Below are 57,671 nucleotides of genomic sequence, written 5' to 3' on the forward strand. Positions count from 1 at the left end.
CGCAGGAAGCTGATGCTGGCCTCGGATGTATTCCGCGGCGTCATGGCTGTACTGATTGCGATTAGCTTATTTGGTTGGCATGCGCCGTTCCCGGTGGTACTGCTGTTGCTCTCACTCTCCATGTTTTCAAGTCTGTTTCAGGCACCTGCATTCCACGCCTCAGTGGCAAGTATGGTAGGCAGGGAGCATATTCAACAAGCAACCGGAACCATTCATATGGTGGATAATCTTGCCCGAATCAGCGGTCTGGCCGCGGCGGGCGTTGCTGTGGCTGCATTTGGAGGATTCGTCGCTATATTAATTACAGGGGCAACCTTTCTGTTGTCCGCAGTCTGTGTGCTGATGGCGGGCCACTTTCCTGAAGTACAGCGATCCGTTAGTCAGCAGACCACGTTTGTTCAGGAATGGCACAGTTCGTTTGGCTACATCTATCGGAATCGTCTGATTCGATCCATTGTATTGCTCAATCCAGTGCTAATCTTGTTTTTCATGTCAGCCATGATGCTGGTTCAAGTGATGGCAGTTAAGGTATGGGAGGCGAATCCGGTACAGTTTGGATTAATTGAGACCTGTATTCCACTTGGATATATGATGGGCTCTGCACTGCTGATTGCTTCGGCGAAACGATTGAAGCGAAGAGGGAGATGGGTATTTATCGGTCTGATTGTTTTAGGCCCACTCTATATTTTTTTGGCGAATGTATCCTCACCAATCATGGCGTTGCCGTTAATCGTGGGCGGAGGAGCGATGTTCGCCTGCTGTACGATGCTCACCCAAATTATGCTGAGGACAGCCGTACCGGACGAGCTGCAAGGAAGGGTCTATGGCGTCGTTGGAACAATCACCAGTACAGCGCCTATTCTGGGATTGACGGTTGTCTCCGTATTGGCAGATCAGTGGGGGGCAGCTTCTGTGCTGCAAGGCGTGGGCATATTGCTGTTGGCCACAGGTATTCTGGCAGCCACAACATTGAAGTCGATTCGAACCTATCAATAAAACGTAGTAGGGAGTATGCATGATATGGATTGAACCACATGTACACATCGGTAGAGAGTGGGATAGAGGTAATCTTCGCAGCTTATGAAGAACCTAAGCATTCTGGCTAAGTTAAACAAAACAAAATAAAACAAAACCCGGAGCATACGCTGCGTTAGCGTAACTACTCCGGGTTAACTTGTGGACAGAATATTCTATTGCCAGTTTACATTTACAGTCGCTGTACCGCTGGCTGGTGTGGTAAATGTGTGGTTGGAACCACCTTCCCACGTAATGGTTGCCCCATTTTTCTTGAAGAATTTGAACTCCAGTTGTTTACCGGCAGGAACGCTCACATCATAGTACCAAGTTGGGTAGGCGTGGATAACCTGATTGAATGCAGGCCCAATAGCTGTTGTGCCCGTACTCCAGTTGCCCAGTTCTGCCACATTACCTGTCAGATAGATGTTCTGACCCAGTGTGGTGGAAGCGTTGTTAATGACGAATCGTACAGTGACCTGATCACCTGTAAGGATGGTGAAGTTGTTATAGGCATTGCTGTTGACGCCATCCGCAGCTACTTTCACAGCATAATTGCCTGCGGCAACAGCCGGGATCGTCACTTTGATCTGTGTATCTTCCCAGGATGCAATGGCTGCACCAGTAACGGCTGTTGTACCGAAGTATACGGTACCTTTGGTGGAGCCAAATCCACGTCCGCTAATCGTAACAACATTACCTGGTTTGCCCATCACCGGACCTACATGTCCAATCGTTGGTGTTGTTTCGCTTGTTGTATACTGCCAGACCGCGGTTGCCCCGGCAGCAAGCGTGAATGAAGAGACGGTACCATTGGTGGAAGTGATGTTATTACCGTTCAGTGCGCCGCCCAGTACATCGGTGTAGTTGCCTGTTGGCAGTGAAGTGCTTAGATTCGCAATGCTCGCTGGTGTGGAGAGATTACGGTTCACGGCAACAACAGCTACACTTTTGCCGAATTTGCGTTCATAGATATACACATCATTATTGATCCAGCGTTGCTGCGTGGAGCCGTAGGCAATAGCCGGATTGGATTTGCGAAGAGGGGCCAGCTTGCTGATGACGTTGAAAGCCGTTGTTGTTTTGGAGAAAGAAGGCATTTTGGCCCGATTGTCAGGGTCCCCGTTACCTGTCAGATACTGTTCGGTACCATAATAGATGGCAGGTACGCCGCGTGAAGTCAGCGTGAACGCCAGCGCCTGTTCCAGACGACGGTTATTGACGGCACTTGTTTTGAAGCGATCCATATCATGGTTGTCGATAAACGTAACTTGATCATTTACCTGATTATAATCTGCTGCTGTGCCTGTAATCATCGAATCGAGAGCATACATGTTGGATGTGTTATCCCGGAAGACGTTACGTACGGCAGAGTTAAAGCGGAAATCAAGCAGGCTCATCCCGGATTCATTGGCAAATTCCGTGTTATCCGCATCGGATGCAGCAGATCCCAGGAACCATTCACCGAAGGTGAATACAGGTTTATGTGCATAGATGGAGGACATCCAGCTCTTTTGCCAGCCGAGAGGCATATGTTTCACCGCATCAACACGAATCCCGTCCACGCCCATATCAAGCCATAGCTTGATTGCATCTTTGAAATATTGGTCAATGGTACTGTTATTATGATTCAGGTCAGCCAGGTCATAGAGGTTTTTGTAGATACCATTCTCCAGGGAGGAAAAATCGGAGCCGCCGTTGTGATGGAAATAGCCATTCGTATCATTTGTGTATCCGCCAACCAGATTACCGTTATCGTACAACTTGCCATTCTCAGCAAAGGACGTATCGGTTTCCATGGCAGGAGACGTATGGTTCGGTGCAAAGTCAATGACGATCTTGATGCCTTTGGCGTGAGCGGTCGTAATCAGATTCTGAAAGTCAGCCATCGTTCCGAAATACGGATTGGTCTTCTTGAAATCACGTGCCCAGTAGCCATGATAAGCTGTGTTGATTACGCCGCCATAGTTGATCGTGGCGAAGATATTCTCAACCGGCTGGGAGATCCACAATGCGGTAACGCCCAGATCGCTGAAATAGTTATCGTTGATTTTGTTGATCAGGCCCTGCCAGTCGCCTCCGCAATACAACTTCAGGTTGCTGCAAGTGGCATCGTAGGCAGCTCCAGTGGGATTGTTGGAAGGATTGCCGTCCAGGAAGCGGTCCGTAAAGATCTGATAGATGACGTCTGTACTGAAGTTCTGCTTGTTGGTAACTGCGGTATCCGCATCGGCATAGATCGCGGAAGCAGGCAGATAGGGAAGTGCGCCTCCTGCAAGTAAACTGAGTGTCAGTGTTGTGCTGAGGAGTACGCGTTTGGCCATTTGAAACATAGTAATCCACCCTTCTCGTGAATGTAATAGTTTAGATAAACAACCAACCTGGCTTTTGAATAATAGCGCTTTCAATACAATGGAATGATACGCAGTGGATTGAAGACTTCCCTCCTTTTGACACGCCAACAACCCCGGCATCTCCTTCGGGAGTTACCGGGGTTGTCCTAAACCGCTCTGGTTTAAAAGCATGGCCCTCGAGTTATGATCACAACGTTATCGTAAGAAATATTGGATCTTATGTCAATAACTTTTTTGAGAGCATTTATTTTCTATTTTTATGTTTACAAAAGCACGTTCGCGCATTAAACTATTCGCAGATTCACAATATAAGGGCTATGTATCCCGGGACACGCACGTGTGTTATGGGACAACCCCGTCTCTTCTGAGGCGGGGTTATTTGTATTATGCAGTCGAATCGGGAGAAGAGAGGCGGTTGATGATCGTTGAGTACCCATTCTGTCATCGAATGTTTGGAAGGCATTCAGGCGTCACGGCTGGGCAATATCCGCAACATTTATGTGTATCTCCCGCCCGGTTACCATGAGCATACAGCTCGGCGTTATCCGGTTCTGTACGTTCATGCAGGGCAGCGGGCTTTTGGTCCGTCCGGGCCAGGCAATGAAACATGGAATATCGATCAGGCAGCAGACGGTCTTATTTCTTCTGGGCAGATTGAATCACTGATTATTGTCGGCATTACGCATGTCCGTCCAGTCACGCACAACGAATTCTATCACTTCATCGCTCCGGAGAGAGAGGCCGTGAGTGTGGGGTGCTCAGGCATCGCCTATGAGCATTTTATCATTCATGAACTCAAGCCGCTCATTGATCATCGGTACCGGACGTTGCCGGACAAGGAGAATACCGGGCTGTTGGGTTCATCTGCTGCGGCACTTTGTACATTGCACATGGGGATGCGAAATTCGGATGTTTTCGGAAAACTGATCATGATGTCGCCATTCTATGTGGATGTGCAGCTGGACGAAACATCGGAAAGCGGGCTGTTGGAAGAAAACATGTATCGCTTGCCAGAAGAGGTACCCGACGTTCGGATGTGGATAGATATTGGAGACACGGAAGGCCTGTTTCTGCCTTCCCAGGTCAGAAGGGTAGCTCATCAATTACTTGAACGCGGAGTCAGATCGGATGAGGAGTTGGCATTTCTGGAACAGCCGGATGCCTGTCATCAGGAAGGTGACTGGGGAGCACGCGTTCATCTCCCGTTACTATACATGTTCGGCCACGTAGGTAAACCCACCTCGCTTCAACTGCTTGGCAGGGATGTCATCGGACTACAGGGTGGAATGACCGTGTGTATCAATGCACTAATGCACTACGAGAGCGGATGGGTTCGGAGTCTGCTGCATGGAAATTATACTTCAAGTGACCCGGATGTAATCCAGGTTCGTTCGAATGGAGAACTGGTGCCTGTCGGTATTGGAAGTGCATCCATCACGCTGACTATGGGGGGACTGTCTGCTACACGCATCTATACTGTAGTTCCTGAATTGTCCACTCATGTGGAGGTCTGCATTCATGCAGAGGTAGCCTCAGAGGAAGGGACGCAGGAAACGATCTATGGTGGGATGGGCATGAAGCTTGTCCGTTCCGGTATAGGTCGATATGAAGGTTGTTACCGAGTTCCGCGTGATAGTGGATTCTCCTTCCGGTTTACTCGGGGTTTCCGCCGCTTCGAGACCGATGTGGATGGCAAACCTGTTGTCAATCGTGTATTTCGAGCGACAGATGATATGTCTGTACATTATTTAATCCAATCCTGGGGCAGTACTTCAGCCAAAACGGGAACAGGAGGCCCAAAATGATCATTCCTTCATTCGCTCCAGTGCTGGACATTCCCTATTATTATCCCTGCAATTTCCCTCTGATTCATGAAGTGCTCCATCAGCAAGGATCCATCACAAGTCTTGCACTGCTGGCGGCAAGCCGGTTGTACAGCCTTCCATCGTGCGGGGATAACGGACTGGTGAAGCCTTATTTTCACAAACTGGATTATGTTGAGCCGATCTGGGAGATGTATGGTCAGCGAGAACTGGACAGCTTCGAGGAAGGCAAGGCGCAGATTAGGCAGCATATCGGCGATGGGGGGCTTTTTTTGGCTACAGGAACCAGTTATCATCTGCCTTATTGTGAGGATTATCAGAATCCCGAATACATTCGCAAACACGTGAAGCAAGGCTCCCGACTGCATCTGGTAGACCATTGGATTGCCGTGTATGGTCTGGAAGATGAGCATGTTCACGTCTATGATCCAGTGCCCTCCAAGTACAAGGGGAAGGTTGCTCAAAGAGCCTTTCATGATTTCTGGAAAGGGAACCAATGCATACCCGAGCTTGCTCAGGCGAAGCGCAAAGAGAAACTCCGAACGTTTGGCACCATGGACATTCGGGCAACTGTGCAGCTTGACTCTGCCGGGTACCGAGACATGTTGAACCAAGCGATAACAACGCAGATTGAAGAATTTCTGACAGGCCGGACGATTACACAAGGAGAGAGGAATTATTATTTTGGACATGCGGTGTCTCTGCAGCTCATGGATACGTTACATGGGACGAAAGAAGGAGATCAAGCCAATGAAATGTTAATTTCGGGTCTGCTCTTCGATATGCGATGGAGCCGGTATTTTCTTCGAGATCTTCTTCAGGAGTCTGCCTTATGGCTAGGTTCACCACTTGATCAATATGCAAGAAAATTCAGCGACATCATTGTACGGTGGGAGAAGGCATACAATATGCTGCAGGTCAGCCGGATGAAGAACCGCGAGCACTGGAAAGTACAGCTTACAGGTGTCATTAAAATGTTGATCACGGATGAATGGCACTGGTATGAGTCGCTTCGACAGTCCATGCCTCAGGCAGATTGCTTTCAACGTCAGACCGTGCCAATGATTGAACAAGAACACAGGGAGGCTTTGCTTCGTATCGTGCTGGATAGTTGCCGGGAGTTAAATGCATACCATAATACATCGATTCCGCTTGGTGAGGGCGGTAACGCTCCGCTATACGGACGAAATGGACAACTGGATTCGCTGGAACTCGTGTCATTGCTTGCTGTGGTGGAGCAGGGAATCGAAGATCGTTGGGGTACGGGAATGGGAGCTGCTCTGGCGGAGATAGCTGCTGCTTCCATGCCGGAAAGTCCCTATCAGACGGTAGGCTCACTTGTTGATTATCTCGCACAACAATATTCGCCTGCCGGTGAGGAGGAAGCAAAATGTTAAACCAATTCTTGCTTGAACGATTCGAGGAACAGGGACAGCATCCTGCACTGATCTGGAAGGATCAGGAGTACAGCTATCAGTGGCTGTTGGAACAGGTTGGCGTCATGAGTGAGTGGATTATAGCAGAAGGGCTAACGGGGCAACTTGTAACGCTGGAGGAAGACTATTCCCCATATGCAGCGGCAGCATTGGTTGCTTTGCTCGGGCAAGGGTGTATCCTGCTCCCCATGGATCGGTACCTGGTTGAAGCCAAACGACAGGAATATATTGAACTGGCACAGGTGAAATGGCGATTGGGCGTTGAAGATGGCAAGCTGTGCATTCGGCAAACGTGTGAAACTTCTGGAGAGATACCTGTGTTGTTATCTACGCTGGCACAGGAGGGTGTAGGAGGCCTGGTACTCTTTTCATCCGGATCGACCGGAGTGAGTAAAGCGACTGTGCATCGTGCAGATCGGCTGTTATATCGTTTTCGCCGGCGGGTTCGGCCCTTGCGAACGATTCCATTCATGATGTTTGATCATATCGGCGGTGTGAATACCATGCTGCAGTCCCTGTCCAGTGGGGGATGTCTGTGTATCATTGCGGATCGATCTCCCGAAGAAGTGTGCCGGACGATTGAGAAGTTTCGTGTGCAGGCGCTGCCCGTCTCCCCAACATTCATGAATCTGTTGCTGTTGGGCAGAAACGATGAAGGGTATGACCTGTCCAGTCTCGAGGTTGTATCATACGGATCGGAAGTGATGCCTGAGTCCGTACTGGCAGCCTGGAATCGGAGATTTCCACAGATCAGGACGATACAGGCCTATGGTATGTCTGAACTTGGTATTCTGCCAACCCGTTCCAAAGAACCAGGTTCTCTACTGTTCTGCATTCAAGATGAAGAGGTCAAGTACCGGGTGGTGGAAGGAGAATTACAGATTCGTACAGCAACAGCGATGATCGGATATCTGAATGCACCATCACCTTTTACGGAGGATGGATGGCTGCGTACCGGAGATGAAGCCGTATTGGAGCAGGGGTACATTCGCATTTTGGGTCGCCGTTCGGAGATTATTAACATAGGGGGACGGAAGGTATATCCTGCCGAGGTTGAGGGTGTGCTGGAAGAGATGGAATGTATTGAAGCGGCGGTAGTTTCGGGAGAACCGAGTGGTATCACGGGTCAGAGAGTGAAGGTGACTATCCGGCTGGCTACAGAATGTACTCTAACCGATCTGCGGCGGTCCATCTGGGAATATTGCCGGGACAAGCTGCCTTCTTATAAGATTCCGCAGAAAATCGTAATTACACAGGGAGAACTCGTAAGTTCGAGAATGAAGAAAATTCGTAAACCGTCGATGTCGATATCCTTCGCCTCGGCTGGGAAATAGGTTGCTGCCACCAATGAGTTTTATCTCAATTGAATCGCTACCGCTAACGAACCTCAAACGTCGTATTAAGGGGATGATCAAGAAAAGTAAAACTTAACGAATCTCAGCAACGTTATTCCGTCGAAAACACCGCTTCTGCTTGCGAAAATCGACTAATTAAACAAAATAACATTTCTCTGATTCGTTAGACATTTAGCCCGGATATAATGAAGCAAATAACGTGTGCTTGGTTCGTTAGAATATGACATATAAAACGCATAAGATGCAGGAGAGGCTGTCCCTGGTCGTCAATATGACCTGGAGGACAGCCTCTTTTGGAGTTATATCGCCTTGTTAGCTGTATTTATATCAAGCTTCCGCAGGTTGTTTGACCTCCATTTGCAGTAGCGAGAAGCCGTAAGCTTCCAGATCGAGGGTCAGTTTATTTTGCCGGGATTCCACTTCGTTTGATGTGTACAGATTTCGCCAAACGTTACGATCTGCCAAAGGCAGTTCAAGAGTACATGGCTCATCTCCTGCATTCAGCACAAGAAGCATGCGCTCACCCGTATGCGAATCCGATCGTTCGATGGCAAGACAAGGGTCTCCGGTTTTTGCATATACAATCTTCAGTTCCGTGCTGCGCAGCGCAGGGTGCTGTTTGCGAAGGGCAATCGTATGGGTGAAGAATTCCAGAAGTTCACGGTTCTGCTTGGTCTCATCCCATTCCATACACTTGCGGCAACCCGGATCATATCCCCCGTCAAGCCCGACTTCGTCTCCATAATAAATACATGGCACACCTGGATACGTAAGCAGCAATGTAACGGCAAGTTTCATCTTGCGCTCGTCTCCATCACACAAGGTCAGCAGTCTGGGTGTATCATGACTTCCAAGCAGATTGAAGGCAGCTTCAGTAACCGTTTGTGAATAGGCTGCAAGCAGTTTGCCGATCTCATTGGCAAATCCGAGACCGTCGAGCTTTCCGTTCACGGTATAGTCCAATACCGAATTGGTAAACGGATAATTCATCACGGCATCGAATTGGTCTCCCTGAAGCCACATGAGCGAATCATGCCAGATCTCACCGAGCAGATACGCATCAGGTTTGATGGCTTTTACCGTCTGACGGAATTCGCGCCAGAACTGATGATCCACCTCGTTGGCCACATCGAGCCTCCATCCGTCAATGTCCATCTCCTCGATCCAGAACCGTCCGACCTCCAGCAGGTATGCCTTCACGTCAGGGTGTTCCGTGTTCAGCTTTGGCATAAGCGGTTCAAAGGCAAAGGTATCATATGTGGGTATGCCATCTTCCACACGAGGCGGCCAGTCTTTGATATAGAACCAGTCTGCGTAGGGGGAATCGGCTCCATTTTTCATGACATCGACAAAAGGAGGGAACTCTCTGCCGGAATGATTGAACACCGCATCCAGAACGACACGTATGCCGCGCTGATGACATGCATCCACAAAGGTCTTGAACTGTTCATTGGTTCCAAAGTGAGGATCGACCTTCATATAATCGCCTGTATTATATTTATGATTCGTGGTGGCCTCGAACAGCGGACAGAAATAGATGGCATTGATGCCCAACTGGCTGATGTGATCCAGATGATCAAGCACACCTTGCAGGTCCCCGCCGAAGAAGTTCACAGGTGTGGGTTCCCCTCCCCAGGGTTCAGCATTGTTGGGACTGATAGATGGATCGCCATTGGCATAACGTTCGGGGAAAATCTGATAAAACACGGCGTCCTTCACCCACGCAGGCGGTTCAAAAATGTCGACCGGATTCATAAATGGAAAATCAAAAAACTCCAGTGGATGGTCAGGCAGCGCCTGCTCGAATCCGCGCTCCGTCATCCAGACCGATTCCTCTCCCTGAATCAATTGGAAGCCATACCGTAATCTGCGATAGGGAGGTGAGGTCTCGGCTTCCCAATAGTCGAACATCTCATCCCGGGCAAAGATGCGCATGGGGATGTGTGTGATTGTTCGATCCCAGGCATATTTGTCCCCGGTAATGGCAATCACCGCATCCAGATCACCGCGTTTGGAACGAAGACGCAAATGCATGGTCGAGCGATCATAAGCATAGGACCAATTGAGTTTGGGACGATGATAAATGGCTTCAAGAATCATGTGAATCACTCCTCGTTAGATGATGAGATTTCAGATCAATGCGGCCATAAAACGCAAAAAAGGCACAACCTCTATTGTTCACGAGGTTGTACCTTTCGGCAGCATAGCCTTTTGATTATAGTGCTATTATACGAACTAACTCAGCAAAAGAAAACACTTTTTTTCCTTAAATTTCAAAATTGTTTTTTAGAAATCATATCCAAGACTATTGGCGTAGGCAGACAGTTCTTTTTGATATTTCTCGATATTTTTCTTGCCGGCAGCAATTTTGGCATTGGCTTGTTTCAGGACAGCGCTGTTTACCGTAGTTTTGGAGACCGCTTTTTTGGCGAGTTGGAATCCTTCCAGTTGCGTATAGCTCCCTTTGATCAGGCTGGCATGGATTTTTTGCAACTCTGCAGTTTGCGGTTTAATCAGTTTCAGCTTGGATACATATTTGGTGTAGTTAGGAATTGCAGTGTTGGTCAGTTTCAGGAACACGGACTTGCGATTGGAAGATGTAATGTAAAATCCGCCTCCCAGTGCATTGAAAGCTCTCTCCTCATATACTGCTGCGAGATCCAACTGATTCAGGTAGTCCAGGAAATCTTCTTCTTCAACCGTAGGAATCGGTTCTTGTTCGGACGTGTCAACTTCTTCATAGTATTCTTCTTCCGAATATGTGGTGGTTGAGTCATCCGCAGCAGCGGCATAAGACCCTGCAGGTGCGAACACCCCGCCGAGCAAAACAAAACTCATAATGATTGATAGTAACCATGATTTCTTCACGTGCCAATATCCCCTATCTATAGATGTGATTTTATTTCAATGGATAATCTAACATAGTGCGACAAGAAATTACAGGAAGAGTTTTACAGTAAAATCCTTTTCAAATGCATAAAAATGAATAATTAATTTACTAGCAAAATTACATTGTATTAGATGAAGAAGAATTACGATGAGAAATGGGGCTAATTCGCATAAGGGTAAAAATTACATATATGGTGAGTAGGGATGCGTATTGTATCGATATATATTATATGGTCTTAATTAATATGTATCTATCTATAGTTGTTTTCAGAAGTAATAGGAGCTACGAGCGAGTGAGAAGTTTTCCCAAATAAAATGCTTGTATAATGATTTCATCTCCATTACAATACAATTGATAATGAGATTCAATATCATTTAGATAAAAAGGGGAGACAAGTTACATGTATAAAGTAAAGAAAAAGCTATACATTTATGCAGCATTTATTCTGATGATTTCACTGCTTGCTGGTTGTGCTTCGGGGGGAAGTGCCGAGACGACAAATACGTCCAGTCAAGCTGCAAGTAATAATGAAAGTGATACAACTGCCAGTGGGTCTGAAGACCAGACCCGAGTGATCAAGCATGCCATGGGTGAAACGACAATAAAGGGAACACCGCAAAAGATCGTGACGCTGTTCCAAGGTGCTAATGATGTAGTCGTTGCACTGGGCGTGAAACCGACAGGCGTGGTTGAATCATGGGTTCAGCAGCCCGTCTATGAATATCTGAAAGCCGATCTGGATGGAGTTCCACAAGTAGGACAGGAATCCCAGCCCAATCTGGAGGAGATCAACAAATTGAAACCTGACTTGATTATTGCTACGAAGATCAGACATGAAGAGATCTATGATCAATTGTCCCAGATCGCACCAACGGTAGTAACGGAGACCCTGTTTGATTGGAAAGAAACCGTGAAGATGGCTGGGGAAGCGATGAATATGGTTGAGCAATCGGATAAACTGTTGTCAGATTGGGATGCCCGTGTAGCAGATTTCAAAGAGAAAATGGGTGATCGTCTGCCAATTGAAGCAACCATCACGAATTTTAGAGCCGATCAGGTTCGTATTTTCTACATGGGTTATGCAGGTAAAATTCTGAAAGAGCTTGGATTCACCAGACCCGAAGGACATGATGCAGACACATGGGGAGTTGAATTGACTTCCAAAGAGAATATTCCGGACATGAATGCGGACATGATCTTTAACTTCAATTCAGGCACCGAAACTGATGCGATTCAGAAAAATTATGATGATTGGACCAGCAGTCCGCTGTGGAAGAATCTTGATGCAGTCAAGAACAACCAACTGGTTCAGGTTGATGAAGTGGCCTGGAACATGGCAGGTGGATACACATCTGCGAATATGATGCTGGACGATCTATATAAGCAGTTCAACCTGAACTAACTAACTAACTAACTAACAGGAGCAGGACCTGCCGTGCACCAGGACATTCGTTAACGAAGTGTATGGGCAGGCAGGTCCTTTTCATTTTACAGATGAAAGAGTGAGAATATGTTTCCCCTTTTTACAAAGGCAAGCGCCAAGATCTATGGGCTGGCTGGTTTATTCATATTACTTCTGTTTGCCTGCCTTGCCAGTATGATTCTGGGACGCACGCATATCACATTTCAGATGGCATGGGATGCACTGCAATTCTACGACGAGAGTTCTGTGGAACATGTTGTTCTGCTGACGGAGCGCTTGCCACGTACCATTATTGCCGCTGTCGTTGGTGCAAGTTTGGCTGTGGCAGGTGCACTGATGCAGGCATTGACACGTAATCCGCTTGCATCACCAAGTGTGTTCGGGATCAATGCAGGGGCAATCTTTTTTATTGTCATTGCCATCGTAGTATTGTCCGTATCCTCGCTGACCACCATGATGTGGTTTGGTTTTGCCGGAGCTGCGGTTGCCGCGGCGATTGTGTATGCCTTGGGTTCCCTTGGTCGGGATGGCCTGACACCGATCAAAATTGTACTGGCGGGGACGGCAATCTCGGCATTGTTTGCCTCGTTCACACAGGCGATTCTCGTGTTGGATGGAACCGGATTACAGGATGTGCTCTTCTGGCTTGCCGGTTCAGTTAGCGGGCGGACATTGGATATGTTATATCCCGTTCTGCCGTACATGACAGCCGCAGCCATTGTCTCTCTGTTCATGGGCAGAGCGATCAATCTGCTATTGACGGGAGACGATATCGCCAAAGGCATGGGACAGAATGTACTTCTGGTCAAGGTGCTCATGGGCGTTGTTACCGTATTGCTAGCGGGTGGTTCGGTTGCCGTAGCCGGTTCGATCGGTCTGGTCGGTCTGGTTGTTCCGCATATCATGCGTGCACTGGTGGGCAATGATTACCGCTGGCTCGTTCCTTACTCTATTGTAGGGGGAGCCATTCTGCTGCTGTCCGCAGATGTGGTTGCCAGACTGGTAATCATGCCGCAGGAAGTTCCACTCGGTGTCATGACTGCATTGATTGGCGGACCTTTCTTCGTATACATTGCCCGCAAGGGGGTGACGAAGATATGAGGAAGATGTTGACTTTCCGCAATAAAAAAGACACCTTATCGATGCAAATGGAACGAAAATCACTGGTTGTCATCAGTGTGTGTATGCTCTTGTTTGTAGTTGCAGGAGTAGTCGGTACCAGTGTGGGCAGTGACTTTATTTCTCCGCTGGATGTACTTCGAACGATATTTGGTCTGAACGAAGGGGAACACGACTTCGTCGTGCTGACCCTGAGATTGCCACGAGTGTTATTGTCCCTGCTTGTGGGTGCAGCGCTCGGTATGTCAGGTGCACTCCTGCAAGGTATTATCCGTAATCCATTGGCCTCACCGGATGTCATCGGTATCACTGGCGGTGCGGCTGTTGCGGCTGTGGGGTTTGTTACGTTGCTGGGCGGAGCGGTGAGCATCAAGTTATTGCCGCTATTTGCCATTGTCGGTGCACTTCTGACGGCATTGATCATCTACATGCTTGCCTGGAAAAAGGGAGTCAGTCCGATCCGCTTGGTGTTAATCGGGATTGGAGTGTCAGCCATTACCGGTGCCGGGACGACCTTTATGCTGATCCTGAGTCCGTTCTACACGGCAGGTCAAGCCTATATCTGGCTGACAGGAAGCGTGTATGGAGCATCGTGGACCGATGTTCGAACCATATTGCCGGTTATTGTGATTGTTGTACCGCTGGCGATCTGGTTCGCCCGCAGCCTGAATGCACAGGAGTTCGGGGATGACTTGGCCACAGGGCTGGGTGTAACGGTACAGTGGCATCGTTCTGCATTGCTGTTATGCAGTGTACTGCTTGCGGGAATCGCCGTGGCTGTGGCCGGAACCATTGGTTTTGTAGGTCTGATCGCACCACATATTGCCCGGAAACTGGTCGGTCGGATGTTTGGCAGTATGCTGATCGTGTCTGGACTGGTTGGTGCTCTGCTCGTATTTGCCGCAGATCTCATAGCACGTACGGCCTTTCTACCGCTTGACGTTCCCGCAGGGGTATTCACCGCAGGCGTAGGCGCACCGTTTTTCCTGTATTTGTTGTTCAAGAATCGAAATCAGTTTTGAGGAGGAGAGGACTGTGAGTATTCTGGAAGCCAAGGAGCTTACGATCTCCTATGGAGCAGATCCCATTATTGATAATTTGAACCTGACCATTCCCAAGGGACAGATCACCGTTCTGATTGGCAGCAACGGATGTGGTAAATCTACGCTGCTGCGTACGATGGCCCGGTTGCTGAAATCCAGTTCAGGTTCCGTGCTGCTGGATGGTGAAGAGATTGCGAAGCTGCCGACCAAGGAGATTTCAAGACGCATGTCCATCCTGCCACAGGGTCCGACTGCCCCGGAAGGCCTGACGGTGAACCAACTGGTGAAGCAAGGACGTTATCCGCATCAGACATGGTTGAAGCAGTGGTCACGAGAGGATGAGCGCATGGTCAAGCTGGCACTGGAGTCCACGCATCTGACTGAACTTGCGGATCGGCCTGTAGATGCCCTGTCCGGTGGACAACGTCAGCGTGCCTGGATTGCAATGACCCTCGCACAGGGTACGGAAACGCTGCTGCTGGATGAACCTACAACCTATCTGGATATGACTCATCAGATTGATATCCTGGATCTATTGTTTGAGTTGAATGAACGGGAAGGACGCACGATTGTCATGGTACTTCATGATCTGAATCTGGCATGTCGGTATGCGCATCACATTGTGGCTGTTCACAACAAGTCCATCTACGCGGAAGGTAAACCGGAAGACATCATTACGCAGGAGATGGTCCGTAAGGTCTTCCAGATGGAGTGTGAGATTGCGGTTGATCCACTCTTCGGTACACCAACCTGCATCCCGCATGGAAGGGGAAGGAAACTGAATGGGGAGCAGCGTTACACTCAGTTGGCTTGATTACTTCAATTAATGATTCGACGAATGATGATTCAAGCGATATCGCTATTTTTTTCAACCCACCTCGTCAACACTTCTGCGTTTAATGAAGATAACAGGAACAGGCAAGCTCTTGGTTTCATACAATCCAGAGCTTGCCGCTTGTTGTACCTGTTCTTCGATGTAACAAAACCACCCCTGCATAAATCTAGCCCGAAATCAATCTTATTTTTCCTTAAAAGTTTATTATTGACAACAAAGATCGAATTGCCATAAAATAGATTTTATATGATATTGATAATCATTATCAATATCATACTACAATAAATATTGATGAACGTAGGAGCATTATAAGTTGAATTAATCATTTACATGCAACGGAGAGGACAGAAAAAACCTGGGGATAACAACGATTGGAAGGTTGTCCTGTCATTGTAGTGTTGGTGTAAATAATCTTTAATTCAACTTATATAGGAGCGAGTACCTTCATTCGATCGAGGAGGATTTTCAGTGTTTCCGAAAGGGATTCATAATCTGCAAAACCGACTCATTATAAGCAAGGCGAGGGAAATGGGGATCACCTGTGAGCCCTTTCTTGAGGGATGCGAGGACTTTCTGAAGCTGGCAGTAGGGGACAAGCAGATCATCATTAACAAAACCAGATCTCATCGTCTGCCGTTAATCGCCGGATTGCTTGCGAAGAACAAGCAGGCATGTAATATGCTGCTGCATGAACAGGGCATGCCTGTACCTTCCTATATCGTGATCCCGGAGATGGGGAGTGAAGCAGTAGCTTTTCTGAATAGATACCGCTCCATTGTGGTGAAACCACTGGATGCGAGCAGCAGCATGGGCGTGACGCTGGATGTGCGTACTGAAGATGAACTGGAGGCAGCCATTCATCTTGCGAGTGTGCACGGCAGCAGCATTATGTTGCAGCAATATGTGACCGGAATCGATTACAGAGTGCTGATCATTAACGGTGAAGTGGCGGCTGTGAATGAGTATCGACCTGTCTATGTCGAGGGGGATGGAACTTCAACCGTTCGCACATTAATCGAACAGTTGAATCAGGAACGAATGAAGATTACGTCCATTGGCGAGTATGAAGCCTTTCCCCAGGTGCATGCAGAAACGGAACGACTGCTGGAGGTATTACATGCACAAGGCACAAGCCTGGATGAAGTTCCTGCCGCTGGTGAAGAAATTGAGCTATATGATCTCCGTAACTCAGCCGCCGGAAAAATCAGTGAATTCTACAAGGATTGTACCGAGATCATTCATCCCGAGAATGCGCGAATGATCGTTCAGGCGGCCCAAACTCTTCAGATTGATGTAGCAGGGGTCGATGTTCGTTGTCGTGATATCCGCACGCCGATCTCCAGAGAAGAAGGGGGCATTCTGGAAGTGAACGCCTTGCCAGATCTCACACACCACGTCTTTCCCCATGGGGGGACAACTCGTGACGTGGTGCGGTTATACCTGGAATACTTGTGTCAGGAACAACTTGAATCTAAGTCATATAACTTATAACAACGGATAGACGACAATATATAACGGATATCAGATGACGGATACCCTTATTTATAATTCGGACCTTGCCTGATTTTGAATCCATACCATGCCATATGCAAAATGCAGAACAAGAAATTACAGGCAGCAGTTAAGCCTGAATCGATGATAAGGAGCGTTAAAGGGCTATGTCAGTAGAAGTGCAGACGGAATATCTGAAGATGCAAAATGAGAAGGAATCCAATGCAAGATCGTACCCCAGACATTTCCCGCTTGTTATTAGCAAGGCCCATGGGGTGAAGGTTACCGATACGGATGGCCGCGTATTCTACGATTGCCTGGCTGGTGCAGGAACATTGGCGCTGGGGCATAACCATGACACGGTAATCAATGCTATCCGCGATGTCCTGGATCAGCAGATTCCGCTACATACTCTGGATTTGGCAACGCCGCTGAAGCTTTCATATATGCAAGAATTGTTCTCCATTCTTCCAGCAGCGATGCAAAATAAGTCCAAAATCCAGTTCTGTGGTCCAACTGGAGCGGATGCTGTAGAAGCAGCTATTAAGCTGGTCAAACATGCAACAGGTGGCAAATCCATTCTTGCCTTTCAGGGAGGTTATCACGGTTCGACCCAAGCAACCATGTCGATGAGTGGCAACCTGAGCAAGAAACAGCATCTGCAAAGCCTGCTGCCAGATGTACATTTCCTGCCGTTTCCTTATGAATACCGCTGCCCTTTTGGTGTTGGTGAGGGCATGACGGCCCGGTTAAGTGCACAGTATATCGAGAACTTGCTCGATGATTGCGAGAGTGGTATTGCTGCACCGTGCGGAGTCATTGTGGAGACGGTGCAGGGCGAAGGCGGGGCGATTCCAGCAGACATTGAATGGCTGAAGGAGCTGCGCCGAATCACAGCAGAGCGAAGCATTCCACTCATTATCGACGAAGTGCAGACAGGCATCGGACGCACAGGCCGTATGTTTTCATTTGAACATGCCGGAATTGTACCCGATGTAATTATCTGCTCCAAAGCGGTTGGCGGAAGTCTGCCCATGTCTGTCGTCATCTATAAGGAAGAGCTGGACCAATGGCAGCCTGGTGCACACACAGGAACGTTCCGTGGCAATCAGCTGGCCATGGCTGCGGGACTGGCCACACTTCGTTATATCCGGGAACAGGATGTTCTACACAATGTACATCTGCGCAGTGAGCAGTTCATGAAGCAACTGAATGCATTGAAAGAGCGCTATGCCGAGATTGGTGACGTCCGAGGCAGAGGACTGATGATCGGCGTTGAGGTGGTTAATCCGGCAGGCCGCAAGGATCGTCTGGGACATTATCTGCCTAATGGTGCACTTGCTGAGTCTATTCAACGTGAATGTTTCAAGAATGGATTAATTGTGGAACTGGGCGGGCGCCATTCAGCGGTTGTTCGTTTTCTGCCGCCGCTGAATATTACGGAGCAAGAATCGGGCGCGATTCTGGCGATCTTTGAGAAATCGGTAGCTGAAGCAATTGCCTTAGCAACGGCTGCATGCTGAAGCTGTCCCTAATGAAGAGGCATGCCGTATTACTCGCGATTCTGCTCGGTGCTTTTTCGCTGGTACTGACCAACAGTGCATTTAATCTGCTGCTGCCTTATTTTGTGCAATATTATCAGATCTCTACGACAGCAGGCGGATGGATCATCGCCCTCTACATGCTGGCCATGACGTTAACGATGCCGCTGGCTTCCCTGATCGTAGACCGACTGGGCCGGAAGCAGACGTATATGCTGGGTATCACCATCTATGGCGTGTTCTCAGTGGCAGGTGCACTGTTTTATCACTCGATTGAGGTACTGTTGCTTGTGCGTTTCATGCATGGGGTTGCCGCCGGGCTGATGATTCCGTTATCGCTTGTGTTGTTGTTTGATGTATATGGACCGGAGGTAAGGGGACGAATTACAGGAGCGTGGGGGTTGCTGCTTATGCTTGCTCCTGCGGCTGGGCCAACGCTGGGCGGCTTCATCATTCAGTATGGACGGCTTGAAATGCTGTTCTGGCTCAATGTACCGCTGGCTATATTCTCGTTTATCGGGTGCGGTCGAGTCATTCAGACTTATATTCCCGCCCGTAGGAAACGATGGCATCCAACCAGTATCATGCTGCTGATCTGTTCGGTAGGTGCCCTTAGTCTGGGCGTACAGTTGTATGCGAGTCCTGTCGCAGCGGTATGGGTACCTTGGCTGCTGATTGCGCTCGGTGTGGTGTTACTTATTCGTTTTGTCCAGACCGAGAACGGTCGCAAGGAACCACTGATACGTTACCAGTTGCTGCGGCGTAATGCCGTCTTTCCACTGACTGTGCTGATCTCGACCATTCAGGATTGTGTCATGTTTGGCGTGATCTTTGCATTGCCATTATTGTTCCAGGATGTCTTCCACCTGTCGCCGGCCTTGTCCGGTGCGCTGTTCATACCCTTGTCGATCTGCACAAGTCTGTTCATGTGGATCGGAGGCAGTCTGCTGGATCGTGGTCGATCCATGCATTTTATCGCATGGGGCACGTTGCTGGTGTCGATATCGATCTTGTCGTTTGCCGTTCTGCCCATGGCAGCATCGATCTGGATTATAGGCATGCTCATGGCGTGCCGTGGAATTGGCGTTGGCCTGTCAGGCATGAGTATATCTGCGATTGGTCTGCAAGCATTACCGGACGAAGACATGCACGAAGGGTCGGTTTTATCGACCACGATTGAGCGGCTGGCTTCTTCGTTTGCAGTGATGGGTATGACTCTGTACTACGATATGCGCTGGCAATGGCTAGCCGGGGCAGGAACATCTATGGAGATGGCAAAATGGGGAGCGCTCAAAGAGATCTGCCTCGGCCTTGGCTGCGCCATACTGCTTACACTTCCCCTGGTACTACTTATAACCCGAAAGAAGGTTGGCATCATTGTTCGAGATGGAAAACAAGCTCCGGTCTGAGGCAGAGCAGCAGGCTCATGAACATTCGTGCAAGCTTCTGCTGAACTGTTACATCCGTGAGCTTGCGTTAGAGAAGGAAAATGATATTCGGATCAATCCGAATAAGCTGACGTACGCGGTTGCTTTTCCAGCCAGTGGGGTGACGGTGACAGGACAACTATCCTATTACTCTGCGATGGGAGAGCATGAATATCTCAGCATGGAATCTGGCGGAGAAGCGGTGCATGATCGCGACCTGGTTCGCTGGATCACATCTGAGCTAATTGGAGATGGGGAACAGGGAGCGAGTTCGGACCAACATGGAATGTTGAAGAGTACGGTCCAAATGAAGAGTTCACTTGAGCTGGAGAATGTACATCCATTGAGTGAGAATACGAATCGTGTCGAGGTGGCGTGTGCCAGAGATTTTGCACAAAAGGTAGATAACAGCGTAGGTAACCTTACGTTGTATATCGGACAAGCGGCCGGTCTCGAAATCCACGACTATCGGACATCGGAACAGTCACTGTTATATGGTCATCCGTTTCACCCTTTTCCGAAGAATTCCAAAGGCTTCAGCGAGCAGGATGTTCGGAAGTACAGTCCGGAGCTACGCACATCGTTTCAACTCTGTTATATCGCGGTGAGGCAGGACGTCTACGTGCAGGAATGGGTGGATGACGAGGCGGTAATGGATTTGCAAGAACTCCTGCGGAGCCATGTGCAGCCGATTTTAAAAGAAAAGAGTGAAATGTATGGGCTGCTGCCCGTCCATCCATGGCAATACGCTTACCTATCACGGTTGACCGAGATACAGCACTATTTTCAAGATGGAAAATTAATTCTGCTTGGCACTGCGGGTCCTCCCGTCTATCCAACCTCTTCGGTACGTACGGTCTATGTTCCGGAATGGAACTGCAATATCAAGCTGTCACTGAACATGCAGATTACCAACATGATTCGCACCAATAGTGCTGAGCAGATGCGCAGAACACTGGATGCCTCCAGATACGTCAGGCAGCATGACTGTTTCGGTGCTGAGCCGAATACCCATATTGCGTATGAGACAGGTGTGGCGACTTGTGCTTTTGATGATGAAGAGTTAACGAGCCTGTTTACGATAGCTTATCGACCCATTGAGTTCGACCCTGCGAATACGTATGTCTTATCTAGTTTGGTTGAGACACCACTTCCAGGGATGCGTTCCAGGTTGATGACGATGCTGGGGGGTGGGCGTATCAATGCTGAGCGTTGGCTGGATCATTATCTGCGATGTTCTCTTCTACCTATTGTACGGGCGGCGGGAGAGAAAGGCATTCATTTTGAAGCGCATCTGCAGAATACACTTGTGACATTAAAGGATGGCATGCCTGTGGACTTTATCGTCCGCGATCTGGAAGGGGTCAGTGTGGATGAGGAACTTATCCGTGAGCAGGATCGTGCTGCGTCCGATTTATTATTTTATTCGCGAGAGAACGCCTGGGCGCGGACATCGTACTATTTTATCGTCAATCATCTGGGGTCTCTGATTCATGCCCTGGCGCGAGATGTGAACGTTCCGGAGGAGCATTATTGGAAGCAGGTACGTGAGGTGCTTGAGGGTGAACTGGAACGAACGGGCAATGCATATGTGCAACATCTGCTGACGATGGATGCATTTCTGGCCAAACAAAACTTGGTGAGTTGTCTAAGAGGGATCAGCCAGACTCCGGTTTATGTGCCGGTGAACAATCCAATGAAAAGAATAGGGAGTGAAGTGCGTGGGAGTCGTGGGATACAGGGCTGAAACAAGCGGCAGGACAGAAGCAGTCTACGTGAGTGTACAGGAACGGATCATGCGACAGACATTGGAGGCGATGTGGTTCGAGGGCATTTTGGACAGCCAAGTCAGTGGGAGCGAGTGGCGAACCATCGGCCTCACATCTTCTGGCGAATCTGTAGCGTACACGTGTGAAGCGGAGCGGAAGTTTTCATTTGGCCGGGTGAAGGTGAAGAAGGGTTCGATTCAAAGGGAAGGCGTAGCCTGCACCGATCTGGATCTGTTTTTGGAGGAAATCGTGCTGAATTCATTAAAGGGTGCGAATGTGACGGCTTTTATTCAGGAGCTGCTCGAAACGATGGCAAAAGACAGCCAGTGCCAGGCGATATTGCCTTTGAACATTCCGCTAGTAGATCGGCATTATGATGCGCTCGAAAGTCACATGACCGACGGTCATCTATATCACCCGAGTTATAAGTCGAGGTTGGGATTTTCTTTGAAAGACAATAAGGCCTATGGCCCTGAATTTAACTCGGAGGTTTCATTAGTCTGGGTTGCTGTAAAAAAAGAACTTGCTCAGACCGCTGTATCCGCGGGCTATAGTTCTGAAGAATTGGTAAGGCAGCATCTGACTGCGGAGGACGTAGAGCAATTTCAAGAGGTTCTGGAGGGTGATGGGCAGACAGGTTCTGACGCGAGTGATCGATATGTGTTCATTCCGGTTCATCCATGGCAGTGGGAGCATCAGTTGGAGTCGGTATATGCCCGTCAACTGATGGATGGAGATATGGTGTATCTCGGTCCATCGTCTACGCCCTATCGTGCGCAGCAGTCGATCCGTTCGCTGTCGAACCGGATTAATCCGGAAGCCCCTTACATCAAGCTGGCCCTCAGCATTACCAATACGTCAAGCACACGTATACTGGCACAGCATACGACCCAGAACGCTCCGTTAATCAGCGATTGGCTGGATAATCTCGTTCGTGATGATGAGCTGTTGCAGCAAGAGCAGTTTGGCATTTTAAAAGAAATCATGGGACTATCGTTCCGTTATGAGCAGTTGCCTGCAACGCAATATGGACGTGCCTACGGCACACTTGGAGCCATCTGGCGGGAGAATGTATCGCTTCACCTGAAGCAAGGTGAGACGGCGTGGCCGCTGAACGCGCTGATGTTGGTGCAGCTGGATGGTGTTCCATTTATCCAGGATGTTGTAGAACGACATGGTGTGGCAAAGTGGAGCGAGGCTCTGGTTCGCACGGTTACCCTGCCGATTATTCATCTGCTCTATGCGCACGGGATTGCGCTGGAGTCTCATGCTCAGAATATCATTTTGGTACTGGAAGATGATCTGCCGAAACGGATCATAATCAAGGACCTGCATGATGGTGTTCGCTACGTACCGGATCAACTGTTACACCCGGAACAGGCACCGAAGCTGAACCCCGAGCCGGAAACGCATCGCAAGTTCAATCGGTACTCTTTCATCTATGCGGGAGATGTGTCGGAAGTCCGTGACTATACGTATGACGCATTCTTCTTTATCTGCATGACGGATATTGCGTTGGCCTTTGAGAAGTTTGGATTGTCAGAGCAGTCATTCTGGCAGCTGTGCGCAGGTGTAATTGTGGAATATCAGAAGCAGCACCCGGAATACGCAGAGCGGTTCGTTGCCTTTGACCTTTTTGCCGAAGATGCACTGATCGAAGAGATGACCAAGCGCCGTCTGTATGGGGATGGGGAGTTGTATTTCCGTAAGGCGAGCAATCCGCTCAAGGTATCGAAGGATGCACTGGAATCACAGGGAACGCCCGAATTAAAGGGAATCGTCGAATGAGAATTAATACGCTGAAGGAAAAAATTGCACGCAAACAGCCGGTTTATGGCCTTTTTGTATCCATACCACATCCAGTCATCATTGAGATGATCGGACATGCGGAATATGATTTTGTCATTATTGATCTGGAACATGCCACAACATCGATGGAATCGGTAGAAGATTTAATTCGGGCGGCGGAACTGGTTGGCCTAACTCCGTTGGTGCGTATCTCGAAGGTGGAGCGAGCGGAGATTCTTAAAGTGCTGGACTGTGGCGCACAGGGCATCGTTATTCCGCATGTTGAGCAGCTGGAGCAGGTGGAAGAAGCGGTTCGATACGCCTACTATCATCCGTTTGGCATGCGGAGTCTGAACAGTGGTCGTCCTGGGGTATTCGGGAAATATCCGCTCACGGGATACATTGGGGAAGCGAACGAACAAGTGATGATTGTCCCCATGATTGAAAGTGCAGAGGGCGTTCGGCAAAGTGCACGGATTCTGTCTCATCCCCAGGTGAGTTTTGTATTGGAAGGTGCGGCGGATCTGTCGCAATCCCTCGGCGTGCCATGGCAGACCGAGCACCCGGATGTGAGACGTGCGCTGGATGAATTGCATGCTACTGCGCAGCAGTGCGAAGTACCATATGCTACGGTCACGAGAGGCGTGGACGACATGGCGCTCTGGGCTGAGCGGGGAGTACATATATACGTGCTGGGTGATGATCGGAATACGGCATTTCGGGCGTATATCCAAAAACGGAATGACTACAGGAATGCGGGTGGGCAGATATGAAACCAAGTGTATGGCAGGCGATCGATGAACTTCAACGAGGGATGGAAGACCCGGTATGTGCGTATATCTATGATCTGGCTGGCATGCAGGAACAGGTACGTCAGATGCTGAGCAGCATGCCTGGAAATACACAGTTGTTTTACGCTATCAAGGCGAATCCAGATCAACGCATCATTGAGGCGTTGCTTCCATTGGTAAAGGGCTTTGAAGTGGCTTCCATTGGAGAGTTGCTCAAGGTTAGAGCTGTAAGTCGAGAGGTTCCGATTCTGTTTGGAGGTCCGGGTAAAAAGGAGAGCGAGCTGCGACTGGCCATTGAGCATGGCGTGAGTTACATCCATGTGGAGAGTCTGCTGGAGCTGCGGCGCATCATTGCGATTGCGAAAGAGCGAGCAATGAATCAGGCGCAGGCGCACGAAGGCAAGCACATGCGAGGACAGAAGCAGGCACAGGAGGACGCGTATGAACATCACAGTGAGCATGACCGTGGTCAAGCTCATGAGGTTCGCATTCTGCTCCGAATTAATCTGCGAAGCAGTACGTTACCCCGGACGAAGATCGTCATGGGCGGCGGACCAAGTCCTTTTGGAATCGACGAAGAGGCAGTGGAAGAAGCGATCGAGCTCATTCGTGTGGAAGGCGCGGGTATGATTCGGTTGAGCGGGTTCCATTTTCACTCTTTGTCCAACAATATGGACGCCAGGCTGCACGCCGAGATGATTGAGCTGTATTTGCAAAAGGTAGAGCAGTGGCAGCACCAGTATGGTCTTCCTGTGGAAGTGGTGAATGCAGGAGGAGGATTCGGTGTGACGTATGATGGAAGTCCGGGATTTGACTGGCCCTTATTCACTTCCCTGCTGGAGCAAAGTGAAGCTAGACAGCGCCTTGCTTCACGTGGAGGCGAGTTGTATTTTGAATCGGGCCGACTTTTGGTGGCAGACCACGGGTATTACGTAGCAGAAGTTACGGATATCAAAACTTCTCATGATCAGCATTTTGCTGTGTTAAGGGGAGGTACGCATCATCATCGTCTGCCTGCTTCATGGGGACATAACCACCCGTTTCAGATTATGGCGACGGAGCGTTGGAAGCATTCATTTGCCCGGCCAGAGGTAAGGGATGGTCGAGTCCATATCGTAGGTGAGCTGTGTACACCCAAGGATCGCATGCATTCTGATGCGGAGGTAGCACTGCTGCAGGTGGGAGACATTGTTTTGTTTGAAAAGTCTGGAGCTTATTGCTGGACCATCTCGCATCATGATTTTCTGGGGCATCCGCACCCGGCATTCCATTATCTAACGGAGGACAATAATGATGTCAACACTGATGAAGCGTTCCAGTCTGCAAGCCGCTGAACGCCGGATTATGGCGGATCTGATGAATTCATTTTTGGCCGAGCAATTACTCCCACTGGAGGATCACCCATTCATTGATTTTGCCGCAGCACCTGCACCGTTCAGAAGATTGTATAAGGAATATGACGGCGAGGTGCAGAGACAGAATAGTGATTCTTACATTAGATTGCATACGCATGGTGTATTGTGTCTGATCGAAACAGGAGTAAGACAGGCGATTCAATGGGTTCAGGGTTCACCGATCTACGAAGAGAAAACAGATGGAAGCTGGGTTCTGCTTGATTCTCCGGCTGAGGTTGGACGTGCAGTGTTACAGAGGGCTGTGTCAGATGAAGAATATAGGCAACCCGGAGTGGCGGAATTCCTGACTAGTCTGGATATTGCTGTAGAGCAGTATGCTCTGGGCTGGGAACAAGTCCAGTACCTGTCCGCCAACGTTCCGGCGACTGCTTATGAGTGGTTTATCAAAGGTGAGCGTGTTGCTGCATTGCGGGATCGTCCGTTCCACCCATCGTCCAAAGCCAAGGTGGGATTCAACGCAGAAGATGTAACACAGTATGCAGCGGAATTCGGGAAGGCGATTCCGCTGCGCTGGGTGGCTATACGTTTGGATGCCGTGCAGCAAGGTTGCGAAGATGGGTTGTCCATTTTGGACGTCTTAGACGATGTTCAGCGTGAAGTGGTGGAAGCCGAGTTTGCTCGTAAAGGAATCACTTTCGACGAATATCTGCCGATGCCTGTTCATCCGTGGCAATTGCAGCATGTCATTCTGCCTCGCTTCACTGGAGAGATTGAAGAGGGCAGCATTGTTGTACTGGATATAGAAGCGGGCGACGTACAGGCCACATCCTCTCTGCGCTCGATGGCTCCGTCAACCGAATCTAATCTGATGCTCAAGCTGCCCGTTAGTGTGCTGTCGCTGGGGGCTGCTCGTTATCTGCCAGTGGTCAAGCTGCTGAATGGTCTTGCTGGAGAACAGATGTTAAGACAGGCCGTTGCTTGTGACGAGACGTTGAAGGACAAGGTATATATGTGCGAAGAGCAGAACTGGTGGGGTTTTATGCCGGAATCCATGGGACTGTTCGACGATCATCCCCGCCATCTGGCTGCACAGATTCGTGTGTATCCCGCTGAGTTGTTGGATGAATCCTACAAAGTCATCCCCATGGCAGCACTGGGTGTAAATCTGGATGGACATCATCTATTAACGGAGATTCTGGGAGATGACCTTAGCAGTACGGACGTGGTGGAATTCTATACGAGTATAGCTACGACGTTCTATGATATCGTGATGCGTCTGTTCAAGGTGGGTGTTGTACCTGAGATTCATGGTCAGAACTGCTGTCTGGTGTTACGGGATAATCAGGTAAAAGGTCTATTGTTCCGCGATCATGATTCCGTACGTCTGCATCAGCCTTATCTGGATCAGCATGGCATTGCAGACCCTGCCTATCATATTCGCCCAGGATACTCGAACAGCCTGTATAACGAGACGATCCAGAAGTTGATCTTCTATGTTCAGTCGCTGGGGACGCAGGTGAATCTGGCTGCGATCATGGAGGCAATGAGCGAAGTGTATCACATCCCGGAAACGAAGTTATGGGAGATCACGGAGCAGGCTTGGAAGGAAGCGCTGACTCATGTGCAGCTTCCAGAGGGTGACCGGGCCGCCCTTGCACATGCGATATTTGAGAGCGAGGCGTGGCCCGTGAAGTTGGTTGTCCGTCCGCTGCTTGAAGCGGATGGGGTGCCTGGCGCGATGCCATCGGGCAAAGGCATAGGGTGGAACCCTTTTTATAAGGGATAGATATGGAACAGAGAAGGTGACCCGTTTGACGGGTTGCCTTTTTGGCTTGTTGTTATTGGGAGTTGAAATGCTTGGAGGGGATTAAAACGTTCAACAATCTGGCTAAAAATTCTTATGGAATGGAGTTACAGGAAAGAGACTGATGGTATAATCGGGTTATGTGTTATAGTCATAATTAGTATTACCGAAAAGGTTTTCGTAAAAATCGATATCAACTGTTGTAACCGCAATCATAATTTACTTCAAGAAAGTGAGAATCTACGATGAATCAGAAGAGGCTTTTTAATGATGGATGGCAATTTGCGAAAAGTAAGCTGGATGTTACGGAACCTGCAGGTCTGGTGTATGAACCTGTGGAGCTTCCCCATGATTGGCTGATATATAATACGCTCGAACTGTACGAGGATAGCATTGGATGGTACCGCAAGACGTTCCATTATGAGAAGGATGAGCAGCAACTTGTGCTCTGTTTTGATGGCGTATACATGGATTCGTCCGTGTATGTGAATGGGCAGCTGGTTGGGGAGTGGAAGTATGGATATTCTGCTTTTGAACATGAGATCACGAATGCACTGGTGGAAGGCGACAATGAGATTGTGGTCAAAGTGGTGCATCAGAGCCCGAACAGCAGATGGTATTCCGGGGCTGGAATCTATCGCCATGTGTGGCTGAAGACAAGAGATCGCAACCATATTGTTACGGATGGAACGTATGTATCTATCAAGCAACAGCCAGATGGCTGGCAGGTGGAAGTGGATACGGAACTGAACCTGGAACAGAATCAGCAGACAGAGTTGGTGCATACGATCCGGTATGAAGGTCAGGTGGTGGCATCCAGCCAAGCGAATGTTGCGGTTTCGGTGGGTGAGAACGCGGTTGTATCGACAGATAGCCAACAGATCATTGTGGAGAATCCAAACCTGTGGAGCCCGGATGCACCACATCTGTATGAGCTGGTCACCGAACTGAAACTGATCTCGGAAGATCAGAGTGAAGAGATCATTGAGGCTGTATCCCAACGTATTGGATTCAAGGACGTTAAGCTGGATTCGAGTGAAGGTTTCTATCTGAATGGGGTCCATACGAAGATGAATGGCGTGTGTGAACACCATGATCTCGGGGCATTGGGAGCGGCATTTAACCTGACGGCATTGCGTAGAAGATTCGTTTTGCTCAAAGAAATGGGCGTTAACGCCATTCGAACTGCGCATAATATGCCAGCCAAAGAGTTCATGGAACTTGCGGACGAGATGGGTATGCTCGTGGTATCTGAAGCCTTCGATATGTGGGAACGGGCCAAAACGCCATATGACTATGCGAGGTTTTTCCCGGAGTGGGCGCATACGGACGTGAAGAGCTGGGTGAAACGTGACCGTAACCATGTCAGTCTAATCATGTGGAGTATCGGGAACGAAATTTATGATACCCATGCGGATGAGCGCGGCCAGGAAGTCACTCGGATGCTGATGGATTATGTGCTGGAATTTGATCCAAAAGGCAATGCGGGCGTGACGATTGGTTCCAACTATATGCCATGGGAAAATGCACAGAAATGTGCGGATATCGTGAAGCTGGCAGGTTACAACTACGCGGAAAAATACTACGACCAACATCATGCAGAACATCCGGACTGGATCATCTATGGCAGTGAGACCTCATCAGTGGTGCAAAGTCGTGGCATCTATCACTTCCCGTTCGAACAGCCGATCCTGGCTGATGATGACGAGCAGTGCTCGGCACTCGGGAACAGCACGACAAGCTGGGGCGCGAAGTCGGCAGAATATTGCATTTTGGCTGAGCGGGATCGTCCGTACTCACTGGGGCAATTCCTGTGGACCGGATTCGACTATATTGGTGAACCGACTCCGTATCATACGAAGAATTCGTATTTTGGACAGCTAGACACGGCAACATTCCCGAAAGACGCTTATTATATCTACCAGGCAGCATGGACGGATTATAAGAAAAATCCGATGGTTCACCTATTCCCTTATTGGGATTTCAACCCGGGTCAGATCATTGATGTACGTGTGTGCAGCAACGCGCCGAAGATTGAGCTGCAACTTAACGGTAAGACGATTGGCACCTACGATATTGACCATGCGCATGGAACACAGCTATCTGGCTGGTGGAAAGTCCCTTATGAAGAGGGTGAGCTGAAGGCGATCGCTTATGATGAGAACGGTGTTGTGATTGCAACCGATGTACAACGCTCCTTTACGGATGCGAAGAAGATTCGTCTGCATGCGGATCGGGAGCAGTTACAGGCGAGCGGCACAGATCTCATTTTCGTGGAAATTACGGTGGAAGACGAAGCGGGTAATCCGGTGCACAATGCCAACAACCGCGTCCAGGTTCAGGTGTCTGGTGCAGGGCGATTACTGGGTCTGGATAACGGGGACAGCACGGACTATGATCCATACAAAGGACTCAGCAGAAGGTTGTTTAGCGGTAAACTGATGGCCATTATCGGAGCAACAGATGAGGCTGGGACAGTACGGATCGAAGTATCTTCGGAAGGATTGGAAGGTGCCGCAGCTGAGTATGAAGTGCAGGTTGTGGGTGCGACGGATGTCGATGGTGATATAAAAGAAGTGCATTCCGTCTTCATGGTCAATGAAGAACGTCCGGTGCTGACGGGCAGTGCTCAGGAGATTCCTTTGCGGAAAATCGAGATCATCAGCGAATCAGGACAGTTGCTCGATCCGTCCAACCCGGAGTTGGTCGTAACCGTCAAGCTGTATCCGGAGAACACGTCCTATCGGGATATCGAGTGGGCTGCTGTCAATGATGGCGGCATTGAATCCAACATAGCCAAGGTGGAAGTCCTTCCTGCGGGAACGGATGGCAATGGAGAGAATCAACATACGGTGAAAGTATCTGCGATTGGTGACGGGGCGTTCCGACTTCGCGCTACCAGTACGAATGGTACGGACAAAACAAAACTCATCTCCCAGCTGGAATTCAAGGCGGAGGGTCTCGGAACAGCTTACAAAGATCCATACGGCTTCATCACGGGCGGATTATATGATTACACCAAAGGTGAGGTTGGTAACGGTAACGAACGCGGCGTGGCCACGAGTCGGGACGGGGAGACACATGTAGGCTTCCGCAATATCGACTTTGGACCCTATGGTTCCGATACGATCACCATTCCGATCTTTGCCTTGTCGAGCGAAGAGTACTTCATTCAGATCTGGGAAGGCATGCCTGACGAAGAGGGCAGCACAATGATCGCGGATGTGGTATATGACAAGGAATCCAAATGGAATGTGTACCAGGAAGAGACGTATCAGTTGTCCAAACGCCTGAGTGGGATTACATCGATCTGCTTTGTGTTGAAGCAGAAGATTCATATTAAAGGGTTCTCGTTTGAGCGCCAGAGTCGGGCCTTTGAACAAAATGCGGCTGCATCCTGTGACCATCTTTATGGAGATACCTTCAATATTGAAGGTGATCGAGTGGAAGGCATCGGGAACAATGTATCGCTGGAGTTTGAAAATATGGACTTTACGGCAGAAGGCACGTCGAAGCTCGTCATTCATGGCCATTCACCGATTGATATCAATACGATTCATATCCGCTTCGCAGGTGCGGACGGACAGAGTAACCAATTGGTTGAGTTCACACAATCCGAAGGATATGAGGAGCGTGTAATTGAGCTTGAACGGGTGACAGGTGTGCAAAAGGTAATCTTTATCTTCTTGCCGGGAAGTCAGTTTGACTTCGACTGGTTCCGGTTCGAGAAGTAGAGTAACCGATCAATCCTCTTCAAGTAACCGATGTTCTATCAGAACATTGAGTTACTTGAAGAGGATTTTTTATAGTCATAACGAGCGAGCGAGAATGAAGAGTGCTGAGCACTCATGCTATTTTAGAGACAGAACATAAAGAGAGAATATAACCAATAGAGTATTTTTAACGTTGTACATATTGAGGTGATCCAATGAGAAAGTGCATACTCACTCTATGTATATTGATCGGATTGTTAACAGGTTGTAATCCAATTCATCAGCAGACCATTGATTCTGAAGAAGTCATGACTTCTTTTCCTGACATTATCGAACCGCATAACCCTGAACAGGCAGAGCAGAGTGGAGATGTGGTTGTACTCATGAACGGTATGCGAAACGGCGACAAGTGGAGGATATTCATGAAGCACGTGAGCAAAGAGCAACCGAATCAAGTCCGGGTAACCCAGTACACGATTGAAGGTGGGCCCGTAATCCACGAACTGGTATATGACGGCAAGGTGATTCAAACCACATATGATGATTCAAGAGATATGTATGGCTCAGGGCAGGGTGAAACCACGAATACATGTAAAGGCATCGGTACGATAAAAAGTGAACAGGGGCGTACGTTCTATGTGTTAACCGATTGTGAAAAGGAAAATATCTTCTCTCTTCCGAAGTAATATTCGATTCTTTCATCACATAAATAGGTTTATAGAAAGTAGATCGAATCGTCATATTATGGAAGGAGTTCATCAGGTGAATTACGTGTTATCGACATCTATTGCTTCAACAAACCATCAAGTACAAGCCTTCGCACAGGAACAAGCCTTGGTATTGCAGGATAGTTGGATTCTTAGCTTTAGTGAGCCATTGATGTGGGTGCTGGTCGCCATGTTCATTGTGCAATGTCTAATCTGGATTCGGAATTACTTAAGCCAAGGTACATATTCGGATGAAGAAGTGGAGCAGGCGGACCCTTTGTTTCTGGCTTATTTACGCAGTAAGGGACGATTGAAGTTGAGGGATACACAGGCGTCGTTATTCCAGTTAACCCGTTCTCGGGTGTTATCCCTGCGCATCGTGCAAGCCAAAAAGAGATATCGGGATGACAAGTATGGGCCAAATACCACACTGGAGTATCGAAATGAGCAACCTGCTGCTGCGGTAAATGAAGACGAACGCCTACTTTTGCAATGGATGCTGAAAGAATATAGCTTCGGTCAACAGCGATTCCGGCTGGATACGCTGGCAGGACCAAGCTCGAAGCAAAGTACACAGTCCGAAGAGATGCAGCATTATCGTCGTAAGGAAAAAGTAATAGAGCAGGGATTGAAGGCATGGAAGAATAGCGTTCTTGAGACAAGACAGGACTGGAAACGTTTGATCCGAACTCCCCTCCTGCTCCGACTGCTTGTGATGCTCGTGTTTCCTGTATTGTTTATCTTGACCTGCGAACTATGCTTCTCCAATGGGGTGGGGATTCAGGGGAGTATAGCTCTCGCTGTGACAGTGGTGCTCTGGTTGGTAGCTGTAAAGCGAATTCGAGTGCGCTGGGCTTATCAGCTGGCTAGTGTAGGATTACTGGTCACAATAACACTGTCCGCTACGGGGGAATCAGCCGAGAACAGTATGTTCATTGGCGTGATTATCTTGTCGCTGTTACTACGTCTAATCCTGCCTGCTCGTGTAGTAGATTCTTCTGCACGGGATTGGGCTGTCTCCATGCGCCGCTGGCGTAGACGCTATAAGAAAGGAATTCCAGTAGATCGTCTGCACGAATCCGCGGAGAACATTGAACGCATTTTACAGACGGCTCTGGTGCTCGGGATTGGATCACGTTGTGCACGTAAGACCGATTGGAGCCCACTTCAGAATCATGTCGATCCGGAACTCAGACGTTTGGTGCAACTGAAAGCGGAACAAGTAGATAGTGTGCCTGTTTCCTCCACGCTTACACACGCGCCATTATTAGCACTAGCATTGCATCTACGTGGAGTATTTCGTCCCATGTTAGCTGCGGAGTATCCATATGAGCGTTTGAATTACGTGACTGGAACTTTGGAGACGGGGTCACCAGGTAGCAGCACGGGATATAGCGGTAGCTCAACAGGGTATGATAGCGGGCATTCACATCACCATCACGACAGTTCTGGTGGACACCATCATGGATCGGATCATGGAGATTCTGGGGATTCCGGTGGAGGCGACTCAGGTGGCGGTGGAGATTAACAAAAAAGAGTTCATTCATGGTGCTCATGAATGAACTCTTTGTAGTTCCTACTCTAATGGAATGACGATATCGTGTTACGCAACTATTAATAAGTAGTAACAATTATTGTATTTTGGAGGAGGAGTTTAATGAAGAGGTTCTGGTTGTTATGTATGTTGATATTCGTATTGACAGGCTGTGGTCAAAATAATAGAGAAAAGGCCATTGAACAATTAACTCAGTTTCAGAGGAACGATGCTTCTTTAATTGTATTTACTGACCGTACGGCGGAGCGGCCATTTATTGTTGATCTACAGGCGCAATTAAGTGAAGTGAATAACGAGAATTTGAGGGCAGAAGGCCCAATTACTAACGTAACCTTTTATAATGTGCGTGATGAAAACAAGTTTGATTATGAGAAGATTTTTGGTCTGAAATCATATCCGTACATGATCCTGTTCGAGAAAGGCGAGATTACACTGGAGACGCAGGAACCGGAAGAGATCGTTCAGCATTTTAAGAAGAAGTAAGAGTCTATTAAAAACGTGCACGAATACTCGAAATATCTGGCTAATGAATGTTTCTTGCCTATGGACGAGAAAGATCTATTGATTCATCAAAATAACCTGGAACTGGATCGAGAATTGCGGTCCTGGTGAGGAGACAATGAAGTCATGCTAGCAAGACAAAGGACAGCTATAGCAGGACTCTTGTCTTTTTTATTGGGCTTCACTCATAGTTATTCGCACACTCTCCGAATGTGTTAAGGACATAGTATAGGGCATATATACTGTGTGTCTTGGCCTAAGGAGATGACCATTTTGAAGTATCTGAAGAAGAGGACAGCCACCCTCAACCGATTAAGAACCAGTCGTTCTAGATTGAAATCCAAATACAAAAACAAAATTTCAGGAAAACGTAAATATAAAATGGTTCGTAAAGTGTGCCGAAGAAAGCGCTGCGCCCTGAAGCGTCCAGTAAGATCACAGAAAATGGCCCGTGACAAAAAAGTCATTGCATTACCGAGAGGGGGAGGCAGCAACCTAGTATGTGCTGAGCCGATCCCCTTGCATGCTCCGTCGAGACAACATGAATTAAAGACTGTGAGTCTCCCAGGGACGCAAGGTGTGGCAGGCGCCCAAGGCCCCGCCGGATCTCATGGCGAGCAGGGTCAACCGGGGGTTCCCGGAGCGCAGGGTCCCGTTGGCCCTCAGGGTGAGCCGGGTCAACCGGGGGTTCCCGGAGCGCAGGGTCCCGTTGGCCCTCAGGGTGAGCCGGGTCAACCGGGAGCTCCCGGAGTGCAGGGTCCCGTTGGCCCTCCAGGTGAGCCGGGTCAACGTGGAGTTCCCGGAGCGCAGGGTCCCGCAGGCCCTCGGGGTGAGCCGGGTGAATCGGGGACTCCCGGAGCACAGGGTCCCGTAGGCCCTCAAGGTAATCCGGGTCAGCCGGGGATTCCGGGAGCACAAGGTCCGGCAGGGCCTCAAGGTGATCCGGGTGAACCGGGAGTTCCGGGAGCACAAGGTCCGGCAGGGCCTCAAGGTGAGCAAGGTCCGCCGGGTACCGTACCCGGAATTGAAATTATTCCTACGGCAAATCGTTACTTCTATTTTCCGGATACCGATCTGGATTTGTCGGCCTCAGTTATAATTCCTGCCACAGCATTCACTAATGACGATGGCGGCAGCATAACCGAATTTGCCGGGATTGGACTTAACAGTTTTAACAATCTTTATATCAACGGGGTCGTCCAACCAGGAAACTCATATAGTGTAAGTGCGGATAGGTTGTCTTTTTCGTCACAAAACGGTGTGATCTTTGCAGGGACACCTATTATTATCGAGGTTATTATAATAACAACCAATATCATAAATGGTTAAAATTGGTTTTGTCTACCGGTTCCTTTGCCCTCACTGCGCTCGAATCTACCACATATACTATGTTAGGTAGGAGGTGAGAAACATGCCACTCGTGACACCATTTCAGAACAGTTTGAGATTTGCTGCAACCATTGGTGATGGAACCGGGACTGGAGCGACGTTTGCGATAGCTGCGACTGCCTTTACAAACGACGCGGGTGTAGCTGCAACCGCATTTCCAGGCACCTACAACTACTACAATCTTTATATTAATGGCCTTATGCAAACAGCAGATACATCCTCTGCTACGACGACTACAATTACAATTCCCGGTGGAGATGCATTGAACGATGGGACTCCAATTGTCGTACAATTTGTAGTGTCTTAAAGAAGATATAATCATGCTGTATCGTTATCTTGTGCGACTTCTATCTGTATAGAAGTCGTTCTTTTTGTACAAGACTCCCGTCGACATAACGGTATTGATTCATGCATTAATGTGCAAAAATGGTTACCCAAGGATGTTGCCCAACTACCGGATAACCTCTGAGGAAATGATCCTTCCGTTTGATTCCAATCCTCACTCTCACTTGTTAAAATTTAGGTACATAAACTATGGTCAGGTTGGCGGGTGAAGATAGGATGCAACGTATTCAGGTACATCCCGATGTGTTGGACGAGAAAGCTCGATTGGTCCAGCAGAAGAAACAGGAACTGGAGCGAATGGTCTGGGAACTGGAGAAATCCATCTATATGTTGCAATCCGATTGGTCGGGTGTGACCGGAGAGCGTTTCTTCTGGGATTTTATGCAGGCAAAAGAAGTGTTCCCGACTACACTCGGGCTATTGGACAAGATCCAGAATGAGTTTACGTTTATCGCCATGAACTTTAGAACAACGGACGGCTCAGGCGAGGTGGCATTGTACATCCCAGAAGAGCTGAAGCGCAATTTCGCTGTAGGACTGCTTGATAAATCCATAGGAGAAACAATAACGGGAATGGGCCAGAAGGCAGAAGCATTCTTCGCTAACCCATTCAGTACAATAGGCAGTGTGGCATATGCCATGACCGTGGGCAAAGTTATAGACGTTGGGCGTGGTATTCAGTTTGCATGGGATACCGCTTGGGGTACGGGGACCGCGAGGTCTGACATAGAGCAATTTGTAGAAGACCAGAAGAAACAGATTGATGAGAGTGGAGCAGGATATTACGGTGGCGCGATGACAGGACAGGCCCTGGCGTATGTTTTGTTTGGCAAAGCATTTCGTTCGATGGATGATAAGCATACTGATCTGGGTGGATCAGGTGGAGGTAAGAAGGAATCGGACAAGGGGAACGGTGGGACCGGTGATAGAGATATGACTGAGCCTACTTTACCAAAGGGAAGTAAACCAACTGGGAATTATGGAGTAGGTGATTCCCACGGGATAAAAAAACAAAATGAAACTGCTGATTTCTCAGCCGAACAAGGTTATGAAATCAAAATGTTAGACGAAATAAATGGCGGAAATGGCTATGGAATCAAGGCAACTTCTAATCCTGACTTTTTAATTCAGGGTAAGGTTTTTGACTGTTACTCGCCCAAGGAAGATGCAAACGTAGATAATATTCTTCGAAATATAGCAACGAAAACTAAAACGCAAGCAGAAAGAATCGTTGTTAACCTAGATGAATTTCCCACTGAAAAAGTTAGTGAACTTAGTCAAGGAATTATCAGAAAAGCAAATCCAACGGGAGATTTGAAAAATCTGAAAGAGATTTTATTCGTTAAGGACGGCAACATAACACGGGTGTTTGGGGAGGATTAATAGATGGACTATGAATTATTTTTACAAAGTAAGCTCGATCATAATTCTTTGGGGGAGCTGATCGAGCGATATGTGACTAAATTGGTTAATGAGAAAGCTTCTTTCCAAATAAATGAAGATGAAATAGTGATTGGCTGCAGATTTTTTACGTTGTTTCTTGAAATTGAGGATATTTCTGATATCACTTTTGTTAAAAAGCATTATAACTTAGATGTGAATGTATGCATTAGAACTCAATTGTTTGGTAGTACTTTTTCAGAAGGTATAGAGCATATGTTCAGAATTATTAGTAAGCTTATAAAACATACTGAGGGTAATCTTTTGTTCCTAGAAGATGGTTCTACACAACTGCTTAGAATGGAAAATGGTCTGTTGACGGTCAATAATCGGTTGGATGAATATCAAACAGAATATCTAACTTCAAAGATTCTTCTACTACTTGACCGTCCTTATATTAAAAAGGAGCTACCAAGCTAAAGAAGCAGCAGGTAAATGAACTACTTAAAGGCACTTCTACCACACAAACGTAGAGGTGCTTCTTACTATAAAAAAATTAGGAGAACAGCTTGCTATGATACTAAAAAAACGACTTTTGATGATCGGATGTTGTACTGCCTTTGTGATCTTACTTATTCTAACCTATAGCTTTTATAAAGAGAAAAGAATGTATGAACAGTATCTAACGATGAATGTCCGCCAAGATCTTGTTGATCTGAAGAGTGCGATTATCAATAATGATAGTTTATTTAACCGAATACTGGAGAATGACAAAATAACAAACGAGATGGTCGAGGATGGAGAGCAGGCTAGCCAGCTTTATTATAACTTTACAGATATGATACAGATAATCAATAAGTATAATTTGATGAATCTAAGTTTCAGTCAAGAAGCCAATTGGTTGGTCAAACCTGCAGCATTATTCACAGCTGGCTTAGCTCCAGAAGACATAATGCCACTTACCCTTCACCGTATGGGAATGACATTCGTGAGGCTGGATATAGCCATTTATCCTGTAACAGCTGAACTTAAGGCTAGAATTGAGGAGTATCAGCATTTAAATCAGCGATGGCTGAACATTGTTGGGGATTTTGAATCCAAGGATACAAACGAAAAGGATTGGCCCAAAATATTGAATGATCTGGAGCAAGAGACCCGAAATTATTTTCAAGAGAATAATCTAGATTTTGTTGATGATGACGTTTGGAGAGAGGCTTTGAATCCAAGGTACGAATGATGAAATATCCGCATAGCTGTGTGAATTAAAAATACTTTAACTATGATAGACAGTATCTGAATTGCGACTATACCCAATATACTGAATTGGAGCTAAATTCGTGATGATAAAATATAATTATAAACTGAAATATATGGATGAATTTAATATGGTTGTATTGGATTTTGACGAGGAAAAAACACTAGAGTTCGCCAGTATGATAAGTGATCCCTTAGGATCTGATATACCTTGGAGATATGAAGATTTGAAGAAAGATATTGAGAATTATCTTGATTTGTTAAGGGGGGAGATACCCGAATATAGACATGGAGGAAATGCATCCAGCGTCATATCACATAAAGACTATACAATAATTGAAGATCCATTTTACGATGAGGAAGAAGATGAAGTTGAACCGATCTGTAAGTTAGAGACGGTTGAATTTGTGAAAATTATATTACTATGGGCTTATGAAACTTACAAATTTAAAAGCAAAAGGGGAGTGATTGCTCTAGAGGAGGCAGAAATGGTTATGAAATGGGTTGAACAGAAGATGTTAGAAGTTGAAAATATAGAAAATGAGTCTATGCAATAGCTGGTTTAAGTTCATTTCGAAATTTCAAACTGTTTCTGATGACTTTGATGATAATGAGGATTTATTATTTAAATTCCTTTTTGCTTTTCTGAATGAATTCCCAGATGCAAGAGTATGGATTGAAGAAGATTGGTTTTACAATCTAGAAGATATGAAACAGATAAAGGCATCCTACAATAATAATTGGTGTTATATAGATCCAAACAACATTTGAGTGAAACACATAATTAAGATTCAGGCACTTCTACCAAACCAAAAGTAGAGGTGCTTTTTCCTATGAAATCAAACAACTAATGAAATCTTCCACCAATTGGTCGATAATATAGAAGAAGCAATTTTTAGATCACCATATACATAGAGAACGATCCACAACTATCCTACACCCACACGAGGTATATTCATGAAACAAGGCATATATGAACAGCTTATCAATACGATCACCAGACAGGAGATTTCGGCGCTGGACCAGGATGTGTATAACATTGGAACCGAGAAGCTGGATGCAGAGGAAGCACGCAAACTGCTGTCCACGTATTTGGCGGCGGTGACCCGGCGAGCGCTCAAGATTGTGCGGGAACAGACGGAAGATAAGACGGCAGTGTTGGCGCAGATCCGAACATGTAATGAGATCATTGCTACCCTCAAAGGCACACTAGGGGAAGAAGAGTACAACGAATTGCAACTCGATGAGCAGGGGGAAGTGTTGACCCATGTGTATTCCAAGCTGAACAGCATTCGTGCGGTCCGGGATACCCGAATCATTCGTCCAGATACACCGATCTCCCAAAGCTCTTTATTCACAGGTGCAAAATCCGAACCGAGTATGTTATTGGAGTTGCAGAAGGAGATCATGACCGCCGATCGGATCGATTGGTTGGTGTCATTTATCAAATTCAGTGGGCTTCGCCTGCTACTGGAACAGCTTCAACAATTCACAGCGGGCGGTGGGAAACTGCGGATCATCACGACCACCTATATGGAAGCAACCGACCTCAAGGCTATAACTGAACTTAGCAAATTACCTAACACCGAAATCCAGATTTCGTATGATACCAAAGTGACCCGACTGCACGCCAAAACGTACATTTTCCACCGTGATACTGGATTCACCACCGCCTATGTCGGCTCTTCCAACCTGTCCAACCCGGCGCTGACCAGTGGTATGGAGTGGAACCTTAAGGTGACGGAGAAGGATTCACTCGACGTGCTGCGCAAGATTGAAGCGACCTTCGAAAGCTACTGGAATGACCGCGAATTCACCCGATATGTGGCTGAGAATGAAGGACATGAGGCACAGTTGAAGGCAGCTCTGAATCGTAAAAAAGATCATTCTAACCACTTTCACCTCGACATTCAGCCTTACGATTATCAAAAAGAAGTGCTGGAACAGCTGCACGCCGAGCGTACGCTGTATGGACGAATCCGCAACCTAATCGTCGCCGCCACAGGCGTTGGCAAAACGGTCATTTCAGCCTTCGATTATAAGCGTTTCCGTGCGAGCCATGCGGGAGCAAAGTTGCTTTTTGTCGCCCATCGGGGAGAAATTTTGAAGCAGAGCCGGGACACGTTCCGGTATATCCTGAAGGATATGAACTTTGGCGAGCTGCATGTCGGAAATCACCGAGCAGAGGCGCTGGACCACTTGTTTGTTAGCATTCAGAGCCTTAACGCTATGAAGCTGACGGAGATCACCAGCCGAGACTACTACGATTACATCATTGTGGATGAATTCCACCATGCCGCAGCGCCTTCGTACCAGAAACTGTTGTCCCATTACGAACCGCAGATTCTACTCGGACTCACTGCTACGCCTGAACGGATGGATGGCAAAGACATTACCGCCTACTTCGATCATACGATTGCCGCCGAGATCCGCCTAACTGATGCCATTGACCGGAAACTACTGAGTCCCTTCCAGTATTTTGGCGTCACCGATACTGTCGATCTATCCCAGGTAAAGTGGTCGCGCAAAGGCTACGATCTGAACGAACTGGAGAAGCTCTATACTCATAACAAAATCCGTGCCAACCAGATCATCCAAAGTCTGAACAAATACGTAACCGATCTGGACGATGTGAAGGGGCTTGGGTTCTGCGTAGGGGTGGATCATGCAATGTATATGGCAAAAATATTTAACGAAGCCGGCATTCCATCCATAGCCCTGCATGGCGGGTCGAGTGAACAGGAACGTCATTCTGCGAAAGGACAGCTGGTGAATGGGGAACTGCGCATGGTGTTTGTCGTGGATCTGTACAATGAGGGCGTGGATATCCCTGAGGTGAACACCATTCTGTTCCTGCGTCCTACCGAAAGTCTGACCGTATTCCTGCAACAGTTGGGACGTGGACTACGGATGGCGGATGGCAAAGAGTGCCTGACCGTGCTCGACTTCATCGGACAAGCGCATCAGGAGTACAGGTTCCAGGATAAATTCCGCGCTCTGATCGGCGCTACCAAACATTCCATCTCGTACTACGTCGAGAATGGCTTCTCGAACCTGCCACGTGGCACGTTCATTCAATTGGAAAAACAAGCGAAGGAATACGTCATGCGCAACCTCAAGCAGATGAGTCGTAATCGCAGAGCGTTGATCCAGAAGCTGCAAACGTTCCAGCAAGACACTGGACTGCCGCTGACACTGGCTCATTTTGTGGAACATCACGGGATGACACTAGTTGAATTGTATGGTGGACGTACGGGGAAAAGGTATTTCAGGGGTATGTTGGCCGAAGCCGGACTGACAGAGCCAATCGAGAGTGAGCAGGATGAGTACATCCGCAGATTGCCATCTGTGCTGACGATCAACTCCCGAAGCTGGCTGACGTTCCTGATTGACTACATTGAAAAAGGGAAAGAACCGACCAACGCTGATGAACAGCGTATGCTCACCATGTTCTATTACACTTTCCACCGGGCCGCGCCTGAGAAACTAGGGTTGAGCAGCATCGAAGAAGGTGTGCAGCGTGTGCTGTCTTGTGAAGCATTCCGAGCAGAGCTTGTGGATATTTTCAAATATAATCTGGCTCATCTGCGATTTGTGGATAAAAGTAATTCGTTCCCGTACACTTGTCCACTGGATATCCACTGTATGTACTCCATGGACCAAGTGCTTGCCGCCTTCGGTTATTGGAATGCCCAGCAATCACCCGCCTTCCGTGAAGGCGTGAAGTATTTTGCCGATGAGCAGACGGATGTCTTCTTCATTACATTGAACAAGTCGGACAAAGATTTCTCACCATCTACGCTGTATGAGGATTATGCGATCAACGAGCGTCTCTTCCATTGGCAGACTCAGAGTCGGGTGTCGGAGCATACGGCTACCGCACAACGGTATATTCATCACCGCGAGACAGGTAACCGGATCGTGCTGTTCGTACGAGAGTATAAGGAGGAGCATGGCTATACGTCTCCATTTGTCTTCTTGGGCGAAGCGGATTATGTGAGTCATGAGGGAAACAAGCCGATGAGCTTTGTATGGCGATTAAGGGAAGAGATGCCTGCGAAGATGGTGGCGGTGGCGAATAAGTGTATTGTTTGAGATTGAAGAAAAATGGTTTGTAAACTTAATATTGTAATTGATGAGATTGAAAGCTCGGTTTATATTTAAAATAGCAGGTTATGTATATGCTTGAACTCTAGTTAAGAGGCTAGGTAATCAGCAGCTTAAGATGAGCTTTTATGAAACTGATGTTTGGTTGGCAATAATGGATGCTATTTTTCTGAGAAAGGTAGTGTGTTAGATATGAGCTTATCTATTAACGAACTGATTATCCAATTAAACTGGTTTGAAATAGTCTTTCCTGTAAAAAGACCCATTCTTCTTTCTAAAGCGAAGAAGAAGATAGAAGAGAGCTTGAATATATCTATCCAGTCTAATACAGTTCATGAATTTCTTTTACTCAAAGAATATAGATCTATACAGATTGATATCGCTCTATCACCGACAGACTGCTCCAGTAATTTAGAAAATACTTCTTATGATACGGATTCGAAAAAGTCTGGGGATGATGATTTATCAATTGAAGATATTTTATCTATGAGCCTAATGCCTAGCAGTCCTGTTACAGATATAAAAAAAGAACCAAATCAAAAATCATATTTTAAAGATAATTTTAATTTTTATACAGAAAATTTGAATTTGATTAAAATATTTCATCAGACTGCGAATATTCAGGCATTAGAACAACTAATTTATATCAATCAGAAGCTAGTCTTGAAGATGGTTAGTAAGTATAAGAACTATATGATGCATGATTTATCGGAAGGGGATTTAATTAGCGAAGGGAATATTGGATTGCTAAAAGCAATCAATCGTTTTGATCACAATAAAGAGACGCAGTTTTCGACATATGCAGTTCATTGGATTAAGCAATCAATTATACGGGCGATTATGAGCAAAGGAACAAATGTACGAATTCCTGTACATTTTCTTGAGAAAATTATCAGTTTAAAGAGATTGGAAACAAAAAAATCTTTTGATGGTACATTAGAAATGGTAAATAATATTTGTTCAGAATTAGGCATCTCTATAGATAAGTATTACATGTTGAAATTAGCTGAACATAGGTTTTTGAATTTAATGTCAATTAATAGTCCTGTAGGAGGTGAGGGACAAGAAACAGAAATACTTGAGTTTTTACCTAATGATAGATTGGAACTTTTGTCTGAAGTCCCCTTAGAATACAATGATCCTGCTCTTGTGTTTGAAAAAAAAATAGTTTCAAAGAACATCTTAGGTCTCTTAGAATATTTAGATGAGCGCCAGAAAAATATTTTGATTTTAAGATTTGGTTTAAATGATGACTTTCCAAAAACTTTAGAAGAAATTGGACTTGTTTATAATTTAACTCGAGAACGTATCAGACAAATTGAATCAAAGGCACTAAAAAGGTTACATAAAATAGCCATCAAAGCTAAAATTTCATTCTAAAGGAGATAGAGTATGAATTTTAATCAAAGTTTACAGAGACTTTATGAAAAGTTAGGTTCAGAAAACAAACACTTAATAGTTTTTAAGGGATTTAGCAGGAGTTTTCTTAAACAAGTTCCTTATGAAAAATTACTTAAAATTTCTTTAAATTGTTCCATTCAACAATTAGATAATTCTAAGAAAGATGCTTTGTTAGAAGCGATATCTAAAGGAGCGGGTACTTCTAATACATTAGTATGGTGTACTTTTGAAGAGTTGATTATGTTAGACTGGTCAATTATTAATTTGTATTTTGAGATCAAAGTTGTAAAAAACAACTTATATCATCTTACTTTTCCTAGTGTTTATGATATTGAGAATATTAATAGTATGTACACATTTCTTTCAGAGGATGAACCTGAAGAAGATGACAATGGGAATGAACAGGTAAGTTTAATTCAAAAATATTATGGTAATTATAAAGTCATTGATGGTGGACCATATGTTACATATTCTGATGATTTTGGACATTTAAATGAAATTGAATTTTACCAATCTGCTCAATTAAATCCAATCCGTTCACAAAGTACTTATGAAGAGGCTGAGATAGAGTTATCTGACGATGAAACTTCATTCATATCTTTTTTAGGGAAAGTAATTTCTCACTCTTTCCCTCCTGGTATTATTAAAGTTGCATTTTCAGGTGATTTAGAATGTTATACAAATAATTACTTAGACAGATTGAGAACTTTACAAAAAAATTATGAAGATAATTATCAGATTGAGCTTATTTCTAAGACTATTGAAGAAAAACAAGATTTGAATGAAAGTGAATATCTAAGTATCTTGAAAAAATATTGGAAATTCGAACAATTTAGAAATTTACGTATTTATGAGAATATACATGAGATCAGACACAACAAAAATACTATTGAGGTATCCCAGGGACAGATTATAGACGACATTGTACAACAAGCAGGACGTGCTTTAAGTGGAGAGAGTTATCGAGATGTATTTGTTACATCTCCTACTGGAGCAGGAAAATCTTTGATGTTTCAAATACCAGCAATATATCTTGCTGACAAATACCAGGCAGTAACTATTGTAATAACACCATTGATCGGTTTAATGACTGATCAAGTGGAGGGTTTACAACAAAAAAATATAAATATGTCAGCAACTATTAATTCTTCAATTTCGCCGATTGAAAGAATGCAGACTGCTGAAAGTATAAAAAATGGAGAAATTAACATATTATATATTTCACCGGAAACTTTGTTAAGCAGGTCTGATATAACAATGCTTATTGGTGAAAGACCAATTGGATTATTTGTCATTGACGAGGCACATATTGTGACAACATGGGGGAAAGCATTTCGATCAGATTATTGGTACTTGGGAAATTATTTAAACAAACTCAGAAAAGAAAAAAAGTTTCCTGTTGCAACATTTACAGCAACTGCGATATATGGTGGAATTGAAGATATGTACACTGAAACTAGAGATAGTCTCGGATTAAATATACCTATTAGTTATTTCGGCTACATTAAACGTGATAATATCGAAATTAGAATAAAAAAAAAGAAAAAGGATGAGGAAAGAAAGTACAATGAGTATTTAGCTGAAAAGAAAAAAATAATGTTAATCAGACTTGAAAAATTTGTCCATGAAGAGAGTAAGACACTTGTATATTTCCCCGGTATAAGGTTAATTAATGATTTTTATGCTTATTGTGAAATCTACGGTAGTTTAAAATTGAGAGAGAGCCTTACAAAATATTATGGTCCTTTGAATAAAGAAGAAAAAAATGAAAATTACTTAAGTTTTAAAAGAAGTGAATCCTGTATAATGCTTGCAACAAAAGCTTTTGGTATGGGGATTGACATCCCAGATATTGAAAATGTATATCATTTCGCACCTACTGGGAATGTATGTGATTATGTTCAGGAAATAGGTCGTGTAGCCCGAAATCTTGAGTTTGGTTATGCGTACTTTGATTTTTTACCCAAAGATTTCGTTCATGTTCAACGACTTCATGGAATTTCAACAATTCGTAAAAATCAGTTAGTTCAAGTGATTTCAAAAATTCTAAACATCTTAGAAAAGCAAAAAGAAGGTAATATAAGGAATATTCTAGTTAGCGCAGATGAATTTAGATATATTTTTCAGACAGGATCAGAAAATGAGGAAGAAAACTTTGACCACAAAGTTAAGACTGCTCTCTTGATAATCGAGAAAGACTTTAATTTAAAAGTACAATATTCGCCAATAGTAGCCAGACCACGTAGTGTGTTCGCCAAAGAGTATTTTATTATTACTAGGGAAACATGGACAACCATACCTGCTAAATATTCTATATATTTTAATAACGTTCGGAAATTATCTGAAAACAGGAAAAATGGGGATGTATATGCATTAAACATGAAGCAAATGTGGATTGATCATTATTCTAGTATTTCGTTTCCTAATTTTAAAAGACTGTTTTTTAATAAAGAATATAGTAAAGATATGCCTTTCAGTCAGTATTTTATTTCTGTTATGAAATTAGACTTAGATATAAAAGAAACAGATGCCAGTAGAATGCTTAGTTCTTTGAGTTTATGGACTGATGCTATTGCAGAATGGTTTAGTGATTATGCTATGAATCAAACTTATTTTTCCGTAAATGATCTAGCAAAAAAAATTAAAAATAAATTTAAAGGATCATTATATAGCAATGAGAATCTTGCAGAGATAATAATGAATAGTGCCTATAGTTATGATCGACTCATGAGAAAAAAAAATAACTTCTATACTCAATTTCTTAAGCGTAACTCGGAACAAAAAGACAAAGAATATTATTTTACTAGTACAGGCTACTCTAGCTTTATAGATTGGATACAGAGTGAAACCCTTCAACTTTTAAGACACAAAAATTTAATAAAAAAAACGGAGAGTCAATATGAAGTCTTTTTGCCAAAGTCCATAGACACAGAACAAGAAAAAGTTTTTCTACATCTTGGACTACTCGAATCACTTGGGTTGGTATTATATCAAATAAATGGAGGAGATAATCCTGAAATATTCATACGTATAAATTCTAAGGCTCATTTAGAGAGAATAGTCGCTAACCCTTCAATGTATAATAATAGAATATTAGAAAATGTGTATAATAGACACAGGCTGTCTGTTTCTATGCTCAACTTTTTATTTGAACGAGAAGTGAATTCTGAAGAATTTTGGGATTTAATAGAAGATTATTTTCTAGGGAAAATTCCAGATGAAGTATTATCTTCAACTTTTAGAGTTTGATTTCATAAATCAGAATCTTATTGTATGAAACGTTACAATATAAAGGCAAAGCAGCTTACTAGCTGCCTTGCCTTTGTTTTTTTATATGTTCAAGATCACTTTAAAATTTCACGTATCACATTTTTAGTTAGATGAATACTGTCCGGGGAAGCATCTCTCAGCATGGCTACAATCTCCTGTATAACTACTTCTGACTCTGTGAAGTGAATGTCTTCATCAACATAAGCGAAGAGCTGCATTAGATTTACTTCAAGTGACTCAGCGATCTTTGCTAAATTCACCAAAGAAACGTTCTTTTCTCCACGTTCGATCTGTCCTATGTATGAAAAATGAAATCCACCTTTTTCTCCGAGGGATTCCTGTGAATACCCTCTTTCTTTGCGTAGTGCGCGAATTCTGGCTCCGACCAGCTTCAAAACTTCTCTGTCCTCGTTCATGGTATTCACCTCTCTATGTTCAAAAGTGTAGACAAGTTTCCTCAAGGTAAACACCAAACGAAGAATACAAATAATTTATTTGATTACTATAGGTATCATTTTATTGTATAATACTGGTATTAACTCTTTGGAGGGATGACAATGGCAAGAAATTGGTCCATAACCGAAGCACATTGTAATCACCAAGTAGATTTTACTCCACGTTCGCAAGACCATGATATCTCCACACAACCTAGATCCAAACAAACTCCTGCTTATCACATGCTACATACTACAATATTGGACTATCACCAACATGCTAAGTATCATCTCAAACTTGCCACCATCATGCGTAATCACAATCAGTTTAAAGCCTGCCTCATTCTCTGTGATTGGGCTCTAGCCTCCATGATTAAGGCGCTTTATATCCATAAGTATCACTCAGTACATCCACCCAAGGAACTCACCATGAATGAAATCTTGCCTTTAGTGCATACGGACACTGAACCCGGATTGGATATTGCCTTGTTCATGGGTACGATGCAACATATGTCCTCCCTAGTAGATTACCCACATGACCAGCCACTAGAACTGAACAACATCGAAAAGCTTCTTCAACGAACAGAAGAGATATTGGACGAGTTAACCACTCGATTGAAGGATGATTCATCAGAGTAAGATGTTTTTTTATTGATCATTTGGGTTATATGTTTGATTTATCTATGTTACGCTTATAAGATGACATCATCCAAATAAAGGATATATGATGCAGAGAATACAAAGGGTGCTCTTTGCTTTGCGTCTGGAAAGTAGGTGTACATCTTGAAAAGAGTAATTGCTATCGCGTTTTTCATATTATCTATATTGGAATTGGTCACATTAATCCTAATCGGTAAAAGCTTGATGACTGGGTATATGGAACCGAGTACGTTTAAAGGGATAATTTCATTTCCACTAGGCGCTACGTATCTCTCGATCTGGATGTTCTTTTCACGGCAAGAGTTTACCGGAGGACGAGTCGCGGCACAGATCAGTTTTACAGCGGCATTGTTGACGGCGTGCCCGTTGGTGTGTTTGTTGATCGTTTTCTATTAAATCAACCGATCCCTCCCCATAGCAAATGGTATAATGGCAAAAAGGGAGATTCTGGCGCGAGGCTTGAAGGCTCTCACAGCAGAAAGGATGTTATACCACATGCCTACATACAACAAATTGGTGCGGGACAAGATTCCGCATATTATTACATCCAGCGGTAAGGAATGTCGCACAAGCATTCTGGACCCGGAGGAGTATAAGCAGGAACTAAGAACAAAGCTGCAAGAAGAATCGGAAGAATACATGAGTGCAGGAAGCGATCAGGAAGCGCTGGAAGAACTGGCCGATATGCTCGAAGTGATCCGGGCGCTGGCGGAGGTGCATGGAGCGAATGCGGCGCAGTTGGATAAGCTGCGGGCAGACAAAGCCGAGGCGCGCGGTGGATTCCAGGAACGGGTGTATCTGATCGATGTCGACGAAGCTTAACGTTAAACTCATTACAGATAACTTGGCAGACGAACTCATTTCCCGGATGCAGCATGCGTCCGGGATTTATATTATGACGTCCTTTATCATGCAGTCTGGTGTGAAGCTACTTGCGCCGCATTTAAAGCGGGCGGCGGAGCGTGGGGCAGAAGTACGAATGCTCGCGGGAGACTATCTGTATATCACGCAGCCGGAGGGCTTGCGGGCATTGTGTGAGGTCGATCCACGAATCGAGACACGGCTGTGGCGAAGTATGGGCACTTCTTTTCACCCGAAAGCGTATTTGTTTGATCATGACAACGGCGAAGGACTACTGATCGTCGGCTCGTCCAACTTTTCGTTCACGGCGCTAAAGACGGGGTATGAATGGAATCTCGCGATGAATGCGGAGGCGGAGCCGTATACGTTCCAGATGGCGTTGGACAAGTTCATGCAGAGCTTCTACCACGAGACAACCTTGCCGGTGAACCCGGATTCGATTGAACTGTATGAGGAAGAGTACCGCAAATATCACCAGAAGAATCCGGAGATGATCCAGCGCATTACGGAGATGGAAGAAGCGGAGTTTGGGACGGGTCTGCCAGAGGACAAGGAGGAAGAGACCGCCGAGCTGTCACTGGTGCCGATTCAACCGCGATTTGCGCAGTTGGATGCCCTCGAAGCACTTCATGGCACGATGGAGGAGCAGTACGACAAGGCGATGGTCGTTATGGCGACTGGGCTTGGCAAAACGTATCTGGCGGGTTTCTTCGCGCAGCGGTTCAGGAGGGTGTTGTTTGTGGCGCACCGGGAAGAGATTCTGTTTCAGGCGAAGAGGTCTTTTCAACGGATCATGCCGGAGCGCAGTCATGGCATCTATAACGGACAGTATAAGAATGGAGCCACGGATTGTGTGTATGCTTCAATCTTTACGCTGAGTATGCAGAAGCACCGGGATGGTTTTGCGGTGGATGCATTTGATCTGATCGTGGTGGATGAGTTCCATCATGCGGCGGCGAAGACATATATGTCAGTGATTGAGCATTTTCAGCCGAAGTTCCTGCTGGGCATTACGGCGACCCCGGATCGACTGGATGGCAAGGATGTGTATGCACTCTGTGATGGGAATGTGGCGTATCAGATGCATTTTATTGAAGCGATCCGGCGAGGTTGGCTGGCGCCATTTCAATATTACGGAGTATTCGACGATACGGATTATTCGCAGATTCGCTGGATCGGGACAAAGTATGATGAGGAACAGCTCATGGCCGTTCAATTGCAAGAGGAGCACGTAGAGACGATCTATGCAGCCTGGGTCCGGCACAAACAGACGAGAACGATTGGCTTTTGCTCGTCGATCCGGCAGGCAGACTTTGTAGCTGCGTATTTCCGAAGTCAGGGCGTGAAGGTACTCAGTCTGCATTCGCGTACATCGGAGATGTCGCGGGAGGAAGCGATTCGGCAGCTTGATGCGGGTGAGCTGGAGGTTGTGCTGACGGTGGATCTGTTCAACGAAGGGACGGATATTCCACGTGTGGATACGCTACTGTTCGTGCGTCCAACGGAGTCACTCACCGTGTTCACCCAGCAGGTGGGGCGTGGTCTACGACTGGCGGAGGGCAAATCGCATTGTGTCATCATCGACCTGATCGGAAACTACCGGAATGCGGATGTGAAGCTGAGCCTTCTGGATGTGCGCGGAGATGAGGAGCGAAGCGGAAAAACGATGGATTCGGCTGTGCCTGAGGTTCCGGCTAACTGTGGGATTCATCTGGAGACCCGGGTAGTGGACCTGCTCCAGGAGCTGAGCCGCAAACGGTTACCGCGCCGCGAGAAGCTGCATCAGGATTTTCTGGATGTGAAGCGAGAGCTGGGGCGTATTCCGACGTATCTGGAGCTGCACCTCATGGGGCGTTCGAAGAGTGTCGGGTATCGGAGCGAATTCGGTTCCTATGTTGGATTTCTGTATTGGGCGGAGTTGCTGTCCCCGACCGAGGGAGAAATGTACGTCCGGCATGAGGCGTGGCTGCGCGATGTAGAGAAGACGATCATGAACAAAAGCTACAAGATGATCGTGCTACTGTACATGCTGGAGCGAGGCGAAGCGCATTGGATGGACCCGATCACGCCGGGGGAGATGGCTGGATTTTTCCATACGTATCTGACGGAGAAGGAATACCGGAAACGGAAAGACTTTTCAGACAAGGACAAGCTGGCGCTCTGGGAATGGAACGAGAGGACGGCAACACGGATTGAGAAACTGATTATTGATATGCCAATGTCTATGTGGAGCGGGGCAAAGGGCAGCATGACACGATTCGAGGATGGCCTGTTCTCACTGAATGTGCAGGTGCAGGATGCGGAGGAACGGGCGTTGCTGTATCGCTGGACGAAGGAGATTTGTCTGTATCGGTTGCATGTGTATTTTGAGCGGGGGAACCCTAGTTAAACGAAAAACCAGACTACACACCGTTTTATGGTATGTAGTCTGGTTTCTATTTTCCATTTCTTGTTTTCCATAACGTATAGATACACAGGGCAACAAGTAAAAACGCAGGGATAATAACGGGTTGAACTGAATTACCTATCGGCATGGAGCTAGCAAGTGAAACCACGTAACTAATTAGTGCAATCCCAATGAATAATGCTGCATTGAAGATGAGAAAGTGTTTTAAAGGTTTTTTCTGAAATTGATACATTACAAAAATGAATGCAATCACGAATAGAATGAGGAACGCAGATTCTGAGATGGTTGTCCATCTTCCGGTTTGGCTTATGGAATTAACATCATCTTGGGTTAAGATACCTTCAGATAGCCATTGTTGAGAGTGACTTAATCGGGTATTCTCTAAAAATAGATAGATACTGTAAATTACAAGCATTAGGACAGCGTATATAAGTAAAAAGAGAGTTGGTAGCTTTTCACTTTTTGTTTTCATGTATGATCACCTCTTTACTTAATAAACTGACATTTCTATTTATGTGGAATTTATATACATTAATACAAATGGACCAGGAAAAAAGGAGGACTTCTTAATTTCTTTCGTAACTGTGAATTTTAAATTTGGAGAGTTGTGGTTTATAAGTGGATAATGAAGCTATAGCAAACGCTACATCAGGCGAATCGGGATAAATGGACGTTGTGCACAATACGCAGGGGAGACATTTACTGTGGAGTCTACTTTTGAAACCATACTAATACTAGGAAACGGGACTCAAAGTTCTTCCCCACCCTCCACATAAAACATAATCGCTTGATACAAAAACCTCAAAAAGTCCCCATCACCAAACTGGTCGAAATAACCCGCATAGCGACGATCCGTCGTATAGGCTTCTGCGATACATCTCAAAATCTCAGCATCACAGACCATAAACTGCTCCAGGCAACTCTTCCATTCACGCACTAACACTTGTACCTCACCAGAAGCAGGAGGTAGATCCTGATGCTTCGCCAACTCCCGAAATACCTGCTCCATGTTGATCGAAAACTGCTGGTAGGCTTGTTCTTGCTCTTCCGCAGACAGCTGGTTCACATTCGCTTCGAATTCCCGATATTTCTCAGTATCTCCGTAGATGAACTTTGCCTCAGATTCATATTGTTCTTGAATGGACAGAATGGAAGAGTCGTCAAACAGATGAAGATGAGAGATATCTGTCCCATCCACATACTCGTCCAACTGGTCGATGATGGTTTCGAGTTTTTGTTTGCGTTGAACGAGTGTACTGCGGTGCTCTTTTAGAATATCTTTTTGTTCACCTTTCGAAAGTTGCATCATGGCGGCAATGTCTTTCAAGGAGAAATTCATTTCTTTGAACAAGAGGATCATTTGCAGATCCCCCAGTGCCTCTTGATCGTAATACCGATAGCCATTGTCTTCGACTTTGCTCGGTTTCAAGAGATCCGTTTTATCGTAATAGTGTAATGCGCGTTTGGTGATGCCTGTGATCTGAATAATATATTTAACGGTGAAATAGGGTGTCTTCATTCCAAAAGTCCTTTGTTTCAGCAAGGATAACACTTGCCGGAGTAATAGTTGCTTCGGTGATCGGTGTACCTGTTTTGTTCAAGTAGTATTGAATTAGGTGATAACCGCAGGCATAGCCAGCCGCATAGGGCATACCTACGGGCGTGAAATTTTGCAGTGTGGCAAGTTCATCGCCGTATAGATACGGATTAATCTGGTCAAAACCAGTGACATGCAACTGATCTTTCATCTTCGGTTTGATTACGTTGTTCAAAGTCCCCATATCCGTTTTGGCTACCCAGGGGCCTAGCAACTCTTCTCCATACAGGGATGTCGCAAAGCTCTCAGCCAACCCCTCGCTAACAACCATCTCGCCAAGCGTAATCTGTGGATTCCACTGGATATATTGATATCTCACATTATGATTGCACTCATGGGCTAAAACGGATTGCATACGAGGTAGAGTATATCTACTCGGGATTAGGTTCGCAATAATGTAACCTGGGATTCCACCATCTCCGCTGATGCCTTCGTTCATGGTCAGTGAAGGGCTATTCTTATCACCCAATAAAATGGTATATAGATATTCGGAGACCGATAGCTCAATTCCGTGCTCTATAAAGGTGGATAGACTCGTATGAACAGCTTCATGACACTGTTGCCAAAATGCTTCAGACGAGATCGCAGCTAACGATTCGTTAATCTCAGGTGTGATATCTGCGGGAGCGATATTCATAAAGTTATTCATCGTGATCACATCGAAGCCATTAGGCTCTTGAGATCGAAACGGGATCTGTTGAATGTTCCATTTGTTCATAAAGGGACCCATCATTCGCTCGCGGTATAACTCCAATTTCTTATCGGGTGCAGCCTGGAGGATCTCTTCATAAATTTGATCTGAACGTAACGCGGTAATTTTCATCCTTAATCTCTCCCTCATGTAAGCATGAGATCATTATCAAGTATGACCTAACGTAACAGTCAAGCGTTGATGTTAGGCTGCTGGCTCTCTGCATGATTCTTCATCTTTATCGTGAATACTAGCGCAGACAGGATATAGATCAAGCTTAGCAAGAGATAAGGGAGTTGCAGCGAGAATACGCGATCGAACGTCGTTTCACTAACCCGCACCAATAATCCGCCGAGAAGCGTACCAATAGCACTGATGCCAAAGGATAGAAAGCGAAACACACTTCCGACCCGGCCAAGCATCTCATTAGGAACGGAACGTTGCAGGATGGAGGAACGGGTCACATTGTAGACAATAATGAAAAATGCAGCACAGAAGTACAGACTGCCTACCAAGTACGCATTAGTAGTAAGACCCACCACACCGTAGATGATTCCCATGCACAGAATGGAGGAGATAATTAATTGTTTTGTACTCCATTTCTTGCGCATATATGCAACAGCCTGGCTTCCTACAATGCTGCCGATGGTTGCGATGGAGATGAGCATACCGAATGCAAAAGCATCCAACCGAAGCACATCTCGTACAAAGAAGATCTGAGTAGCCAGAATGATCGAATACATCAGCGTAATGGTGACAGACAGAATGGCTAATCCGCGGAGAAAACGATCATGATAGACATATTGAATACCGGACCACATCTCGCGTTTCCAATTCATCATCGGGCGAACTTGCTTCTTGGTTGTTTCGGTATCTCCTGGGTAGAAGTTTCCCTTCAAACTGATCAAAAAGAGCAGAGCAATAACAGCCGTTACCGCGTCTATGGCAAAAGGAAAAACAATATGCAGGGTTATAATGAACCCTCCCAGAGCAACGCCCAGAATATCACTTGTGATTAACTGTCCGGCGGTGAACTGCCCATTGGCTTTTTCCAACTTACTCTCATCTACCAGTTGAGGGATGACCGTCTGCACCGTACTGTCGAATACGACCCGGCTAAGCCCGATCCCGAACATGAACAGAGCCAGAATCGGAATGCTCACCCATCCTCCCCAGATACATAACGTCAGAGCAAGCAGAAGAATCATTCGTGTAAAGCCAGCCCCAATTAGCATACGTTTGCGTGAGTATCGGTCAATGAGAACACCTACGGGTAGACTAAAGAGAAGCCAGGGGAGACGAAGTGCCGTCATGGTAACAGAGGCATACAGCGTATCGCTTGTAAGTGTGGATATGAGCCAAGGAACCGCAGCAAGCGTGAGTCCATCACCCAAAAATGTCAGCGAGAATGCACCAAATAACTTGGTATAGTTCGATTTGATTTTCATCGTTCCCTCCACCAATAAGATGTAAAGCATAGCTACAAGAAGATTGGGAAATAATGTGTTTTCACTTAATAACAATGTAAGTTATTGCAAAATGGTTTTCAATCCTATTTTTACATTAAATAACTTCACAAAACGCTTACAAACTTTCAATTCTACCCTACCTTTTCCGCTGCGAAGCTGAGATAATGGGAGAGGAATAAGGCATGAAACAGATGCGACAACGATGTTCACCAACAGCCCAAAAATAAAAGCTGCACATCCATAGGAGGATTATTAATGACGACACAACCATTGAATCTGATCCAATCCACGGAGGGTCAAGCCTTGCTTGCCCAAATGTATGGACAATCACAAGTAGCGGAACAGACTGCACGTTACACGAAGTTGAACGCAACGTTCGAAGAGTACTTTGGCGCACAAGAAGGAAGCAAGTTGTTCAGCGCGTCAGGACGCAGTGAGATTGGCGGCAATCACACCGATCATAACCATGGTAAAGTGCTGGCGGGCAGCATTACGCTGGATACAATTGCAGTGGCAGCACCAACTGCGGAGTCGGTAATTACCTTTTACTCAGAAGGCTATGACAAGAAATATGTAATCGATCTCACGGACCTCACGCCAAATACGGAAGACGATGGCACAACAGCATTGATTCGCGGTATGGCTGCGGGATTTGGAGAATTCGGATATAAGGTAGGCGGCTTCCAAGCATACCTCTCCAGTAACGTGTTCTCGGCATCTGGAGTGAGTTCTTCGGCGTCATTCGAGATGTTGATCTGTACGATTTTGAATCACTTCTATAATGATGGAGCAATGGATGTTGTCACTTTGGCCAAAATAGGTCAGTATGCGGAGAACCATTATTGGAATAAACCTTCCGGTCTGCTGGATCAGATGGCTTGTGCGTACGGCGGACTGATTGCCATTGATTTTGAAAATCCTGCACAGCCGGTTATCGAGCCTGTTCAGTGGGATTTCCAACAGAATGGGTACTCATTGGTCATTGTGAATACGGGTGGCAACCACGCCGATTTAACGGAAGATTACGCGGCTGTGCCCAATGAGATGAGAGCGGTTGCTCAGGCGCTGGGCAGTGAGTATGTTCGGGAAATTACGGCAGACGCAATCTACGCCAACCTCAAGAAGGTTCGTGAAGCGGCTGGAGATCGTGCCGTGCTGCGTGCGCTTCATTTCCTGGAGGAAAATAATCGTGTCGATGGAGAGGTTCAGGCGTTGCGGGATGGACGTTTTGCTGATTTCCTGAAACTGATTACCGCGTCCGGTAACTCGTCATGGAAGTGGCTGCAGAATGTATATCAGAGTGGTGCTGTGAAGGAGCAAGAGATTGGCATCGCGCTGGCACTGACCGAGAATTATCTGCAAAACCTGGGCGACGGCGCTTGTCGGATTCATGGTGGTGGATTCGCAGGGGTTATCCTTACAATTCTTCCGAACGAAAAAGTGGAAGAGTATATGTCTTGGATGCACGACATGTTGGACACGCCAATTATTGTTGTTAATGTGCGTGCACAGGGTGCGGTGTGCCTGAATGCATTGATTGCCTAATGTAAACAGATACGAAGAATGGCTGAACTGAAATCTCATATGTAACAAAAAGCGGTTATTTGCCCCCGATATGGTCAGGGTGAATTACCGCTTTTTGTTATGCGAAATGCAAGATTAGTGCATGAAAATGATGTATATATTTACTCAAAACACCCTCAAAACATAGGATTGTAAAGAGAGCGTTCTTTTTCGTGTCGAAATTTGTAATAAAATGTACCGGATTTAAATAATAGATAATATCCCTTTAAAACATACTTCAGGGGATTGAAGTGATTTTTGTTTTTATATGTAGAAAAATGACAAAATATAGAGTATAGTTAAGGGATAATTTAACTATTTTTTTCTATGAATTAGGATGTAAAGATGAATATTGGATTTTGCTAGTTTTAAAAGCAATGAATCTAGTAACGGGGGATGGATATGAGCTCATTTAGAAACTGGCTTAACTCAACCAAGCAAGGTCTTGAGGACCAGGTTAAACGATTCAAGAATAAAGATTTTATGGATGCGGTAGTAGCAGGCTGTGCCTTGGTTGCTTTTGCGGATGGAAGCGTAGATGCTTCAGAAAAGAATAAGATGGCAGGATACATAAATCTGAGTCAGGAATTGAAAGTATTTGATATGGCGGTTGTTATCGAACGTTTCAATCATTATGTCAATAACTTCGAGTTTTCTCCCGAGATCGGGAAACAGGAAGCTTTGAAAGCAATTGCCAAGTTTAAGTCGAAGCCTGAAGTCGGCCGTGTCATTGTAGGTGTGTGTAGTGCGATTGGTGCTGCTGATGGTAATTTTGATGATCAAGAGCGCAGAGTCGTAGCTGAAATTTGCACGGTTCTTGGTTTGAATCCGGGTGAATTTAGTCTGTAGCCCTCTAGGCATCTGAAGATGAAAGGAGGTGAATATCAGTGGCTGGTATTAATTTGGTCAAGGGACAGAAAATCGATCTAACCAAGGGCAAAGCAGGATTAACTCAAGTCATCGCCGGTTTGGGTTGGGACCCAGTAGCCTCCAAGGGATTCTTCGGAAGAAAGAAGCAGGCGAATATCGATTGTGATGCTTCGGCATTGCTGTTGGATGAGCATGGTCGTCTAACGAAGGAAACCAATCTGGTCTGTTTCCATAACAAG

At 46.1% G+C, this 57,671-nt stretch carries 44 protein-coding genes (2 of these 44 only partly in view); 36 read left to right on the top strand and 8 right to left on the bottom strand.

Going from position 1 to position 57,671, the window contains the following annotated elements; genetic code table 11:
* Window positions 1–996 carry the 3' portion of an MFS transporter gene (locus MKY85_RS04845; RefSeq protein ID WP_342571943.1) on the top strand. It extends 291 nt beyond the left edge of the window, so 996 of the gene's 1,287 nt are visible here — the last part of the coding sequence; its start codon lies off the left edge, out of view; its stop codon occupies window positions 994–996.
* 194 nt (window positions 997–1,190) lie between these two features.
* On the opposite strand, the gene MKY85_RS04850 is transcribed toward MKY85_RS04845, so the two are convergent.
* Window positions 1,191–3,347 carry an alpha-amylase family glycosyl hydrolase gene (locus MKY85_RS04850; RefSeq protein ID WP_342571944.1) on the bottom strand — a complete coding sequence of 719 codons (2,157 nt, stop codon included), beginning with the start codon at window positions 3,345–3,347 and terminating at the stop codon, window positions 1,191–1,193.
* 446 nt (window positions 3,348–3,793) lie between these two features.
* On the opposite strand from MKY85_RS04850, the gene MKY85_RS04855 reads away from it, so the two are divergent.
* Genes MKY85_RS04855 through MKY85_RS04865 form a run of 3 tightly spaced genes read left to right on the top strand, consistent with a single transcriptional unit; the run spans window position 3,794 to window position 7,961 of the window.
* A complete protein-coding gene (locus MKY85_RS04855) occupies window positions 3,794–5,173 on the top strand; it encodes an alpha/beta hydrolase-fold protein (RefSeq protein ID WP_342571945.1) in 1,380 nt (459 codons plus the stop codon).
* Window positions 5,170–6,588, top strand: a complete 1,419-nt coding sequence (locus MKY85_RS04860; protein ID WP_342571946.1) for a hypothetical protein — start codon at window positions 5,170–5,172, stop codon at window positions 6,586–6,588. Before MKY85_RS04855 ends, MKY85_RS04860 begins: the two co-directional genes overlap by 4 nt.
* Complete coding sequence (locus MKY85_RS04865; protein ID WP_342571947.1) at window positions 6,582–7,961, top strand: fatty acid--CoA ligase family protein; 1,380 nt, start codon at window positions 6,582–6,584, stop codon at window positions 7,959–7,961. The genes MKY85_RS04860 and MKY85_RS04865 overlap by 7 nt, the downstream gene beginning before the upstream one ends.
* A gap of 348 nt (window positions 7,962–8,309) precedes the next feature.
* Here the strand turns inward: MKY85_RS04865 and MKY85_RS04870 are convergent, their stop codons facing one another.
* A complete protein-coding gene (locus MKY85_RS04870) occupies window positions 8,310–10,082 on the bottom strand; it encodes an alpha-glycosidase (protein ID WP_342571948.1) in 1,773 nt (590 codons plus the stop codon).
* Between the two features lie 186 nt (window positions 10,083–10,268).
* Window positions 10,269–10,850 (bottom strand): hypothetical protein, encoded by a 582-nt coding sequence (locus tag MKY85_RS04875; protein ID WP_342571949.1) that lies wholly within the window; start codon window positions 10,848–10,850, stop codon window positions 10,269–10,271.
* A 422-nt stretch (window positions 10,851–11,272) separates the two neighbouring features.
* Between MKY85_RS04875 and MKY85_RS04880 the strand changes: the two genes are divergently transcribed.
* From MKY85_RS04880 to MKY85_RS05000, 25 genes are all read left to right on the top strand, one after another.
* Entirely contained in the window at window positions 11,273–12,274 is a 1,002-nt protein-coding gene (locus MKY85_RS04880; protein WP_342571950.1) for an iron-siderophore ABC transporter substrate-binding protein, read from the top strand.
* A 108-nt stretch (window positions 12,275–12,382) separates the two neighbouring features.
* Window positions 12,383–13,396, top strand: coding sequence for an iron ABC transporter permease (locus MKY85_RS04885; protein WP_339239871.1), 1,014 nt, complete (start codon window positions 12,383–12,385; stop codon window positions 13,394–13,396).
* Complete coding sequence (locus tag MKY85_RS04890) at window positions 13,393–14,436, top strand: iron ABC transporter permease (protein WP_339259046.1); 1,044 nt, start codon at window positions 13,393–13,395, stop codon at window positions 14,434–14,436. The genes MKY85_RS04885 and MKY85_RS04890 overlap by 4 nt, the downstream gene beginning before the upstream one ends.
* Window positions 14,437–14,449: 13 nt before the next feature.
* Window positions 14,450–15,271 (top strand): ABC transporter ATP-binding protein, encoded by an 822-nt coding sequence (locus MKY85_RS04895; RefSeq protein WP_339239876.1) that lies wholly within the window; start codon window positions 14,450–14,452, stop codon window positions 15,269–15,271.
* 489 nt (window positions 15,272–15,760) lie between these two features.
* Window positions 15,761–16,783, top strand: a complete 1,023-nt coding sequence (locus tag MKY85_RS04900; protein WP_342571951.1) for a hypothetical protein — start codon at window positions 15,761–15,763, stop codon at window positions 16,781–16,783.
* Between the two features lie 167 nt (window positions 16,784–16,950).
* Complete coding sequence (locus MKY85_RS04905) at window positions 16,951–18,306, top strand: diaminobutyrate--2-oxoglutarate transaminase (protein WP_339239880.1); 1,356 nt, start codon at window positions 16,951–16,953, stop codon at window positions 18,304–18,306.
* Between the two features lie 11 nt (window positions 18,307–18,317).
* The gene (locus MKY85_RS04910; RefSeq protein WP_342571952.1) at window positions 18,318–19,733 is read left to right on the top strand and encodes an MFS transporter; all 1,416 of its coding nucleotides are present in this window, start codon (window positions 18,318–18,320) and stop codon (window positions 19,731–19,733) included.
* Window positions 19,711–21,498 (top strand): IucA/IucC family protein, encoded by a 1,788-nt coding sequence (locus tag MKY85_RS04915; RefSeq protein WP_342573273.1) that lies wholly within the window; start codon window positions 19,711–19,713, stop codon window positions 21,496–21,498. Before MKY85_RS04910 ends, MKY85_RS04915 begins: the two co-directional genes overlap by 23 nt.
* Entirely contained in the window at window positions 21,473–23,308 is a 1,836-nt protein-coding gene (locus tag MKY85_RS04920; RefSeq protein WP_342571953.1) for an IucA/IucC family protein, read from the top strand. Before MKY85_RS04915 ends, MKY85_RS04920 begins: the two co-directional genes overlap by 26 nt.
* Window positions 23,305–24,081: an aldolase/citrate lyase family protein gene (locus tag MKY85_RS04925; RefSeq protein WP_342571954.1), complete on the top strand. Its 777-nt coding sequence runs from the start codon at window positions 23,305–23,307 to the stop codon at window positions 24,079–24,081. Before MKY85_RS04920 ends, MKY85_RS04925 begins: the two co-directional genes overlap by 4 nt.
* Window positions 24,078–25,433, top strand: coding sequence for a type III PLP-dependent enzyme (locus MKY85_RS04930; RefSeq protein ID WP_342571955.1), 1,356 nt, complete (start codon window positions 24,078–24,080; stop codon window positions 25,431–25,433). The genes MKY85_RS04925 and MKY85_RS04930 overlap by 4 nt, the downstream gene beginning before the upstream one ends.
* Entirely contained in the window at window positions 25,390–27,240 is a 1,851-nt protein-coding gene (locus MKY85_RS04935; RefSeq protein ID WP_342571956.1) for an IucA/IucC family protein, read from the top strand. Before MKY85_RS04930 ends, MKY85_RS04935 begins: the two co-directional genes overlap by 44 nt.
* Before the next feature lie 263 nt (window positions 27,241–27,503).
* Entirely contained in the window at window positions 27,504–30,992 is a 3,489-nt protein-coding gene (locus MKY85_RS04940) for a glycoside hydrolase family 2 TIM barrel-domain containing protein (RefSeq protein WP_342571957.1), read from the top strand.
* Between the two features lie 194 nt (window positions 30,993–31,186).
* Window positions 31,187–31,657 (top strand): DUF4362 domain-containing protein, encoded by a 471-nt coding sequence (locus tag MKY85_RS04945; protein ID WP_342571958.1) that lies wholly within the window; start codon window positions 31,187–31,189, stop codon window positions 31,655–31,657.
* 76 nt (window positions 31,658–31,733) lie between these two features.
* Window positions 31,734–33,206 (top strand): hypothetical protein, encoded by a 1,473-nt coding sequence (locus MKY85_RS04950; RefSeq protein WP_342571959.1) that lies wholly within the window; start codon window positions 31,734–31,736, stop codon window positions 33,204–33,206.
* Window positions 33,207–33,335: 129 nt separating this feature from the next.
* Window positions 33,336–33,716, top strand: coding sequence for a hypothetical protein (locus MKY85_RS04955; protein ID WP_342571960.1), 381 nt, complete (start codon window positions 33,336–33,338; stop codon window positions 33,714–33,716).
* A gap of 291 nt (window positions 33,717–34,007) precedes the next feature.
* Window positions 34,008–35,063, top strand: coding sequence for a DUF4183 domain-containing protein (locus tag MKY85_RS04960; protein WP_342571961.1), 1,056 nt, complete (start codon window positions 34,008–34,010; stop codon window positions 35,061–35,063).
* A gap of 82 nt (window positions 35,064–35,145) precedes the next feature.
* Window positions 35,146–35,430: a DUF4183 domain-containing protein gene (locus tag MKY85_RS04965; RefSeq protein ID WP_091034485.1), complete on the top strand. Its 285-nt coding sequence runs from the start codon at window positions 35,146–35,148 to the stop codon at window positions 35,428–35,430.
* Between the two features lie 254 nt (window positions 35,431–35,684).
* Complete coding sequence (locus tag MKY85_RS04970; protein WP_342571962.1) at window positions 35,685–36,851, top strand: WXG100 family type VII secretion target; 1,167 nt, start codon at window positions 35,685–35,687, stop codon at window positions 36,849–36,851.
* A 3-nt stretch (window positions 36,852–36,854) separates the two neighbouring features.
* Window positions 36,855–37,328, top strand: coding sequence for a hypothetical protein (locus MKY85_RS04975; protein ID WP_342571963.1), 474 nt, complete (start codon window positions 36,855–36,857; stop codon window positions 37,326–37,328).
* A gap of 94 nt (window positions 37,329–37,422) precedes the next feature.
* The gene (locus tag MKY85_RS04980) at window positions 37,423–38,085 is read left to right on the top strand and encodes a hypothetical protein (protein WP_342571964.1); all 663 of its coding nucleotides are present in this window, start codon (window positions 37,423–37,425) and stop codon (window positions 38,083–38,085) included.
* Window positions 38,086–38,188: 103 nt separating this feature from the next.
* On the top strand, window positions 38,189–38,659 hold the full coding sequence (locus tag MKY85_RS04985; protein ID WP_342573274.1) for a hypothetical protein: 471 nt from the start codon (window positions 38,189–38,191) through the stop codon (window positions 38,657–38,659).
* Window positions 38,660–39,059: 400 nt separating this feature from the next.
* Window positions 39,060–42,197, top strand: coding sequence for a DUF3427 domain-containing protein (locus MKY85_RS04990; RefSeq protein WP_342571965.1), 3,138 nt, complete (start codon window positions 39,060–39,062; stop codon window positions 42,195–42,197).
* Between the two features lie 204 nt (window positions 42,198–42,401).
* A complete protein-coding gene (locus tag MKY85_RS04995; protein WP_342571966.1) occupies window positions 42,402–43,589 on the top strand; it encodes an RNA polymerase sigma factor RpoD/SigA in 1,188 nt (395 codons plus the stop codon).
* 12 nt (window positions 43,590–43,601) lie between these two features.
* On the top strand, window positions 43,602–46,859 hold the full coding sequence (locus MKY85_RS05000) for a DEAD/DEAH box helicase (protein WP_342571967.1): 3,258 nt from the start codon (window positions 43,602–43,604) through the stop codon (window positions 46,857–46,859).
* 95 nt (window positions 46,860–46,954) lie between these two features.
* Here the strand turns inward: MKY85_RS05000 and MKY85_RS05005 are convergent, their stop codons facing one another.
* Complete coding sequence (locus tag MKY85_RS05005; RefSeq protein WP_342571968.1) at window positions 46,955–47,296, bottom strand: helix-turn-helix transcriptional regulator; 342 nt, start codon at window positions 47,294–47,296, stop codon at window positions 46,955–46,957.
* Between the two features lie 141 nt (window positions 47,297–47,437).
* Between MKY85_RS05005 and MKY85_RS05010 the strand changes: the two genes are divergently transcribed.
* From MKY85_RS05010 to MKY85_RS05025, 4 genes are all read left to right on the top strand, one after another.
* The gene (locus MKY85_RS05010; RefSeq protein ID WP_342571969.1) at window positions 47,438–47,953 is read left to right on the top strand and encodes a HEPN domain-containing protein; all 516 of its coding nucleotides are present in this window, start codon (window positions 47,438–47,440) and stop codon (window positions 47,951–47,953) included.
* A gap of 144 nt (window positions 47,954–48,097) precedes the next feature.
* Complete coding sequence (locus MKY85_RS05015) at window positions 48,098–48,370, top strand: hypothetical protein (RefSeq protein ID WP_342571970.1); 273 nt, start codon at window positions 48,098–48,100, stop codon at window positions 48,368–48,370.
* 99 nt (window positions 48,371–48,469) lie between these two features.
* Entirely contained in the window at window positions 48,470–48,796 is a 327-nt protein-coding gene (locus MKY85_RS05020) for a nucleoside triphosphate pyrophosphohydrolase (RefSeq protein WP_342571971.1), read from the top strand.
* Window positions 48,780–51,224: a DEAD/DEAH box helicase family protein gene (locus MKY85_RS05025; RefSeq protein ID WP_342571972.1), complete on the top strand. Its 2,445-nt coding sequence runs from the start codon at window positions 48,780–48,782 to the stop codon at window positions 51,222–51,224. Before MKY85_RS05020 ends, MKY85_RS05025 begins: the two co-directional genes overlap by 17 nt.
* Window positions 51,225–51,270: 46 nt before the next feature.
* On the opposite strand, the gene MKY85_RS05030 is transcribed toward MKY85_RS05025, so the two are convergent.
* From MKY85_RS05030 to MKY85_RS05045, 4 genes are all read right to left on the bottom strand, one after another.
* Entirely contained in the window at window positions 51,271–51,714 is a 444-nt protein-coding gene (locus MKY85_RS05030; protein ID WP_342571973.1) for a hypothetical protein, read from the bottom strand.
* Between the two features lie 276 nt (window positions 51,715–51,990).
* Window positions 51,991–52,761 (bottom strand): MerR family transcriptional regulator, encoded by a 771-nt coding sequence (locus tag MKY85_RS05035; protein WP_342571974.1) that lies wholly within the window; start codon window positions 52,759–52,761, stop codon window positions 51,991–51,993.
* Complete coding sequence (locus tag MKY85_RS05040) at window positions 52,736–53,662, bottom strand: DUF2268 domain-containing protein (protein WP_342571975.1); 927 nt, start codon at window positions 53,660–53,662, stop codon at window positions 52,736–52,738. The genes MKY85_RS05035 and MKY85_RS05040 overlap by 26 nt, the downstream gene beginning before the upstream one ends.
* A 59-nt stretch (window positions 53,663–53,721) precedes the next feature.
* Complete coding sequence (locus MKY85_RS05045; RefSeq protein WP_342571976.1) at window positions 53,722–54,978, bottom strand: MFS transporter; 1,257 nt, start codon at window positions 54,976–54,978, stop codon at window positions 53,722–53,724.
* Between the two features lie 276 nt (window positions 54,979–55,254).
* Between MKY85_RS05045 and MKY85_RS05050 the strand changes: the two genes are divergently transcribed.
* The 3 genes from MKY85_RS05050 to MKY85_RS05060 all read left to right on the top strand — a co-directional run.
* A complete protein-coding gene (locus MKY85_RS05050) occupies window positions 55,255–56,544 on the top strand; it encodes a galactokinase family protein (RefSeq protein ID WP_339239932.1) in 1,290 nt (429 codons plus the stop codon).
* Between the two features lie 420 nt (window positions 56,545–56,964).
* Entirely contained in the window at window positions 56,965–57,411 is a 447-nt protein-coding gene (locus MKY85_RS05055) for a tellurite resistance TerB family protein (RefSeq protein ID WP_339259077.1), read from the top strand.
* A 38-nt stretch (window positions 57,412–57,449) separates the two neighbouring features.
* Window positions 57,450–57,671, top strand: partial view of a TerD family protein gene (locus MKY85_RS05060; protein WP_339259079.1) — the 5' end (the start) only. It continues 372 nt past the right edge of the window; only the first 222 of its 594 coding nucleotides appear in the window; its start codon is at window positions 57,450–57,452; its stop codon lies off the right edge, out of view.

The sequence above is a fragment of the Paenibacillus sp. FSL R5-0749 genome, assembly GCF_038595085.1.
Taxonomy (GTDB): domain Bacteria; phylum Bacillota; class Bacilli; order Paenibacillales; family Paenibacillaceae; genus Paenibacillus.

What these genes read in the sequence shown, in the direction of transcription:
- MKY85_RS04850 (WP_342571944.1), bottom strand. Translation starts at nt 3,347, where the DNA reads ATGTTTCAAATGGCCAAACGCGTACTCCTCAGCACAACACTGACACTC.
- MKY85_RS04860 (WP_342571946.1), top strand. Translation starts at nt 5,170, where the DNA reads ATGATCATTCCTTCATTCGCTCCAGTGCTGGACATTCCCTATTATTAT.
- MKY85_RS04865 (WP_342571947.1), top strand. Translation starts at nt 6,582, where the DNA reads ATGTTAAACCAATTCTTGCTTGAACGATTCGAGGAACAGGGACAGCAT.
- MKY85_RS04870 (WP_342571948.1), bottom strand. Translation starts at nt 10,082, where the DNA reads ATGATTCTTGAAGCCATTTATCATCGTCCCAAACTCAATTGGTCCTAT.
- MKY85_RS04880 (WP_342571950.1), top strand. Translation starts at nt 11,273, where the DNA reads ATGTATAAAGTAAAGAAAAAGCTATACATTTATGCAGCATTTATTCTG.
- MKY85_RS04885 (WP_339239871.1), top strand. Translation starts at nt 12,383, where the DNA reads ATGTTTCCCCTTTTTACAAAGGCAAGCGCCAAGATCTATGGGCTGGCT.
- MKY85_RS04890 (WP_339259046.1), top strand. Translation starts at nt 13,393, where the DNA reads ATGAGGAAGATGTTGACTTTCCGCAATAAAAAAGACACCTTATCGATG.
- MKY85_RS04905 (WP_339239880.1), top strand. Translation starts at nt 16,951, where the DNA reads ATGTCAGTAGAAGTGCAGACGGAATATCTGAAGATGCAAAATGAGAAG.
- MKY85_RS04910 (WP_342571952.1), top strand. Translation starts at nt 18,318, where the DNA reads ATGAAGAGGCATGCCGTATTACTCGCGATTCTGCTCGGTGCTTTTTCG.
- MKY85_RS04915 (WP_342573273.1), top strand. Translation starts at nt 19,711, where the DNA reads ATGGAAAACAAGCTCCGGTCTGAGGCAGAGCAGCAGGCTCATGAACAT.
- MKY85_RS04925 (WP_342571954.1), top strand. Translation starts at nt 23,305, where the DNA reads ATGAGAATTAATACGCTGAAGGAAAAAATTGCACGCAAACAGCCGGTT.
- MKY85_RS04930 (WP_342571955.1), top strand. Translation starts at nt 24,078, where the DNA reads ATGAAACCAAGTGTATGGCAGGCGATCGATGAACTTCAACGAGGGATG.
- MKY85_RS04935 (WP_342571956.1), top strand. Translation starts at nt 25,390, where the DNA reads ATGATGTCAACACTGATGAAGCGTTCCAGTCTGCAAGCCGCTGAACGC.
- MKY85_RS04940 (WP_342571957.1), top strand. Translation starts at nt 27,504, where the DNA reads ATGAATCAGAAGAGGCTTTTTAATGATGGATGGCAATTTGCGAAAAGT.
- MKY85_RS04945 (WP_342571958.1), top strand. Translation starts at nt 31,187, where the DNA reads ATGAGAAAGTGCATACTCACTCTATGTATATTGATCGGATTGTTAACA.
- MKY85_RS04955 (WP_342571960.1), top strand. Translation starts at nt 33,336, where the DNA reads ATGAAGAGGTTCTGGTTGTTATGTATGTTGATATTCGTATTGACAGGC.
- MKY85_RS04965 (WP_091034485.1), top strand. Translation starts at nt 35,146, where the DNA reads ATGCCACTCGTGACACCATTTCAGAACAGTTTGAGATTTGCTGCAACC.
- MKY85_RS04970 (WP_342571962.1), top strand. Translation starts at nt 35,685, where the DNA reads ATGCAACGTATTCAGGTACATCCCGATGTGTTGGACGAGAAAGCTCGA.
- MKY85_RS04975 (WP_342571963.1), top strand. Translation starts at nt 36,855, where the DNA reads ATGGACTATGAATTATTTTTACAAAGTAAGCTCGATCATAATTCTTTG.
- MKY85_RS04980 (WP_342571964.1), top strand. Translation starts at nt 37,423, where the DNA reads ATGATACTAAAAAAACGACTTTTGATGATCGGATGTTGTACTGCCTTT.
- MKY85_RS04985 (WP_342573274.1), top strand. Translation starts at nt 38,189, where the DNA reads ATGATAAAATATAATTATAAACTGAAATATATGGATGAATTTAATATG.
- MKY85_RS04990 (WP_342571965.1), top strand. Translation starts at nt 39,060, where the DNA reads ATGAAACAAGGCATATATGAACAGCTTATCAATACGATCACCAGACAG.
- MKY85_RS04995 (WP_342571966.1), top strand. Translation starts at nt 42,402, where the DNA reads ATGAGCTTATCTATTAACGAACTGATTATCCAATTAAACTGGTTTGAA.
- MKY85_RS05000 (WP_342571967.1), top strand. Translation starts at nt 43,602, where the DNA reads ATGAATTTTAATCAAAGTTTACAGAGACTTTATGAAAAGTTAGGTTCA.
- MKY85_RS05005 (WP_342571968.1), bottom strand. Translation starts at nt 47,296, where the DNA reads ATGAACGAGGACAGAGAAGTTTTGAAGCTGGTCGGAGCCAGAATTCGC.
- MKY85_RS05010 (WP_342571969.1), top strand. Translation starts at nt 47,438, where the DNA reads ATGGCAAGAAATTGGTCCATAACCGAAGCACATTGTAATCACCAAGTA.
- MKY85_RS05020 (WP_342571971.1), top strand. Translation starts at nt 48,470, where the DNA reads ATGCCTACATACAACAAATTGGTGCGGGACAAGATTCCGCATATTATT.
- MKY85_RS05025 (WP_342571972.1), top strand. Translation starts at nt 48,780, where the DNA reads ATGTCGACGAAGCTTAACGTTAAACTCATTACAGATAACTTGGCAGAC.
- MKY85_RS05030 (WP_342571973.1), bottom strand. Translation starts at nt 51,714, where the DNA reads ATGAAAACAAAAAGTGAAAAGCTACCAACTCTCTTTTTACTTATATAC.
- MKY85_RS05035 (WP_342571974.1), bottom strand. Translation starts at nt 52,761, where the DNA reads ATGAAGACACCCTATTTCACCGTTAAATATATTATTCAGATCACAGGC.
- MKY85_RS05040 (WP_342571975.1), bottom strand. Translation starts at nt 53,662, where the DNA reads ATGAAAATTACCGCGTTACGTTCAGATCAAATTTATGAAGAGATCCTC.
- MKY85_RS05045 (WP_342571976.1), bottom strand. Translation starts at nt 54,978, where the DNA reads ATGAAAATCAAATCGAACTATACCAAGTTATTTGGTGCATTCTCGCTG.
- MKY85_RS05050 (WP_339239932.1), top strand. Translation starts at nt 55,255, where the DNA reads ATGACGACACAACCATTGAATCTGATCCAATCCACGGAGGGTCAAGCC.
- MKY85_RS05055 (WP_339259077.1), top strand. Translation starts at nt 56,965, where the DNA reads ATGAGCTCATTTAGAAACTGGCTTAACTCAACCAAGCAAGGTCTTGAG.